Source organism: Victivallis vadensis, from assembly GCF_003096415.1.
Classification (GTDB): Bacteria; Verrucomicrobiota; Lentisphaeria; order Victivallales; family Victivallaceae; genus Victivallis; species Victivallis vadensis.
Genome location: NZ_QEKH01000020.1, coordinates 57,672 through 98,259, shown reverse-complemented (window position 1 = coordinate 98,259; position 40,588 = coordinate 57,672). Strand labels below are relative to the sequence as shown.

Annotated in this window: 33 protein-coding genes and 1 tRNA gene (1 of these 34 running past the window's edge); 13 read left to right on the top strand and 21 right to left on the bottom strand. The window is 60.7% G+C overall.

Annotated features, from left to right (window positions below):
* The coding region (locus C8D82_RS20745; protein ID WP_133245188.1) for a hypothetical protein at positions 1–212 on the bottom strand (212 nt) is incomplete at its 3' end.
* Between the two features lie 351 nt (positions 213–563).
* A complete protein-coding gene (locus tag C8D82_RS12805; protein ID WP_116884685.1) occupies positions 564–1,385 on the bottom strand; it encodes a helix-turn-helix domain-containing protein in 822 nt (273 codons plus the stop codon).
* Between the two features lie 120 nt (positions 1,386–1,505).
* On the opposite strand from C8D82_RS12805, the gene C8D82_RS12800 reads away from it, so the two are divergent.
* A complete protein-coding gene (locus C8D82_RS12800) occupies positions 1,506–2,852 on the top strand; it encodes an FAD-dependent oxidoreductase (RefSeq protein ID WP_116884684.1) in 1,347 nt (448 codons plus the stop codon).
* Between the two features lie 75 nt (positions 2,853–2,927).
* Here the strand turns inward: C8D82_RS12800 and C8D82_RS12795 are convergent, their stop codons facing one another.
* Positions 2,928–3,893: a reverse transcriptase family protein gene (locus tag C8D82_RS12795; protein ID WP_116884683.1), complete on the bottom strand. Its 966-nt coding sequence runs from the start codon at positions 3,891–3,893 to the stop codon at positions 2,928–2,930.
* Between the two features lie 426 nt (positions 3,894–4,319).
* Here C8D82_RS12795 and C8D82_RS12790 point away from each other — a divergent pair, with 426 nt between their 5' ends.
* Complete coding sequence (locus tag C8D82_RS12790) at positions 4,320–4,751, top strand: phage holin family protein (protein ID WP_116884682.1); 432 nt, start codon at positions 4,320–4,322, stop codon at positions 4,749–4,751.
* A gap of 58 nt (positions 4,752–4,809) precedes the next feature.
* On the opposite strand, the gene smpB is transcribed toward C8D82_RS12790, so the two are convergent.
* The 6 genes from smpB to C8D82_RS12760 all read right to left on the bottom strand — a co-directional run bounded on the left by smpB (position 4,810) and on the right by C8D82_RS12760 (position 11,671).
* Positions 4,810–5,271: an SsrA-binding protein SmpB gene (gene smpB, locus C8D82_RS12785; RefSeq protein WP_116884681.1), complete on the bottom strand. Its 462-nt coding sequence runs from the start codon at positions 5,269–5,271 to the stop codon at positions 4,810–4,812.
* Between the two features lie 13 nt (positions 5,272–5,284).
* Entirely contained in the window at positions 5,285–6,442 is a 1,158-nt protein-coding gene (gene dnaJ, locus C8D82_RS12780; RefSeq protein WP_116884680.1) for a molecular chaperone DnaJ, read from the bottom strand.
* A gap of 6 nt (positions 6,443–6,448) precedes the next feature.
* On the bottom strand, positions 6,449–7,066 hold the full coding sequence (locus C8D82_RS12775) for a nucleotide exchange factor GrpE (RefSeq protein WP_116884679.1): 618 nt from the start codon (positions 7,064–7,066) through the stop codon (positions 6,449–6,451).
* A 752-nt stretch (positions 7,067–7,818) separates the two neighbouring features.
* A complete protein-coding gene (locus tag C8D82_RS12770; RefSeq protein ID WP_116884678.1) occupies positions 7,819–8,352 on the bottom strand; it encodes a Fe-S-containing hydro-lyase in 534 nt (177 codons plus the stop codon).
* Positions 8,349–9,194 (bottom strand): fumarate hydratase, encoded by an 846-nt coding sequence (locus C8D82_RS12765; protein ID WP_353891167.1) that lies wholly within the window; start codon positions 9,192–9,194, stop codon positions 8,349–8,351. Before C8D82_RS12765 ends, C8D82_RS12770 begins: the two co-directional genes overlap by 4 nt.
* A gap of 23 nt (positions 9,195–9,217) precedes the next feature.
* Complete coding sequence (locus C8D82_RS12760) at positions 9,218–11,671, bottom strand: Na/Pi symporter (protein ID WP_116884676.1); 2,454 nt, start codon at positions 11,669–11,671, stop codon at positions 9,218–9,220.
* Positions 11,672–11,958: 287 nt separating this feature from the next.
* Between C8D82_RS12760 and C8D82_RS12755 the strand changes: the two genes are divergently transcribed.
* From C8D82_RS12755 to C8D82_RS12745, 3 genes are read left to right on the top strand one after another with little or no spacing between them, the layout of a single operon-like run.
* Positions 11,959–12,738, top strand: coding sequence for a GNAT family N-acetyltransferase (locus C8D82_RS12755; RefSeq protein WP_116884675.1), 780 nt, complete (start codon positions 11,959–11,961; stop codon positions 12,736–12,738).
* A gap of 28 nt (positions 12,739–12,766) precedes the next feature.
* Positions 12,767–13,534 (top strand): lysophospholipid acyltransferase family protein, encoded by a 768-nt coding sequence (locus C8D82_RS12750; RefSeq protein WP_116884674.1) that lies wholly within the window; start codon positions 12,767–12,769, stop codon positions 13,532–13,534.
* On the top strand, positions 13,527–14,321 hold the full coding sequence (locus C8D82_RS12745; RefSeq protein ID WP_133245194.1) for a hypothetical protein: 795 nt from the start codon (positions 13,527–13,529) through the stop codon (positions 14,319–14,321). Before C8D82_RS12750 ends, C8D82_RS12745 begins: the two co-directional genes overlap by 8 nt.
* Before the next feature lie 42 nt (positions 14,322–14,363).
* Here the strand turns inward: C8D82_RS12745 and C8D82_RS12740 are convergent, their stop codons facing one another.
* The 3 genes from C8D82_RS12740 to plsY are packed head-to-tail and all read right to left on the bottom strand — an operon-like array spanning position 14,364 to position 17,910.
* A complete protein-coding gene (locus C8D82_RS12740) occupies positions 14,364–16,268 on the bottom strand; it encodes a hypothetical protein (protein ID WP_116884672.1) in 1,905 nt (634 codons plus the stop codon).
* Positions 16,269–16,271: 3 nt separating this feature from the next.
* The gene (locus C8D82_RS12735) at positions 16,272–17,264 is read right to left on the bottom strand and encodes an NAD(P)H-dependent glycerol-3-phosphate dehydrogenase (protein WP_116884671.1); all 993 of its coding nucleotides are present in this window, start codon (positions 17,262–17,264) and stop codon (positions 16,272–16,274) included.
* Positions 17,265–17,268: 4 nt separating this feature from the next.
* Positions 17,269–17,910, bottom strand: coding sequence for a glycerol-3-phosphate 1-O-acyltransferase PlsY (gene plsY, locus C8D82_RS12730; protein WP_116884670.1), 642 nt, complete (start codon positions 17,908–17,910; stop codon positions 17,269–17,271).
* A 114-nt stretch (positions 17,911–18,024) separates the two neighbouring features.
* On the opposite strand from plsY, the gene C8D82_RS12725 reads away from it, so the two are divergent.
* The 5 genes from C8D82_RS12725 (at position 18,025) to C8D82_RS12705 (ending at position 25,880) form a co-directional block, all read left to right on the top strand.
* Positions 18,025–19,137 (top strand): M24 family metallopeptidase, encoded by a 1,113-nt coding sequence (locus tag C8D82_RS12725; protein WP_116884669.1) that lies wholly within the window; start codon positions 18,025–18,027, stop codon positions 19,135–19,137.
* 133 nt (positions 19,138–19,270) lie between these two features.
* Positions 19,271–20,158, top strand: a complete 888-nt coding sequence (locus C8D82_RS12720) for a DMT family transporter (protein ID WP_116884668.1) — start codon at positions 19,271–19,273, stop codon at positions 20,156–20,158.
* Positions 20,159–20,230: 72 nt separating this feature from the next.
* Positions 20,231–21,052, top strand: a complete 822-nt coding sequence (locus tag C8D82_RS12715; protein WP_116884667.1) for a TrmH family RNA methyltransferase — start codon at positions 20,231–20,233, stop codon at positions 21,050–21,052.
* Between the two features lie 100 nt (positions 21,053–21,152).
* Positions 21,153–22,715, top strand: a complete 1,563-nt coding sequence (locus tag C8D82_RS12710; protein ID WP_116884666.1) for a glycerophosphodiester phosphodiesterase family protein — start codon at positions 21,153–21,155, stop codon at positions 22,713–22,715.
* 99 nt (positions 22,716–22,814) lie between these two features.
* Positions 22,815–25,880 carry an alpha-mannosidase gene (locus C8D82_RS12705; RefSeq protein WP_116884665.1) on the top strand — a complete coding sequence of 1,022 codons (3,066 nt, stop codon included), beginning with the start codon at positions 22,815–22,817 and terminating at the stop codon, positions 25,878–25,880.
* A gap of 15 nt (positions 25,881–25,895) precedes the next feature.
* Here the strand turns inward: C8D82_RS12705 and C8D82_RS12700 are convergent, their stop codons facing one another.
* The 6 genes from C8D82_RS12700 to C8D82_RS12680 all read right to left on the bottom strand — a co-directional run bounded on the left by C8D82_RS12700 (position 25,896) and on the right by C8D82_RS12680 (position 32,781).
* Positions 25,896–27,953: a hypothetical protein gene (locus C8D82_RS12700; RefSeq protein WP_116884664.1), complete on the bottom strand. Its 2,058-nt coding sequence runs from the start codon at positions 27,951–27,953 to the stop codon at positions 25,896–25,898.
* Between the two features lie 378 nt (positions 27,954–28,331).
* Complete coding sequence (locus tag C8D82_RS21600) at positions 28,332–29,081, bottom strand: H-X9-DG-CTERM domain-containing protein (RefSeq protein WP_133245193.1); 750 nt, start codon at positions 29,079–29,081, stop codon at positions 28,332–28,334.
* A gap of 11 nt (positions 29,082–29,092) precedes the next feature.
* Positions 29,093–30,160, bottom strand: a complete 1,068-nt coding sequence (locus tag C8D82_RS12690; protein WP_116884662.1) for a substrate-binding domain-containing protein — start codon at positions 30,158–30,160, stop codon at positions 29,093–29,095.
* Positions 30,161–30,279: 119 nt separating this feature from the next.
* Positions 30,280–31,365, bottom strand: coding sequence for a LacI family DNA-binding transcriptional regulator (locus C8D82_RS12685; RefSeq protein WP_116884661.1), 1,086 nt, complete (start codon positions 31,363–31,365; stop codon positions 30,280–30,282).
* 73 nt (positions 31,366–31,438) lie between these two features.
* Positions 31,439–31,906: a hypothetical protein gene (locus C8D82_RS20740; protein WP_133245192.1), complete on the bottom strand. Its 468-nt coding sequence runs from the start codon at positions 31,904–31,906 to the stop codon at positions 31,439–31,441.
* 29 nt (positions 31,907–31,935) lie between these two features.
* On the bottom strand, positions 31,936–32,781 hold the full coding sequence (locus C8D82_RS12680) for an AraC family transcriptional regulator (RefSeq protein WP_165833060.1): 846 nt from the start codon (positions 32,779–32,781) through the stop codon (positions 31,936–31,938).
* 182 nt (positions 32,782–32,963) lie between these two features.
* On the opposite strand from C8D82_RS12680, the gene C8D82_RS12675 reads away from it, so the two are divergent.
* The gene (locus C8D82_RS12675; protein WP_206212507.1) at positions 32,964–33,662 is read left to right on the top strand and encodes a prepilin-type N-terminal cleavage/methylation domain-containing protein; all 699 of its coding nucleotides are present in this window, start codon (positions 32,964–32,966) and stop codon (positions 33,660–33,662) included.
* Between the two features lie 22 nt (positions 33,663–33,684).
* A complete protein-coding gene (locus tag C8D82_RS12670) occupies positions 33,685–36,903 on the top strand; it encodes a hypothetical protein (RefSeq protein ID WP_116884658.1) in 3,219 nt (1,072 codons plus the stop codon).
* Between the two features lie 92 nt (positions 36,904–36,995).
* On the opposite strand, the gene C8D82_RS21235 is transcribed toward C8D82_RS12670, so the two are convergent.
* Together C8D82_RS21235 and C8D82_RS12660 are read right to left on the bottom strand one after the other, a co-directional pair.
* Positions 36,996–38,300 carry a GNAT family N-acetyltransferase gene (locus C8D82_RS21235; protein ID WP_165833059.1) on the bottom strand — a complete coding sequence of 435 codons (1,305 nt, stop codon included), beginning with the start codon at positions 38,298–38,300 and terminating at the stop codon, positions 36,996–36,998.
* Positions 38,300–38,791 carry a hypothetical protein gene (locus C8D82_RS12660; protein ID WP_116884657.1) on the bottom strand — a complete coding sequence of 164 codons (492 nt, stop codon included), beginning with the start codon at positions 38,789–38,791 and terminating at the stop codon, positions 38,300–38,302. Before C8D82_RS12660 ends, C8D82_RS21235 begins: the two co-directional genes overlap by 1 nt.
* 76 nt (positions 38,792–38,867) lie before the next feature.
* On the opposite strand from C8D82_RS12660, the gene C8D82_RS12655 reads away from it, so the two are divergent.
* A tRNA-Gly gene (locus C8D82_RS12655) sits at positions 38,868–38,941 on the top strand.
* An 86-nt stretch (positions 38,942–39,027) separates the two neighbouring features.
* Here C8D82_RS12655 and C8D82_RS12650 read toward each other — a convergent pair.
* A protein-coding gene (locus C8D82_RS12650) for a DEAD/DEAH box helicase (RefSeq protein WP_165833058.1) crosses the window boundary here: on the bottom strand, positions 39,028–40,588 show its 3' portion. Its footprint extends 29 nt past the window's final position; the window shows 1,561 of its 1,590 coding nt (coding positions 30–1,590); the start codon falls outside the window, past its right edge; it ends in the stop codon at positions 39,028–39,030.

The window sequence follows — 40,588 nt, the reverse complement described above, 5'->3', positions numbered from 1 at the left end:
TAGATTAACTGCACCGGATACCGCAATTCGGGCGAAAAATTGGCTCCGCCCAGCTCCCGGCTCACGATATAGCCGTTTTCGCTCAGCGAAGCCTTACCCGCCGTCATCGGCGACGAACGAAAGTTCAGTTGTTCCGCTCCATACCCCATCAGGCTCCCCGCCGCCATCGTCAAGCCGATGGCCCAACACCGCGCTCTTCGTGTTAAATTCAATTTAACATCTCCCGTTTCGCTTTTCAAATTGGAAACCGGGGCGGCTGCGCCAACTGTCGTCGCACAACAGGATCTAATTATACCATAAAAAATCCAGAAAGACAATAGTCGGAAAAAATTTATTTAAAATATATTTATTCAGCTACCAAATTAAGATATTAATATAAATCATTTTTAATATTGGCGGTAAATAAGAGACGTTCATGGAAACATTCAAATATACTGTTGTTTTCGGAATTGTTTTTCGTGTTGCGAAAAGCAATTCCGTATATGGCACCGGCACCTTGCCGGTCGTGGTCCAGCGGCGAAAGCGCTGGTCGCTGCGGCAGCAGCGAAATCCCGGATTTTCGTTCAGAAATTTTTTTCGCGGCCGAAGCGGCGGCGGAAGGCGCGGGGAGTGAGGCCGGTTTCCTGCCGGAAGGCGTTGCCGAGGTGGCTCTGGTCGTGAAAACCGCAGGCGAGGGCGATCTGCGACAGCGGCAGGTCGGTTTCCGTGAGCAGCCGCCGGGCTTCGCGCAGCCGTTCGCGCCGGAGGCAATCCGAAAAGGAGAGGCCGGTTTCCTGCTTGAACAGGTGGATGAAACGCGATTCGCTCAGGTTTGAGCGGCGGGCGAAAGCGGCGGCGGTGAATTTTTCGCCGGGATTGCCGCGGAGCGCCGCCAGGACGGCGGCGATGCGGGCGTCCCTGACCGTGCGTCCGGCTTCGGCGAGCCGGGCGCGGTCGCGCCGTTCCCGGAGAAGCGGGACGAGCGACGCCAGCAGCCGTTCGACGGTCCGCAGAGTATCGGCGTTCCGGCAGGGGAGGGCGGTAAAGGCCGCCTCCTGTTCCGGGTAAGGGCAGTTCGACTCCGCGGAACGGAAGACGCCCGCCAGCAGCAGTTCGCGGCAGCGGCCGTTTTCAAAGAGCGGAATCACCAGCTCGGTTGCTCCGGCGTGGCAGCGGTGCAGGAAGGGAGCGCGACGCTGTCCGGCCTCGCGGGCGAGCAGCTGGGAGTCGTTCCGGGAACAGCGCTGCAGGAGTTCCGGGCTGCTCTTTACCGCGTTGCAGAAGCCGCAGAGGTGGAAGGTGTGCCGGGCGGAGAAACCGCAGCCGGAGCCGTTTGCCTCCTTCCAGATCACCATCAGACCGGTCAGGTCGGCGAGATTGTCCAGAATTGCTTCGATTTCCTGCATGATTGGTATAGTTCTGTTGTAAAAAGCATCTGTTTACAATAAGATAGCAGGAGTTTCCTATCTTTTCCAGCGGGTTTCCGGTATAATTACCGCAGAACCAAACGAAAGGAAGGTCATAAGATGGAAACGATCCTGATTCCGGCGGAGCAGGTGAAGGTCGCGGCGGAGGCGGATGTCTGCGTGATCGGCGGCAGTTGCACCGGCGTATTCGCGGCGGTCCGCGCCGCCCGGCTCGGCGCCCGGGTGATTCTGGTGGAGAAGCAGAACCGGCTGGGGGGCACCGCCAGTTGCGGGTTGGTCAGCATGTGGCACTCGGTGTTCGACGCGACCGGGACGCGGCAGGTGATCGGCGGGCTGACGTTCGAGATGATGGAGCGGCTGGAGCGGTGCGGCGGCATCGGCAACTTCCGCACTCCGGCGGAGTTCAACATCCGGCTGAACAGCGAATTGCTGACGCTGGAACTGGATGCGCTGGTGGAGGAGCATCCGAATATCCGGCTGTTTTTACAGACCTCGTTTTCCCGCGCGGTGATGCGCGCGCCCGGCGAGGTGGAGGCGGTGATTGCGGAAAACAACGCAGGGCGCTTCGCGATCCGGGCCGGAGCATTCATCGACGCTTCAGGCGACGGCGTGCTCTGCCGCGCCGCCGGGTGTGCGATGCGCCGCCCGGAACGGTTCCAGCCGCCGACCAGCTGCGCGCGTTTCGAGGGGTGGAAGACGCTCGGCGACTTCAACCTGACCGCGATGGTCGAAAAGTTCCGGGACAAGTATCCGGAACTGCCGTGCGGCTACTGGTGGGGAATGGAGGTTCCGAACAGCTCCTGTTATATGCTGGCCGGCACCCGGGTCCTGCATTACGACCCTGAGGAGGCCGACGCGACGACCCGCGCCGAACTCGACTCCCGGCGGCAGCTGCGCGCGATCCTCGAAATGATCCGCAATGAGTGCCGGCCGAACCGGGTGTCGCTTCAGGCGCTTCCGTCGGCGGTCGGCATCCGCGAGGGGCTGCACATCGAGTCGCGCGCCCGGCTGAAGGGGGAGGAGATGCTGGCGGGGACGGCTTTCCCCGATGCGATCGGTAACGGAACTTATCCGGTGGATATTCACAGCGACGGCGACGACAGCATCTCGTTCCGCAGGCTGAACGGCGAGGCGGTCACGTATCGGGGAGGAAAGCCGGTCTGCCGGTCGCGCTGGCTGCCCGAAGGGGAGGTTCTGCCTTTCTACCGGTTTACGCTGGGCAGCCTGATGCCGGAGGGGATGCGCAACCTGATCGCGGCGGGACGGATGCTGGATGCGGACCGCGACGCATTCGGCGCGGTCCGGGTGATGGTCAACCTGAACCAGTGCGGCGAGGCCGCCGGAGTCGCCGCGACGCAGGCGCTGGAGCATGGTGCGGATTTTACGAAGACCGATTGCCGCAGAATCCGGGAGCTGCTGGCCTCCGGCGGGTCGATTATGCTGTAATACGTTTTTCCTGAAAGCCTCTTCGACAACCCGGCGCTTTTCGAGCCGGGCCGCCGGCTTCCCGGGGAGAAACGGTTACAGGCCGCGGCGGAATTGCTCACTCAATTGCTTTTGGCGCCGGTTCCAGAGGATCGCGTGCAGCTTTTCCAGATGGGCGGTGCAGGCGGCGTCGCCGGGATCGACATCCCGGATGAAGTTGGCGATGCCGATCAGGCGGTGCAGTTCGGATTCCGGGCGATCTTCCCAGCCGTACTTGCGGATATAGAACATTTCCTGCCGCAGCTTCCGGATCATTTGGCGCGGCGCGTGGAGTGTCTCGTTGACGGTCAGCCCGGTCACGGTCTGGCGGCGGCAGCGCCGTTCGATCCGGATTTTGCCGCGGTTCAGGCGCAGGCCGAGCCTGCCCAGTTCGTGCCGGCAGACCTGAATCGCTTCGGCGATATGTTCGGGGCCGAAATCCCCGGAGAGCGTGATGTCGTCCGCATAGCGGGTAAACTGGATCGGACGGCGGCCGATCCACGCCGCGATCCGGTAATCGGCCGGACGCAGCAGCAGGTTTGCCAGCCGGGGACTGGTCGGCGCCCCCTGCGGCAGGTGGCCGCACAGGCAGCAGAGCCGCGTGAGCAGCGCCGCCACCGGCGGCGGATGACCGAGCTCAAAAAAGAGCCGGTAGACCGGCGGTGATTTCAGCGAAGGAAAGAAATTCCGAATGTCGAGCTTGAGCACGACCGGTTGGTTCAGGTGGAAACGGGCGTTGTCCGCAATGCTCCTGCCGCGTTCGAACGCGGTCGCGTAAGGGCTGGCTTCCACCGGATTGAGCAGTGAGGTGAGAATCCGGCGCTGAAGCCGTTTCAGGAGCGGGCGGGGAGCTTCGATGATCCGGAATTTTCCGTTCCTTTTCGGAATCGCATAGACCCGGTAGAAGCGGGGCGTGTGGTTCGAAATCCGGTAAAGCCATTTCGGGGCGATCTGCAGCAGTTCCGACAACGCTTCGACGTCCGGCAGCTCCGGCAATCCGGAGGCTGTTTCTTCCGCATCCATCTTCCATCCCCCTCCTGTTTTTCAAAAAGACAGCCGCAATGATTTTCCACTGAAAACGATTCTGCGAAAGATTCGCACCGCCGGAAAGCGGAGCTTTGCGGATGATGCGGCGCCGGGACGGAAACAGGCGTGTTTAAACTACGCGCAGCGTGGCGTTACACGCCGCTCCGGCCCGGACCGCAGGGCCGCAAAGAACGCCTGCCGGCAGGTGAAGATGAGCACCGATACCGGAAGTATCGTCCGAAGACGGCGACTCGCCGCCCCTGTCTTCCGAAGGAAGACCCGCATTCTGGAAAAATCATTGCGACTGTCAAACAACCCTTTTATACTATAATAGTACATCTTTTATCTTTTGCAATCCCGCAGATTGACAAATTTCGTACTTATGAGTACGAGCGAAATCATTTTAACGGGAAAGGAGTTTTCATGAAACAGATGATCAGGGAATTGGGGATGGTGATATTGCTGGGCGGCTTCGGCGGCTTCATCCGCACGCTGGTGGGCAAAAAACGCGGCGAACCGTACAACCTGAGAATCGGAACGGCCGAAATCCTGATTGCGGTATTCGCCGGCTTGCTGGTGCACTGGCTGTGCCGCGAATATGTACAGTCCGACAACCTGCGTACCGCTGCAATCGCGTTGGCCGGATATTCGGCGCGCGGCATCATGGCGATTCTGGATGCGGCGGTGATCAGCCGCTGCAAAGCGCTGGCGAAGCTGTTCGGCAGGATCGGTGTGCTGCTGTTCACTGCGATTCTGGCGGTCGTCGCCGGAGGCTGTGACGGCCCCGGACATCCGGTGCTGCGGGAGGAAACCGATGTCGGATTGATCCGGGTTTGTCGGACGTATCACCGTTGAATCCGGAAAAAAGAGCGGCAGGCGATGAAATTCGCCTGCCGCTTTTCGCATGGCGGCGTCAGCGTTTGACCGCGCGGCGCATCTCCAGGTCGGACTGGCGGCGGCGCAGGGTTTCGCGCTGGTCGCCGTGGGTTTTGCCCTGACAGTACGCGATCTCCACCTTGACCAGTCCTTTTTTCAGGTAGAACTTCAACGGGACGATGGTGCCGCCCTTCTGGCCGAGCCACTGGGCGAGCTTCAGAATCTCGTTGTGGTGCAGCAGCAGCCGCCGCTTCTGGGTCGCGACGTGGTTGAAGCGGTTGCCGAAGCCGTAGACCGCGATATGAACATTGAGCAGCCATGCCTGGCCGTTGTTGATGGTCACATAACCCTCGTTCATCACGATCGCGCGGTCGCGACAGCTTTTCACCTCGGTTCCGACCAGTTCGACGCCGGCTTCGAAACGTTCGATGATATGATAGTTGTGAAACGCCTTTTTATTGGTGGCGAGTACCGGATCCGCCGGAGTCTGTCGCGGCATGATTCACCTCGTATTATGACTGCGCCTGATCTTCCCGCATGAACTGTCTGGCACGTTCCGCGTAGGATTTCTGGCGCGGCTGGTTTTTATCGGTCAGGGAATCGCTGAATTTCGTCAGCGTTTCCAGTTGCTCCTTACTCAATGCGACCGGAGTTTCGACGACGACGCGGATATGCAGGTCGCCCCGCGCGCCGCCGCGAAGCGACGGTACGCCTTTGCCCTTGAGCCGCAGCACGGTACCGCTCTGGGTTCCGGCGGGCACGCGCATCTTGGCCTTGCCGGTGATGGTCGGCACCTCGACGACGCCGCCGAGCACCGCCGCAGTGAACGGAATCGGCACTTCACACATCAGGTCGTTGCCGTTACGCTGGAAAATTTCGTTCGGCCGGACCGTGATGAATACGTACAGGTCACCCGGCTGGCCGCCGCGCTGACCCGCTTCACCCTTGCCCGGAACCCGCAGCCGCGAGCCGGTGTCGACTCCGGGCTGGATATGCAGCTGGAACGATTTTTCCACGCGAACCTGGCCGCGGCCGCGGCACTTCCTGCAGGGCTTCTCGATGATCTGGCCGGTTCCGCCGCAGGTGCGGCAGGGCTGCCGGACGCTGAAAAATCCCTGCGAAATGGTCTGCTGGCCGGTTCCGCCGCAGGTGGAACAGGTCTTTTTGCCGGTGCCCGGCTCACAGCCGGACCCCGAGCAGTCGGGGCAGTCCACCATCTGCGGAAGCGTGATTTTCTTGTCGGCACCGTACATCGCGTCCTCAAAACTGATTTCAAGGTCGTAACGCAGGTCGTTGCCGTCAACCGGGCCGTTGTAGGAACGGCCGTGGCCTCCGCCGCCGAACAGGTCCTCGAAGGAGAAACCTCCGCCGCCGCCGCCGAAGAACTGGCTGAAAATATCCTGGGCATGGCGGAAATCCGCGGCGCCGCCGCCCGCTCCGCCGCGCGAAGTGTAGGCGTCGTGGCCGAACTGGTCGTACTGCCGTTTTTTGTCCGGATCGCTCAGGGTTTCATAGGCGGCCGAAACTTCCTTGAATTTCTCCTCGGCTTCCTTGTTGCCCGGATTCTTGTCCGGATGGTATTTGATCGCAAGTTTGCGGTATGCTTTCTTAATTTCATCGGCGGAGGCTCCGCGCTCCACTCCGAGAATCTGGTAATAATCCTGTGCCATGAATGCTTATTCCTCCTTCTTCGCCTCTGCGGTCTCCGCTTCGGCCGCGGGGCCGGAGGAAACCACTACCCGGGCGGCGCGCAGCAGTTTGTCGCCCATTTTGAAGCCGCCCGACCACTCCTTGAGAATCTGCCCCTCGGGGATGGTGTCGGAGGCTTCGCGGGCGACGGCCTCGTGCAGTTCGGGATTGAACTTCGCGCCGACCGAATCCAGTTTTTTCACATTCAGTTCATCGAATGCCTTGTAGAATTCGGCGATGATCATATTCAATCCCTGCCGGATCGACTCGATGTTGTCGGATTTTTCCGAAGCGGTTTTGGCCATATTCAGATAGTCGAACACGGTCAGGAACGGCGACAGCGCATTGGCGGTGCCGTAAACCCGCGCATCCGAAACATCCTTGGCGACCCGCTTGCGGTAATTCTGATAGTCCGCCTGCAGGTAGATCAGCTTTTCCTTGAGATCGTCGACCTCTTTTTTCAGCGTATCGATTTCGCTCGGGATGGATTCCGCCTGAACCTCTTCCGCCGGAACCGGCTCCTGGGGTTCAACCGTTTCATTCTGTTCAAGCTGATCTTCCGAACCCGGATGTTCTGTTTCCGAATGGTGATGTTTGCGTGACATTATGTAAAAACTCCTTAATTAATAAACTGATGTCCCGGGTATTATGCAATACTCGGGCTAATCTAACCAATATAGACGGTTTTCCCGAAAAATCAATAGCCGTTTCCCGGAATTTTCAGCTTCACCGTAAATTTTTCCAGCCTGTATGACTGCCTGCGCGGGCGGCGACCGGCACGTCAAAGGAGCGGGCGGCCAGCATAACCATTTACGCGGCGCACAAATAAGGCTGTATAACCACTTACGTGGCGCACAACAAGCGCGGTCAGCGCCGCGAACGAATGTGAGGGAATTACTTGCCTTCGGCAAGTAACGAGGAACGATAGTGACGAAGCCGAACGTAGTGAGCGAAGCCCCCCCTGGCGTAGCCCGCAACGCGGGCGGTGAAGGGGTTGACGGGCGCAGCCCGGCAAGTAAGCGGCGAAGCCGCGCTCGCGAGCGGAAGTGCTTCGCAAGTCTGCGTGAGTTCAAATCCGGACGGGGAGGTCCGGACGGCGCTGCCGAGCACGCCGCAAGGCGGGCAGCCTTTTTTAAAGGCCCTCCGGAGCCATCCGCAGGCCGCCAATCCTGTGCTTACTACCCTCCGGGCACCTTACCTGTTCTTGCGCTCAAGCAAAGCAGTCCCTCCGGGCACCACGCCTGTTCTTAATGCAATGCAAAGTCAAAAATAAAACTCGCGTGCGATTTGAAAGCGGAGATAAATCTCCGCACTCCAAAGACACTTCGCGTCGCAGGAACAAGCCTTCCGGCGGATGTCAGTGATAGAGGTTGTTGCCGAGGGAGTCGATCGCGACGACGAGAGGGAAGTTTTCGACTTCGAGCCGGTGAATCGCTTCGGGGCCGAGATCGGGAAAGGCGATGATTTCGCACTTCCTGATGCACCGGGCGATCAGTGCGCCGGCGCCGCCGGTCGCCGCGAAATAGATGGCGCCGTACTGCTTCATCGCGTCGATTACGGCGGCGGAACGGTTCCCCTTGCCGATCATGCCGCGCAGTCCGCAATCGGCGATCAGCCGGGGGCTGTACGCATCCATGCGGCCGCTGGTGGTCGGTCCGGCGCTGCCGATCGGGTGGCCGGGAGGGGCGGGGCAGGGGCCGACGAAATAGATCAGCTGGTCGCGCAGCTCCACCGGCAGCGGCTTGCCTTCGTCGAGCAGGGCCACGAGCCGCTTGTGGGCGGCGTCCCGGCCGGTCCAGATCACGCCGGTGAACAACACGCGGTCGCCCGCCTTCAGCGAGCGGGCGGCGGCTTCGGAAAATGGCGAAGTGAGCTTCAACGCTTCTTTCATAGTGTCACCTCCGCATGGCGCGCCGCATGGCAGTTCAAATTCAGCGCCACCGGCATGCTGGCGAGGTGGCAGGGATGGAATTCGATGTGCACCGCAAGACTGGTGATATCGCCGCCGAGGCCCTGGGGACCGACGCCGGTGGCATTGATCTTCTGCAGGATTTCCGCTTCAAGCTCCGCGTAGCGCGGATCGGGATTCGGGGAGCCGAGGGGACGCAGCAGCGCATGCTTGGCGAGATAGGCGGCCTTTTCAAAAGTGCCGCCGATACCGACGCCGACCACGGTGGGCGGACAGGGGTTGCCGCCGGCGTTGCGGACGGTTTCGACCACGAAATCCACCACTCCCCTGCGGCCGTCGGAGGGCTTGAGCATTTTGACCGCGCTCATATTCTCCGAGCCGCCGCCCTTGGGAGCCAGCAGGATTTTCACGCTTTCGCCCTCCACGAGGGTCAGGTGGATCACCGCCGGGGTGTTGTCGAAGGTGTTCCTGCGGTCGAAAAGCGGATCCGAAACGATCGATTTACGCAGGTAATGGTCCTTGTAGCCGCGGCGGGTCCCTTCCTCGATTGCTTCGTAGATCGTGCCGCGGTCGAGCCGCACCTGGTCGCCGAGTTCGACGAAGTAGACCGCGAACCCGGTGTCCTGGCAGAGCGGCATCCGGTCGGAGGCGGCAATGCGGGCGTTTTCAAGATACTGGCGGAAAAAATCCCGGCCCAGTTCACTCTGCTCCGTTTCGCCGGAGTTTCGCAGTCCGGCCAGTACGTCGGGAGGCAGGTCGCATGCCGCCTTGCCGCAGAGGTCCGCGACAGCGGAGGCGATCCGCTCGAATTCGATCACGCGTATTGCTTTCATGGTGTTTTCCCCGTTTACAGCTCGATATAATGTTTCTGAATTTCCGGCGTGCGTTCCGCGATATTTTCGAGGTGGGCGCCGATTTTCTCAAGTTCTCCGAGCATTTCGATGAAGATGATGCCGTTGGCCATCAGGCAGTTGCCCTTGCGCAGGCGGTCGATGTGGTTGGACTCGAATTTATCGGCCATTTTGCTGATCTTGCGCTGGTCCTTCAGCGCGAATTTCAGGGTTTCCGGGTTGTCGCTGCCGAGGGCGGCGATCACGTTTTTCTGCTGGTCGTTCAGGACTTCCCACATCTTTTTGAGGTCTTTGCGCCCCGCTTCGGAAATCTTCTTGTCGGTTTTGGTCAGCCGTTCGGTCAACTGGAGGATGATTTCGGTATGGTCGGCGATCCGTTCGGCGTCGTTGGTGCAGTGCATCAGCAAGGGAACCAGTTCCGACTGCGGTTCGGTCAGCTGGTGGCGGGTCAGCTGCACCAGATAGGCGGTGACTTCGGCCTGCATCTTGTCGATGCGTTCCTCGGCCTTGGCCAGCGCTTCGAACTTCTTTTCATCCACGCTGGAGGCGAGGAAGTGCTTGTTGACCGCCGTGTCGACCATCCGCCAGGAATCCTCGACCATGACCTTGATTGCCCGGATGGTCTGCTTGAGCGCGATCGACGGGGCGGAGAGCAGGTTCGGTTCGAGCATGGTGATCTTCACCGGGGCGTTGTTCGGAATCGGCAGAATCCAGTTGCAGAGCATCGCGAACTGCCTGATGAACGGCAGTAGCACCACGACCACCGCGATGTTGAAGAAAGTGTGCGCCATCGCGATATGCCGTTCGAGATTCTGCGGCACCGCCGCGAACGCGTTGCCGGGGGTGATTTCGTTGATGAAATAAAGGAAGACCGGAATCCGTTCGGGGCCGTACGGCACGTAGAACAAAAGCAGCATCAGCAGCGCTCCGAATACGTTGAAAAGCGTGTGCGCCAGCGCCGCCTGCTTCGCGACGCGGTTCGCGGCGATTGCGGCCAGCATCGCGGTGATGGTCGTGCCGATGTTGGTGCCGACCAGCAAGGGAACCGCCGTGTAGAAATTGATCAGACCGGAGCCTGCCAGCGCAAGCACGATGCCCATCGCCGCCGAACTTGACTGGATCAGCACCGTTGCGACGACGCCGATGCCCATCGCTCCGAGCACCGCGAGAAACGGCATCCAACCATTCACCGGCGAGCAGTCGAAATAGTTGAAAGCCTCGCGGAAACTGCCGAATTCGCCCAGCACCTTGAGTTCGTCGCTCATCATGGTCATGCCGAAGAAGAGCAGACCGAAGCCGAGGATGGTTTCGCCCCAGCCGGAAATGACCCGCCGGCTCGAAAGGGTGATCAGAAAGCCGATCGTGATCGCCGGCAGCGCCAGCCCGGAAAGATTGAAGGAGATGATCTGCGCGGTCACCGTCGTGCCGATGTTCGCGCCGAAGATGATGCCGATCGACTGGACCAGCGACAGCAATCCGGCGTTGATGAAGCCGATCACCATCACGGTGGTCGCGCTGGAGGACTGGATCACCGCCGTGACCAGGGTGCCGGCCAGCACCGCGACGATGCCGTTCCGGGCGAAGAACTGCAGCAGTTTTTTCATGTTTTCCCCGGCGATCTTCTGGATGCCGTCGCCCATCAGCTTCATGCCGAAGACGAAAAGGCTGAGCCCGCCGAGTACGCTGACCACCACGCCGACCAGGTTGAAACCGAAGATTTTCACAGGTTTGCTGCTGACGAGGAAACCCTTGTCCGGGGCCATGATTTCGATGCCGATCTGGTAGCTGCCGGTCTTGTCGCCGAGCTTGATTCTGGTTTCGGCGACGCCGTCGGCGTCGGTCAGCACGACCGGGCTGTCGACGGCGGCGGTAGTTCTGGTCCCTTCCGCGGTGGAAAGGAGCTGGAACCGAACCGGAATATCCGCGGCCGGTTTCCCGTCCGCTCCGACCAGTTTCACGCCGACCGGTTCGGTACTGATGCCGGAGGCTTTGTACTCGCGTCCCTCGCCTTTCAATTCCATGCCGGTGATGAAACGCAGCCGGATCGCCTTCTTTTCAAAACCTCCGGGGATGATGTCGAGATACTGGTCGCCGGTCTGTTTGCCGGCGGCGACTTTTACCGTGACGGCGCCGCCCGCGTCACTGACCGCCGTGGCCGGGGTCACGGTCAGGTCGGAACCGTCCACCGGCACGAAATGAACCGGCACGTCCGCGACCGGGGCGCGGCTGCCTTGTCCGCCGAGCAGGCCGGGAACTTTGGGGCCGAGGAGTTCGATCTTGAGTTCCTGTTTGAAATCGTGTCCGGGCAGGGCGCATTGTTCATTCCCGGAGATGATTTTGATCCGGTCGACGGTACGGCTCTGTTCGTCGGAACAGCCGAAGAGAAACAGCACGGTGAGCGTCAGCAGCAACGACAGCCCGATGGTGCGGGCCGGGGCGAGTAAGCGCATAGATTTCTTCCTGTTTTTCGGTTTGTATTGCGGGGAAAGCCGGATGCGTTTCCGGATTTCCGCTCTGCCATTTGCTGAATATACTGCCGGAATGGGATAAACTCAAGGGTTTTGAGCAACTTTGAGCGGATAAAATCTTGTAAAACGCGGAGCTTGTGCTATCATTAAACATAGGAACGAAATTGCGTTGCGTTTGATGAAGCGGAGGCGGAATCGGAATGCGGAGTGGAGTCCGTTGCCGGTTTCGGGAGTGTGAATTGTGATTTCCGGCAGGAGGAGGCGGAGCGATGCAGATTCAGTTGGAAGAAGCGGAGAACTGCTCTCCGGCATTGGTTGAAAACAGGCGGTTCCTGATCAAGATCGCGGAAAACCGTCGCGAAATCGAAGCGGCGATGCGGCTGCGGTATCAGGTCTTCAAAATCGAACAGGGCAGGATGCCCGGACTTCCCGGCATCGGACTGGATCGCGATGAATATGATGAATATTGCCGGCATCTGCTGGTGGTCGACCGTGCGGCGGATCGGGTGATCGGCACTTACCGGATGCAGGCCGGGACGGTGGCGGCGGCAGGGATCGGATTCTATTCCGAGCGTGAATATCGGTTCGGAGGTCTGCACGAGCTGATGCGGCAGGTGTTTGAGGTGGGGCGCTCCTGCGTGGCCCCGGAGTACCGTTCGGGGGCGGCGGTTGCGCTGCTCTGGGCGGGGATCGCCGAATACCGCCGCCGCTGCGGATTCCGGTACATGCTCGGCTGCGTCAGTTTGGAGCATACGGATGCGGCAATCGGCTGGGGGCTTTATCATTGGCTGGAGCGGGAAGGGCGGATCTGCCGGGAGATTTCGGCGGTGCCGCGCCCCGGATTCGAGTTGCCGTTGCCGGAAGGGGGCGTACCGGAGCTGGCGGAACCGGTGAAGGCGCTTCCGCCGCTGTTCAAGGGATATTTGAGAATCGGTGCGAAATTTTGCGGAGTTCCGGCTCTCGACCGGGAGTTCGGTTCCATCGATTTCCCGGTGTGGTTCGATTTCGAATCGGTGCCGGAGCGTTATGCGAGACATTTCAATGTGTAGAGTGTAGAGAGCGGGAGAGTGAGCGGGAATGAGCAGGATCCGTGCTGTATGGCGGCTTTTGCTGCTGGCGATCTGTTTTACAGGCTTGTCGGTCTGGGTGCGTCTGATTATCTGGGGAAACAGCTGGAAGGCGGTCAGGCGTGCTTCGTATTGGACTCGGGTGTGGGCCAGAATGGCCAATCGGATCATCAATCTCAAAGTCACCGTTCACGGCGATCCCGACCTGTTCGGCGGAGGGTTGATCATCGGCAACCACCAGGGATATCTGGATGTGGTGACGCACGGTTCGGTGTTCAAGATCCGGTTTGCGCCGAAGATCGAAATCAGGCGCTGGCCGTTCCTCGGCTGGATGGTCGGCCTGAGCCGCCCGGTCTGGATCGACCGGCGTTCCCGGCAGAAGTCCAGAGCGACCGCCGAGGAGATGGTCGAAACCATGCGCCACGGCATCCCGATGCTGGTCTATGCCGAGGGAACCAGCACGGACGGCAAGCATGGGCTGCTGCCTTTCAAATCCACACCGTTCGAAGCGGCGGCGGAGCAGGGGCTGCCGATCCAGCCGACACTGCTTTTTTTTGAGTCGACTCCCGCCGACGGCAACGGCGGGCCGCTGTCGTGGCATGGCGACTACACGCTGCTGCCGCATATCTGGTGGATTCTGGGGTTGAAGGAGATCCGGGCGGATGTGCATGTACTGCCGGTGATCCGGCCGGAGCCGGGCGAGGACCGCAAGCATCTGGCGAACCGGGTGCACGATTTCATGGAAGAGGAATATTGGAGGATCATGAACCGTGGTTAGAGTCGATAAATGGGTACGGGGCACTTTGGCGGCCTGGGAGATGCTGATCGATTTTCCGCTGCCGTCCGGCCTTGAGGAGTACCGCAGGCGGGGCTGCGACCAGTTTTCGCGCTTGATCGGTTTCCCGCTGCTCGGATTGGCGATCGGGGTGGTGCTGGTGCTGGTCGCGGCATTCTGCTCGGCGGTGTTCAACCGGATTGCGGGCGGGATCATTTTCGCGCTGCTGGCGACCGCGTTCCTCGATCTGAAGGATTCGGGGCGGGGCGTCGGACTGCTGCTTTCGCTGCTGCTGCTGAAATTCCGCCGGGTGCCGTTCCGCGAGTCGCTGGGCGCGTTGAATCCGGAGCTTGTGCAGACCGATTCGCCTCAGCTGACGGTGCTGCTGGCGGTGTTTGAGCTGCTGAAGGCGCTGTTTTTCTTCCTGTTGTGTTTTTACGGCGCGAAGCTCTGGCTGGTGGTGATTCTGGTCGGCGCTTTCACGGTGCAGGGGACGCTGGCGATGCTGCCGGATTCCGAGTCCGGGAAGCCGTTTCTGGCGATTTCCGAGGAGAACCATAAGAAGATCGGCATCGCGGCCGCGGTGATCTACGTGCTTTTGATGCTGGCGTTTCCGGTCGGAATCATCGCTGCGGGAGCGGCGGTCTATTTCATCGCCACCGGTTTCCGCCGCTACTTCCTGCATGAATTCGGCGGCGTCACCGCCAATTGGATCACGCTGGCCGGAGCGATCACCGAAAGCGTGCTTCTGCTGGTCGGCATCCTGCTGGCGCTCCACGTCGGCCACTGATGTGCGGAGTGGATGCGTTTTGCAATTCTGTTCCTGCGGTGCTTATCGTTCCGCGTGCAGGGGCCGGCTTGGGGGCGCGGGGGGAGTCCCATCGTTGCCTGGAGGAAGCGGGGCTTGTCGGCGGAGTCCCGGGGTCAGCATCACCGCTGTGTCGAATATCGCCCGGAGCAGCGCGGCGACCAGCATCAGCGCCAGAATGTAGGCGTTGCCCAGCAAATAGAGCAGATTGACCAGCGCGAGGAAAACTCCGGTCTGCCGGTTCCGCCACGTGAGCACGGCTACTCCGGTGACGATGCAGAGAAATCCGCCGATGTCGAACCATACGAAATCGCAGTTGCGCATGATCAGATGCAGCGGCTGTTCCAGATAAAAGCTGTAATTCGCGGTGGTGGGGTTGGGGATGGTCAGATACCAGCCCAGTGCAATCAGCAGCAGGAAAGGCAGGTCGCGGCGTTCCACGTTTTTCCAGATGCCGCATGCCGCAATCGCGATGAAGAACGCCGGATAGCTGGTCAGGATGAAGCGGATCGGGTCATCGGTGCCGTGGCTGTAACCGAAGAAGAACAGAATGATCGGCACCGCCCACCAGGTCAGGGTGATCCGCAATTTCCGGTCCCGCATGAAAAAGAGTGAAAGCAGCGCGGGAATCCAGATCACCTGATTGGTGGTGCCGTAAAACGCGCTGGTCAGCTCCACGAACATCCAGTGGATATAGGTATGCGCGCCGTGGGCGTAGTTGGTGTAGGAGAAGCGCAGCGGACTGTCGAAGAAGTGCCAGTTCACCAGAAACTGGGGCATAAAACCGATCAGGAACGCGGCCAGGCCGACAAGCCCGTTCCGCAAAAGGCGGCGCGGCGTATCCAGATACTCCGGCCGGTAACACCACAGCATCACCGCAAGCGCAGGGGCGAAGATGATGTTGTTGATTCGGAACATGCAGCCGAACGCGTACAGGAAAGACGCCAGCGCCACATTATGCCACGTCGCCCGGCGGTAGAGCAGCAGCACCATCACCAGCAGCATCAGCATGGTGGACGGCGTGTCGCTCATCGCGGAGAAGCCGCAGGCGATCAGGTTGATGTAGTGGCGGTAGGTGAACGCCCAGCTCGGTTCCGCGAAAAAGGAGGAGAAATAACGCGGCTCGAATTCCGGCAGATGGTGGTAGATGAAGGGCAGCACCGCCCACGTGAGCATAGCGCCAAAGGCGATCTTCACGCTTCCGGTCAGTTTCCGGGCGATCAGAAAGCCGAGGAAGAGCGAACAGGGCGAGATGATGAATCCCTCCACCCATGAGACCGGAATGAAGATGTCGATCAGTTCTCGTGTCCCGGAGAACAGCTCGAAAGGCAAATAAAAGATGCTGGTGCCGACCGTGAAGTGCCACGGCACGGAAAAATCCCACGCGAGAAAACTGGTCAGGTTGGAATAATAACCGCCTTCGTCGGCAGGCGAAGTGATCAGGTTCTGGGCTTGATTGACCAGCAGCAACAGCAATAACTGGCGCAGGAAGACCGGGATCAGGGCGAGCTTCAGCCAGCGGAGGCGATCTTCCACGTCCCGTTTTTTCCAGAGGGAGAATGCGGTCGCGCCCAGCGCCGCCATGAAAAGCGGCAGCAGACAGTAACGCCACCATTCGACGGCGTTTCCGGAATGGAGGGTGCCGCGTTCGGTCAGGGTGATCTTGGGATCGACGAAGCCGGTCTTGCCGTCCGGCAATCTCACTTCGGTGAAACGGTGATAGCGGGCCAGCGGATGAATGGAGACCAGGGTGGTTCGCGTGCCGATTTCTTCCACCCGCAGCGGTTGTCCGGTCACGCCGACCAGTTTGGAACGATGGTTCGGTTCGGTGAAAATCGGAGTGCGCCCCGGAAGTTCAAGTTGCGCCGCTGCCGGACAGGCTGCCGCAAATGTCAGGAAAGTCAGCAGGGACAGCAGGATTTTCGGCATTGCTTACTCCGGTTTGGCGCTGCGGCTCATCAGGTTGCGGATCGCATCCGGGACGTTGCGCCCTTCGTGGAGGACTGCGTAAATCTCGTCGATGATCGGAGTTTCGGCCCCGACCCGCCGCGCAAGCGCATGCGCTCCCTTGGCGGTGGTGACCCCCTCGGCGACGACCATCCCCATCGATGCGAGGATTTCCGGCAGTTTTTTGCCGCGCCCAAGCTCTTCGCCGACGTGGCGGTTGCGGCTGTGCCCGCTGGTGCAGGTTACGATCAGGTCGCCGATGCCGCTCAACCCGGAAAAGGTCTGTGCCTTGCCGCCGAGCAATTCGCCGAGACGGCCCATTTCGGAGATGCCGCGCGTCATCAGTGCCGCCTTGGGGTTGTCGCCGAGCTTCATGCCGTCGATGATGCCCGCCGCGATCGCCATCACGTTTTTCAGTGCGCCGCCGAGTTCCACCCCGACCACGTCGGTGCCGGTGTAGACCCGGAAATTGTCGTTGATGAAGCTCTGCTGGACCAGTTCGGCCAGCGCGAGATCGGCCGACGCGGCCACCACCGCGGTCGGAACCCGGCGGGAGACTTCCTCGGCATGGCTGGGACCGGAAAGGACCACATAGCGGGTTTCACCGAGCACGGATTCGACCATTTCACTGATCCGGAGCCAGGAATCGATTTCGATTCCCTTGGCGACGTCGACCAGCACATGGCGCTCCCGGTCGAATACCGGAGCGAGCTTCGCGAGCACACCGCGCAGATACTGGGTCGGCGTGGCGAGAATCAGCATGTCGCGCCCCTCGACCGCTTTGCCCATATCCGCTTCGAAGCGCAGTCCGGCCGGAAGCTCGACACCCGCGAGAAAACGGGGATTGCGGCGGGTGCGGCGCATTTCGTCAAGGTAGTCCGGAAACGGTCCCCAGATCGTCACGTCGTGGCCGTTGGACACCTGGTTCATCGCCAGGGCGGTCCCCCAGCCGCCGTCGCTGAGTACGGTGATGCGCATGGAATTATTTCTCCTCGGATTGGGCTTTTTTCTTTTCAAAGCGGTTTTCGGTGCCGTTCAGCAGCCGGGCGATGTTGCCGATGTGGCGCAGGATCGCCAGCAATGCGATCAGAGTCAGGAAACCGATGGTGATCCAGCTGGTCGAAACCGGATTGCCGACGCCGCAGAGACGGAAGATCACCGCCAGCACCGGCACCACCGCCGCCGCGACGATGCTGGCGAGAGACACGTAGCGGGTGGCCAGAAACGTGCCCGCCCAGACGGCCAGCCCGATCAGCAGCGGCCAGGGCGCCATCGCCATTGCGACGCCCGCCGCGGTGGCCACGCCTTTGCCCCCCTTGAATTTCAGGTAGACCGGGAAGATGTGTCCGAGCAGTGTCGCGAGGCCGACCGCCAGCGTCAGCCAGGGGTATTGCGGCAGAAAGAGTCCGGTCAGCAATACCGGGAGCAGCCCTTTCAGAAAATCGCAGCCGAAGCAGATTTTTCCGGCGGTTTTGCCGACGGAACGGGTCACATTGGTCGCGCCGATGTTGCCGGAGCCGACCTTGCGGATGTCCACTCCGTTGAGTTTGCCGATCAGGAAGCCGAATGGAATCGCACCGATCAGATAGGCGGCGACCGGAAGAAGAATGAACTCTGCTCTCATAAAAAATCCTGGTTGTATGATTGAATCCGAAAGCCGGATGCATTATTTTAAAGCGTATGCCGATTTACAATATTACCCTTCAACGGCTTTTTTTCAAATAAAAGGGATACTGAAATGAGCAAAATCGCACGTTTGATCATCGCTTCCGGCGAGAGTTCGCCGGATATGCGCTATGCGGCGGGATTTTCCACGCCGGACGAATTCATCTGGTTCGAAGCGAACGGCGACGCCGGGGTGATCTGTTCGCCCCTGGAGTTCAGCCGCGCGGTGAAGCAGGCGCGCCCCGGCGTGACCGTCCACACCGAAGCGGAGTTCGGCGGACCGGACCGGATCGATATGCTGAAGAATCTCGCCGCCCGGCTGCGGGTGCAGGGCTTTCTGGTGCCGCCGGAGTTTCCGCTTCTGTGGGCGGACCGGCTGCGCGAGGCGGGGCTGGCGGTCAGGGCGGCGGACGGCACCTATTTCCCGGAGCGCGAATTCAAGTCGGCGCAGGAGGTGGAAAAGGTGGTCGAAAGTCAGCGCGCGGCGGAAGCCGGAGTCCGTCGCGCTTTCGATGTGCTCCGCGAGAGCCGGATCACCTCCGAAGGCCTGATCGAATGGCGGGGCGGAATCCTGACCAGCGAGATGCTGCGCAGTGAAATCGATATTGCGATGGTCCGGCTCGGCATGGAGCCGACCGGCACCATCTGCGCCGGCGGCGCGCAGGGGGCGCAGCCCCACAACACCGGTTCGGGGCCGTTGCCGGCGAACTGGCCGATCGTGATGGATATTTTCCCGCGTTCGGCGGCGACCGGCTACTGGGGCGACCTGACCCGCACCGTGGTCAAGGGGAAGGCGTCCGATCTGGTGAAGAAGGCGTTCGACGCGGTGCTGGCGGCGCGCGAACTGGGCAAGTCGCTGGTCAAGGTTGGAGCCGATCCGGCGGAAATCCACAATGCGGCGGCGCGTTCGATGGAGCGGGCCGGATTCCATACCGGTCGAAGCGGAGAAGCGGATTTCGGCTTTTTCCACGGTCTCGGTCACGGGGTCGGGCTGGATATTCACGAAGCGCCCCGGTTGAGTCCGCGCAACCGCGTTCCGTTGCGCGGCGGCGAAATCGTGACGGTCGAGCCGGGGCTGTATTATCCGGAATGGGGCGGCATCCGGCTCGAAGACCTGATGTTCGTCGAACCCGGCGGAGCGGGCCGCTGCCTGACCGAAGTGGAAACCTTCCTCGAAATCGATTGAGGATCCGGCATCCGGCATTTTTGCATCGCCTTGCTGTACCGTTAGTTATAAGTTCCGGCTGGCAAACTGCTCCTTTCCCGTTATATTATAGGGAACAGAGGTAGAATTTGACAGGAATGAGGAGGAGGTACGAATGATACTGCTTGGGGTATGTACCGGTTTGACGGCGGCGCTGTTTCAGTCGGGCGGATATATCTGTTCGCGGATCTACATGAAAAGGGGCGGGAACGCGGTCGGGCTGATGGTTCTGGCGCAATTGCTGATTGCGTTGTTCAGTATTCCGCTGCTGGCGCTGGCGTGGCAGCCGGGTTTCTGGGGAAGCTGGCACTGGCTGCTGCCGCTTGCCGGAACGGCGCTCGGCACGACCGGCGGCGAGGTGATGTTCTTTCAGGCGGAAAAAAGCATTGCGCCGTCGCGGCTTTCATCGCTGCTCGGGCTGCGGGTGGTGGTGCTGGCGATTGTGTCGGCCTCGATCGGGCTGGAACGCTACAACTGGCTTCAGGTCGGCGGCATTGTGCTGGCGGCCGCGTCGGCGATGGTGATGAACTATCAGAACGGCAGGTTCAATTTCCGGGGGATGGGCTTCGTATTCGGTGCGCTCGGATTCTACTGCCTTTCCGACCTTTCGATCAAATTCATGATCGACGGGATTGCGGCCCCGACGCTGTGGCACCGGGCATTGCTGGCGGTCTGCATGATCAATTTTGTAATCGGAATCGTGCTGCTGCCCGCTTTTTTCCTGCGGCGCATGAAGCCGGCCGAACTGAAACCGGCGGCGCCGTATGCCGGGGCATGGTTTTTCAAACAGCTGTTTCTGTACGGCTGTTATGCGATGGTCGGGCCGGTGTTCGGCAACGTGATCATGGCGGCGCGGGGGCCGCTGTCGATCCTGCTGACCTTGCTGCTGCTGCGAATGGGGGTGCGGAATCTGGAAACGCCCAAAGGGGGCGATGTCTGGCTCCGGCGCGGAATCGCCACGTTGATGATGGTCGGGGCGATCCTGCTGTATTCGTTCGGATAAGGTTGGATTTTCCGGTTGCGGCGTGCTATTTTAATAGGGTGACAAATAACAGTAAAACAGCAGGCGGAACCTATGGAATTCGTGAAAATCACCAGTACGCAGAATGATTCGGTCAAACATGTGATCAAGCTCCGCGACCGGCGGCCGCGTGAAAAGGAGCAGCTGACCGTGCTGGAGGGGTATCGGGAATTGACCCGCGCCCGTGAATACGGCATGGAGATCGTCGAAGTTTTTTTTGCCCCGGAACATTTCCTGGGGCAGAATGAGTTCCCGCTGCTGGAAACATTTGCTTCCGAAGGGGTGAAGGTGTGTCAGGTCGCGCCGTTCCTGCTGGAGAAGATGGCCTATCGCGAACGCCCGGAGGGGCTGATTGCGATTGCGAAAATGAAGCGTCACACGCTGGCCGAAATGCCGGTTCGCCCGAACGGCCTTTATCTGGTGGCGGAGGCGGTGGAGAAGCCGGGCAACCTCGGTTCGATGCTGCGCAGCGCGGACGCCGCCGGAGTGGACGGTTTCATCATCTGCAACAAATGCACCGACATCTACAATCCCAACGTGATCCGGGCGAGCACCGGCGCGCTGTTTTCGGTTCCGCTGGCCGAAGCGGAAAACCAGGAGGCCTACGACTGGCTGAAAAAGAACAACATCAGGACGCTGGCCGCGACGCCGCACACCGATCAGATTTACACCGACGTGGACATGACACAGGCGGTGGCGATCGTGGTCGGAACCGAACAGACCGGGCTGACCGAGCTGTGGATGGAGCACTCCGACCTGCCGGTGCGCATTCCGATGCTGGGCAAAATCGACTCGCTGAACGTCGCGACCGCGACCACGATCCTGCTCTACGAAGCCGCCCGCCAGCGCAATTGGAAAACCTCGGCGCGGCTGTAATGCCGGAGGGAGCAAGAAATGCCGGTCTTTCCGACGCTTGGATTCCGCATTGTTTCCTGTCCTTAATAAGCCGTTTTTTACAACCTGTCTGGGAGTTGATATGAAAGTCGCAATTTTGCAGCCGCCTTATCTTGCCGCCGCCGAAACGATTGCATGGGAAACCGAACAGCTTTGTCTGCTTGAAGATTCCGGATGCGATCTGGTCGTGCTCCCGGAGTATTCAAATGTCACCGGCATTGAAGAAGCGGCGGCGTTGCGGGAGTTCGCCGCCGGAGAAGGGGGGGCATTTATCGGGCGGCTTACGGAATTTGCCCGGAATTCCGGTTGCGCGGTTGCCGCCGGAGTGGTTGTCGCCGACGGAGCCGGACGGCTTCGGAACCGCCTGATCCTGATCGGCTCCGACGGGCAGACCGTCGGCGGCATTGATAAGATGCACCTCACTGACGCCGAAACGGAATTGGGATTGGTGCCGGGGGAAAAGATTGAGCTGCTGGAATTCAACGGCTTGAAAATTGCCGCCGCGATCTGTTTCGACCAGTACTTCCCGGAGTATTTCACGGCGCTGGCCCGGCGTGGGGCGGATCTGATCCTGTGCCCGAGTTATCAGCGCGCCGAAAGTGCGGGCAGAATCCGTCTTCTGGCGGCAGCCCGCGCCCTGGATTCGGGAGCATGGCTGATCCGCAGTTCTTATTCGGTTGAAAATTCGCCGGAGCGGGCCGGGAACTCGTTGCTGGTCTCTCCGTCGGGGGAGCTGGCGGCGGTTGCCGGAGGGATGCCCGCCGTATTGATCACGGAATTCAATCCGGCCCGGAAGTTCCGGAAACCGGCTTCCTTCGGCCGCCCCGAAGTCGAACACCGGCAGTTGATCGAAGCCCATCGGCGTTGGGCATTCTACCGGCCGGAGAATGTTCTTGAGGAGGGCGCGCGCCTCTGCGCCCATCGGGGACTCAGCGCGGCAATGCCGGAGAATACTTTGCCGGCATTCGCCGCAGCGATTGCGGTCGGAGCGCACGAAATCGAGTTCGACCTGTTTTTGAGTGCGGATCTGGTGCCGGTGGTTTCGCATGATCCCGACCTTGCCCGCGTGGCCGGAGTGCCGCACCGGGTGGAGGAGCTGACCTGGGAGGAAATACGGCGGATTGACCTTGGGGCCGTCTATGGGGAACGTTGGAAGGGAATCCGGATTCCCCGGCTGGAGGAGGTGCTGGATATATCCGGCGGCCGTGTCGGCCTGAATATTCACCTGAAAACGCCCGGTCCCGATGGAGTTTTGCTCCGGATGGTCGGCCGGGAGCTTTCCCGCCGCAATCTGTTGGGCCGCGCTTATGTAGGCGGGGAGGCGGATGTGCTGGAAGCGGCGATCCGGCATGTTCCGGAGGTGTCGCGTTCCTGTATGGCCGAACAGCATGATTCCGCCCGTCTGGTCGACAATGCGATCCGGTATGGCTGCCGCTATCTGCAGTTCTACGCCAGTTTCCAACCGGAGGATGTCACGCGCGCCCACCGGGCGGGCATCCGATGCAATCTGTTCTTCGCCGACGACTATCCGGCTGCGGCCGAAGCTGTTGCCCATGGAATCGATACGGTGCTGACCAACCGGGCGGCGGAGCTGCTGGCGGCGCCCGGATCACTTTTCCGGCCTTCCGATTCGGCTTTTCTCTGAAAAAATTGACAGCCGCCCTTGCATTCGTCCGGGAAACGGCTATCTTTTAAGCATCAATAATGCAACCGGTTGTATTTATAAATAATCAGGAGCCAGCATATGCAGCAGCAAGAGTTCGACCTTTACCTTCAGCGCGCCCGGAAATTCCAGGAGCGCCTGAGCCGCCACCTCTTTTTTGAAACCATTCCGCTGACGGCGGAGGTGCGGCATTCCGTCGAGCCCATCCCGTTCGCCGAGCGGCTGAACGGGGAGTTCAGGCCGATCCGCGAAGGGGAGAAGTGGGGGGATTCCTGGGATTCGGGTTGGTTCCGGCTCACCGCGGAGTTGCCGCAGGAGTGGGCCGGCCGGCCGCTGGCGCTGCGGATCGGACTCGGCGGCGAGGCGATGCTGTTCGATGAGGCGGGCGTGCCGAAGTTCGGCTTCAGCGCCGGCTCGGTTTTCGGCCCCCATTACCGGAAGGAGTTGTATCAATTGCCGGAAAACCGGGCGGGGAAAACCGTGGAATTCTGGGTGGAAGCCGCCGCCAACGCACTGTTCGGCGTCGCGATGAACGCCGATCCGGAGCTGGACGAGCCGCATCCCTACGGAAAGTGCGACGCCACCGCCGAAGTGATGCGGATCGGATGGTTCAACCGCGAACTCTGGCTGCTGACCCTCGACCTTGAAGTGCTGCTCGACCTGCTCAACGTGCTGCCGCCGCGCTGCCGCCGCGCCGACCTGATCGTAAGCGCGGTCAGCCGCGCCGCCGATGCGTTCGCCGAATCCCCGGCCAACGCCGCGAAAGCCCGGGCCGAACTTGTTCCGGTGCTGGAAAAACGCGCCAGCGCCTCCGCGATGACCGCCGTCGGGCTTGGCCACGCCCATATCGACACCGGCTGGATGTGGCCGGTCCGCGAAACGGTCCGCAAGTGTGCCCGTACCTTTGCCAGCCAGATCGACCTGATCGAAAAGTATCCGGGATATGTGTTCGGCGCCTCCTCGCCGCAGCACTATCTCTATGTGAAGGAACACTACCCCGCGCTGTACGAAAAGGTCAAAGCGGCGGTGAAGTCGGGCCGCTGGGAGCTGCTCGGCGGCATGTGGGTCGAGGCGGACTGCAATATGCCGGGCGGCGAATCGCTGGTCCGGCAGTTCCTGCACGGCAAGAACTTCTTCCGCGATGAATTCGGCGTGGAGGTGGATAATCTGTGGATTCCGGATGTGTTCGGTTACCCGGCGTCGCTGCCGCAGATCGCGAAGCTGGCCGGCTGTCCGAACTTCCTGACGCAGAAGATGTCGTGGAGCTGGTCCAACCGTTTCCCGTACCATGCGTTTTTCTGGCGCGGCCTCGACGGCAGCGAGCTTCTGGCCCATTTCCCGCCGGAGAACACCTATAACGCGGTGGTGACGCCCTCCGAACTCGTTCCGGCCGAAAACCGCTTCAACGAGAATACCGTGACCGATGAATTCGTGAGTCTGTTCGGCATCGGCGACGGCGGAGGCGGGCCGAAGGAGGAGTATCTGGAACGGGCCGCCCGGCTGGCGGATCTCGAAGGTGCGCCGAAGTTCAAATTCGATCGTGCCGACCGCTTCTTCCGGCGGCTGGCGGAGCACTCCGCTGAATTGCCGAGGTGGGAGGGTGAGCTCTACCTCGAATATCATCGCGGCACCATGACCGTGCAGGCCCGCACCAAGAAAAACAACCGCAAACTCGAAGAGCTGCTGGCCGCCGCCGAAGCGCTGTGGTGTGCGCTGCCGCTGCCGGAATATCCCGCCGCCGAATTCGACCGGATCTGGAAGGTACTGCTGCTGAATCAGTTCCATGATATCATTCCCGGTTCTTCGATCCGCAAGGTCTATGAGGTCACCGAGCGCGAACACGCCGAGGCGCTCGCCGCGACCCGCAAACTGCTTGACGAAGCGGCTTCGAGGTTGCTGGAGCGGGACGGTGAGGCGGTCACCTTCTTCAATTCGCTGAATATCGACTATACTGGTCCGGTCGAACTGCCGGAGAACTGGGCGGAAGCGGCGGTCGTGGCCGGAACTGGCCCGGTTCCGGTGCAGGCCGACGGCAGCCGGGTTACGGCGGAGGTGAAGGTTCCGGCTTCCGGCTTCCTGACGTTGCGCCGGAACGGCACCGCGCGGAACGCCGTCGCCGCCGGTTCCGGGGAACTGCTGCTGGAAAACGGATTGATCCGTTACCGCTTCGACGCGGACGGGCGATTGATTTCGGCCTTCGACAAGCAGCTCGGCCGGGAGTTCATCCCGGCGGGAACCCCGGCGAATCTCTTTTCCCTCTATGTGGACCGTTCCAATGCCCACGAAGCGTGGGACATCGAGGAGTTTTACATCAACAACAAGTGCGGCGAGGCCCGCAGTACGGAGCCGGCGCGCGCTTTTTCGGGGGCGGTTCAGGACGGGCTGGAGTTCGTGCTGCGGATCGGCAGCTCCACGATCCGCCAGCGCGTTACGCTTGGGAAACACTCGCGCCGCCTTGACTTTGAAACCGCCGTTCACTGGGACGAGGCCCGGAAGATGCTGCGGGTCGCTTTCCCGCTGACCGTCCGCACCCCGGAATCGACCTCCGACATCCAGTTCGGCTTCGTGCGCCGCCCGACCCACACCAATACCAGCTGGGACACGGCCCGCTTCGAAGTGCCGATCCACAAATACGCCGACCTCTCCGAATACGAGTACGGCGCGGCGTTGCTGAACGACTGCAAATACGGCTGCCGGCTGCTCGGCAACGTGATCGACCTCGCGCTGCTGCGCGCCCCGAAATATCCCGACTGGGATGCCGACCGGGGCGATCACACCTTCACCTACAGCTTCCTGCCCCACGCGAACGGTGCGGTCGACTCCGAAGTCCGCGCCGAGGCGCTGCGGCTGAACCGTCCGCCGCAGCGTTTCGACGGTCTGGCCGGTTCCGCCGAACTGCCGGTGCGGGTGGAAGCGGAGCAAGTGGAGCTGGCCGCGCTGAAAAAAGCGGAAAAAGAGGATTGCGCGGTGGTCCGTCTGGTCGAACGCGGCGGCCGCCACTCCTCCGCTGTTCTTCACACCGCCTGCCGTCTGGTCGAAACCGGCCTGACCGAATGGGAAGACGGCGCCGAACTGACTCCTGTGGACGGCAGGATCGTCGTCACATTCAGGCCGTTTGAAATCAAAACCTTCAAACTGAAAAAGTAGCCTCCCGCAGGGGGGCTAGTTGGCGGGGACGACGGCTTCGGAAGCGGCTACGGTGCCGGCGCGGTGTTTTTTGAGCCATTCGCCGCGCGTGACTTCAGGCCATGAGGGCAGCTCGTCGCAGTAGACGACGAGGGGGCGTTCGGTGATTTCGAATTGCGGTGAAGCTGTGGTGAAAGGAACTTCATCGAGCAGCCAGTCCACGGCTTTGACTACCTTGCCGTCGCGGAAATGTACCGTGGCGGGTTCGAGAGTCGGGCCGGGGGTGAAGTCGGGATTCATCGCCTCGGCCGCGCCGTTTTTCCAGAGGATGACAGCGTATTTCGGAGTGCCGGCGGGAGCGGCCGGGTTGTTCTGCAGCAGATAGGCTTCCACGTCTTCGGCGGGTTCGGCCATGCGGACGAGGTCGCGGGTTTTCATCGCGTCCGCCGCCGCCGCGAGGCTCAGCAGCCGCAGCTTCGGGCGCCAGTCGATGTCGAAGAAGCCGGAACGGTTCAGGCTGGCCCCCTCCATCCGGTCGCGGGCGAGGTAGCAGTAGACGCTTTCAAATCCGTGCAGATAGAGGTCGCGCGCCATCAGCTTGATGACGTCCGACGGATGGCTGAAGGCGCTCTCTTCGCTGTTCACGAGTTTGTTGCTGATCGTGCCGGGCGAGAGTTCGCGGAAAAACTTCACGAAATCCTGTTCTTTCATCTGCCAGGTGTAGTGCAGCGAATAGCCGTCGATGTACCGCTCCAGCCCGGCGGCCAGGCAGCGGCGGGTGAACTCCTGGCCCTCGCCGTTTTTGTCGCGCGCGGCGCTGCGCGAATAGGTCGCGGAGATGCCGAGCACGGGAGTTCTGATGCCGAGTCTATCCATCTCCTCGCGCAGGATGCGGCAGTCGCGGACGTAGTCCTGCGGCGTGGCGTCGCGCCACCAGACTTTCGGCGCATCCACTTCGTTGGCGTACTCCCAATACTGGGCGAAGCGGTCGTAGCGGGGCAGGATCAGGCGCAGGTATTCGCGGAACAGCGCCTCATGTTCCGGCTTGAAGGTGGAGAGATGGAACGGGTGCTTGTTGAATTTTGCGGCGGGGTAGCCGATGGTGAACATGAAATTCATCCCGTATTTGCCCGCCTGTTCCACCTGATAGTCGATGTTCCCGAAGTCGAAGCTCGCGGGGGCATCCTTGCCGAGGCGGTGCCAGCAGAGTTCGGCGGTGCGCAGCGTATCGACTCCGGCGCGGGCGAGCAGTTCGAAGGCTCTGCCGGTTTTATCATCCTGGAATCCCTTGCGGACCAGCGGGATTTCCATGCCGTGGACTCCGATCCGGTGGATGCTTCCTTTCGGCATCGGCGCAGGCAGGGGGCGGGCCAGCAGTTTCTTCAGGGCCATCGCCGCGTTTTCATCGGAAACGCCCTCGACCGGGGCCTTCTCCTTCATCAGGGCGCGCACCAGCTTCTGCTCCGTGGCGAATTGCAGCGAACGGAAGTCCCCGGATTGCGCAAGAAGTTTCTTCCATTCCGGTTGCAGGTTGGAGATGCGGTAATTCGCCCGCGGCCTGACTGTCCGGCTGGTGGTCAGCAGGAAGCCGTCGAAGAAACAACTGTAGGAGTTGGAATCGCGGCGGGGCCGCGTGACCCGGAAGTCGATCCGGTGTTTGCCGGACTTCAGTTCGACCGAGCCGGGATTGATCCAGCCGAGCACCGCTTTGGGAGCCGGAGCGCCGAATGCGCCGCTTTTCCATTTCATCGCCGCCGGATCGTCCCAGACTACCTTGCCGTCCACCGCGATCGCGATCGGGGAAGCCCAGCCGGAAGCGGGATTGGAGACCGCCGCCCAGAGGGCGTATCTGCCGTCGGCGGGGATCTCAATTTCGTATGAGGCGTAATAGTGATCGGCTCCGGCCGGCTTTTTGGCGGTGAACAGTTCGAGGATCAGCCCGCCGGAAGCGCCGCCGCCGTTTTTCTGCAGGTAGATGGAGCGGTGCGGCCAGTTGGAGGCGGTGAAATCTTCCGCCTCCTGCCAGATTTCGGCCGCCGTCGCGGCGGCGAGGTTCAGCAAGGCGGCCAGGAGGAGAGTGCACGGTTTGCTCATTTTATATTCCTTAATGGTTGCATTTCATATTTTTCCCGATTGGAGTGGATACCCCATTCTTCGGGGCGGTTTTTAAAGTTCCGTGGAAGCCATGCCGCTTTCGCGGCAGGCGGGTCTGCCTGCCCTACCGGGCGGCAGACCTTGTGCGCTACGCGCACAAGTTACCTCCGGTGGACAAGGCGCTTCGTCCTTGTAACCCGACCGGGTAGCACCCGGTGGCAGGTGCCGCCGATAGAGCTACTCCGACCCATTATTGATACCCCCGGTTTCGAGATTTTTGCTACGCAAAAATCTCGAAACCGTACACGGCGCCGGCACCTTGCCGGTCTGGGGGACCGGGGGGCGAAGCGCCCCCGGCCGCCGGAGGCAAAGTCCCGGTTATCTGTCATTGATCGTCCAGCAGAGCCACAGCTTTTTGGAGCGCTCGGCGCGGGCGCGGAGCATGGTGCTGCGCGGATAGAAATTGACATGGCCGTCGAGCAGCAGCATGTTCATGCCGCCGTCATGGCCGTACTGCACCGTGCCGTAATAGCCTTCTCCTGAAATTTCGGCGGGTGTGTAGAGGATTCCATAGTGCAATGCGACGAGTTTCTCCTTGCATTTGGGAGTGGGGGCGTCGAAATTGGCGGCGGTTCTGGACGGATATTTGTACTGGGTGATTTTGCGCGCCGGGGAGTAGGTGCGCCAGGTGGAAAGCCGGTAGTTCTGTGCATAGCTGAGGCGGGCGTCCGGATCGAACGGCGGTTTGGAATAGTAAGTGCTCAACAGCGTTGCGTTGGTTTCATCGGATGCCGGACAGTGGAATAGCCGGGCGCTTTTCTCGCGGCCGATCAGGTTGGTGAACTGGGTGACCCAGATGATGTCCCCCGGCTGCAGGATTTCCGGGCAGAGCACGCCGTCGTAGGAGTCAGCGTACAGGCTGTGGGCGATTCCGAATTGCTTGAGGTTGTTGGAACAGGAGGCGGTCTGCGCCTTGCCGCGGGCCTTGTTCAGCGCCGGCAGCAGCATGCTTGCGAGGATCGCGATAACAGCAATTACAATCAGCAATTCAATCAATGTGAATTGACTGCGTGACTGCCGGCTGAAGCCGGTGGGAAGTTCAGGTGCCGTTTGATGTTTCCGCATCATTTCCTCCATTGTTATTTGGTGTTGAGTTTGCGTACGGAGCCTTGTTCGATCAGGTTGGTTTTCAGGGAGATGTTTCCGGGATTGCCGGAGGCGAGCAGTTCGAGTGCCGCTTTGATCTGCCCCGGCAGGTCGGTTTCCACGGTATCGACCGGCGGCGCGAAGGTCCGGGTCAGGCCGATGCTGCCGATGGTGACCACGCTCAATTCGCCGGGAATTCCGATATTGCGGTTGTGGCACGCATTCAGCAGACCGGAAAGCGAATTGCTGGCCACGCCGACGATGCCGGTGAAGTCGAACTTCCTCTGCAGGCGTTCAAACATGTGGTCGTAGGTTTTGCCGGGCGCGAATTCGCCGCTGCGGACGCCGCAGTCGATCACTTCCAGTTCCAGTTCGTTCAGTTCCGCATAGTCTTCGACCCCCTTGACACGGTCGAGTGTGGCGCAGTTGTGCGGTTCCGAAAGCAGCACGGCCAGTTTGCGGTGGCCGTTCCGGTGCAACTGGCGCGCGGCCAGGCTGCCGGCGAAGGTGTCGTCCAAACTGGCCGAGGGGAGGCGGCTGCTCAGGCAGTTGCGGCCGAACATCACCGCCGGGATGCCGCCGCGGAGCCGGTTGAACGCTTCGGCTTCGGCTGCGTCGAACTCGTCTCCCGCCGGGTGCAGCAGGATGCCTTTGACGTTCTCTTCGAGCAATGGAAGCACGTCGGGCAGAGGACGGGCGAAGTCGAACTCGTACCCGAGCAGCCGCTGCCGGGGAAATTCCGGCTGGAGCTCCCGGAACGCATTCAGCATCTCCATGACATCGTGGGAGTGCCAGCGCGGCACGGCGCAGAGCACGGTTTCAGGGGTATCGGCGGTGAAGCGGCTGATCTTCTCCGAAACGAACAGGCCGCGTCCGCCTTCCGCGGTCAGGAACTCCTCCTCGCGCAGGCGCGACAGTGTGCGGTCCACGACCAGTTGGCTGACCTCGAATTTCCGCATGATCTGCCGGATCGACATGAATTGTTCGCCGGGCGCGTAATGCTGCAATTCGTTCCAGAGACGCGGGTACAGTTCGTCGGATTTCAAACGGGGCTGGATCATACCGGTATCCTTGATGATTGGTTTCCTTTTGTTTATATTATACCGTATGATACAGTATAATGCAATAGCGGAACCAATTTTTTTCCGTTTTTTTGACAGATGCGGGGGAGGGGAGCGGCTTACGGGAGGGAACGGCAGCTGGAGCCGGGCAGCAGGGCCGGGGCGAAGACGCGAACGGCCGGTGAGGTTTCGCGGTCTTCGATCAGGTCGATCAGCAGTTGGGCGCCGGCCCGGCCCATCTCCTGCAGCGGGTGGTCGATCACGGTCAGCATCGGCTGGAAGAAATGGATCAATTCATGGTCGTCTACGCCGATGATGCTGAGGTCCTGCGGGACGCGCAGGCCGGTGGCGATGGCTTCCCGCATCAGTGAAAGCCCCGCGAGCGAATTGTAGGCGACGACCGCAGTGGGCGGTTCGGGGAGCGAACGGAAATAGTGCAGCGCCTGAATGCCTTCCAGCTGGCAGCGCTGCCCCTCCGGCGGGATGGGCGGATGGCAGTTGTCGATGTTGAAGATCAGTTCGGGGGCGCGGTCCAGCCCGAATTCGGCGGTTGCGGCGCGGAACGGTGCCTCCCGGTCGGGCGCTTCTTCGAGCGCGTCGCGGGTGCAGACCCCGGCGAAACCGATCCTCCGATGCCCGAGCTGCGCCAGATGGGAGACCGCCAGCCGGATGGCGGCGTCGTTGTCGAACAGAATCCGGCTCAACCGGTTGCTGTCGAAGCAGCAGTCCACCGCGACCACGCAGTCGCTGGCGTCGCAGAGACGGTCGATCCACTCCGCCTCCCGGTCGGCGTGCAGCAGCAGCAGCCCGTCGATCCGCCCTTCGCCCAGCCGGGCCTCGCAGACCTGCGGCAGGGCCCGGCTGCTCAGGTTCAGCACCAGAATATCGTAGTTACGCTCGAAAGCGGCCTCCTCGATCCCTTTGAAAATCTGCCGTTCATAGTTGTTGCCGAGGCTGCGCCACAACTGCGGCTGCACGTAGACTCCGACGGTGCGCGAACGGCGGGTTTTGAGGCTGCGGCTCGCGAAATTCGGCCGGTAACCGAGCTCGTTGGCGATCGCAAGGATATGTCTGCGGGTTTTGTCGCCGACCACGGAATTGCCTCGGGAGTTGTTCAGGACCGTTGAAACTGAAGAGATCGAACAGCCCGCTTTCTCTGAAATCATTTTCAGCGTGATCGGCCGCCGGCCGGTTTCCGTACTCATCGGTCAATTGCTCCCGCGATTGCAAACCTAACGTTTCATCTTTTTTATAGTATGGCATACGGATGGAAGAATGTCAATCCCTCCGGCCGGAATTTTTCCGGAAAATTGCGTCAGGTTTCCAGCAGCGCCGGAAAGCAGAATTTTTCCGGCAGCCCGAAATCGCCGGCAGGAAAAGGTTGCGGCTTTCAGGACGTTTCTCCCAGTGGAAATCGACCATGAGGAAGTCGGGGATGAAACCGAATTCGATGCGCTCGATCCGGTCTGCCGTTCGATTTTCAAAGGTGTCAAAGCATTGCGCCGATGCCCCGGCGACACGCCGGAGCTGGAGAAGGCGATGAAAACGGCGACCTGCTCTTGCGTTTCCGATTTCCGGTCGAATAACTCCGGGAAGGCGGACACCGCCGTCTTCTGCTGTTCGTTGAATCGTCCTGAATTTTCTTTGGCCTGCTCTGGAGGCGGTGCAGTTGCGCACGATCCGGATTGTTCGATACTCTCCTTGAAGTTTCCCAGGAGGAAGGCTGCTGATCTCCTGACGCTGCATGGCTCCGGCGCCGGAGTTGACAACCGATTCTACAGCAATTCCTTGCAGTTGCGCACCTGCGACGGGGAAAATCCCGTGATGCGCCGGAATTCGCTTGAAAAATAGAAAGGATCGCAGTATCCGAGCTGGAAAGATATCTCTTTAATGGTCAGTGAAGTGACGACAAGCAAATGGCGGGCCCGTTCCATCTTCTTTTCGATCCGATACCGCATCGGCGTGATGCCGAGTTTTTCCTTGAACAACCGGTTGATCTTCTCTTCACGGCTGTTCAGCTTTCTGGCGAGCTGGGGCAATGTCAGCCGGGTTTCGAAGTTGCTCTCCAGAAGCATCTGCGCTCGCAGCAGAAGGTTGTTGGTACGTTTTTTCTCCGGCAGGAGATCAGAGAACTCCACCAGTATGCGGTAGGTTCGGCCGAGCAGTTCCGGAACTGCGGAGGGCTGTTGCAGATGAATCAGGTCGCCGATTGCGCGAATCTGATCTGCCAGCACTTCGCACCGATCGCTTCGAACCGAGATCAGGCGGTTCAGGCCGAGGGTTTCCAGATCTGAATTCAGATTCTGCCCGATCACTTCAAGGACCACTTTATGCGAGGATTCAGATTCGCCGTTTTCAAAAGAGTAGCCGGTATTTTTCGGAATGAACAGAATCTCCCCCGCCGAAAGCCGGATATCCTTGTTGCCGAAGTGAAACAGAATATCCCCCTCCAACGCGATGATCGCCAGCCAGAACCGGGTGAAATTTTCCATGAACCAGTAGTCCCGGAGCCTGACCTCCTCTTCCATGCAGTAGGGATAGAACGGAAACGCTCCGCTGACAGGGATCATCCAGGTTTCCCGCCGCCGAGTCTGATACTCGGCCTTTTTTGACCACTGCATCTCGTGTTTTCCTGATGCCGCCTGGCAGAAATCCTCATGTTTTTTGTCGGTTTTCCTCATGTTTTCTCTTTTGACGGTAATTGACTTTCCGTCTTTTTTTTATTATATTTATAACAACAAGGTTCGGAGTTGATATATAATACCTTGAAAAATCTGTTTTACAAATGCAAGGAGGGACGGAAATGAAATGGATTCGTCGGTTCACGCTGATTGAGCTTCTGGTCGTTATCGCGATTATTGCCATTCTGGCAGGAATGCTGCTGCCGGCCCTGAATCAGGCGCGGGCCAAGGCGCGGGCAATTGCCTGTACGGGCAATCTCAAGCAGGTCGGGCTTTATCTGGCGATGTACGCCGATACCTATGACGGCTATTATCCGGCACCGGGGGCTACCAACGACACGGCGGCCTTGCGTTGGGGAAAGGCGCTCGCCACTTATTCCACGATCGCCCAGTCCCAGAAAGGGACGGCGATCCTCCGCTGCCCTCTCCACTCCGGCTATAGCGACTCCAACAGCTGGTTCTATTTCTCCTATACCTATGCTTTCAATCCGCACCTCGTTACCGGTTACTGGAATGAAGCCGCCTGTCCGAAAGTCGGGCGGATTTCCTCGGTGAAACAGACCGCCAACGGCTATCTGCCGGATACGACCGGCCGGACCTCCGACATCATAATCATCGCCGATTCCCGCGAGCAGGGCAGCACCCTGCCCTGTTTTCGGATTTCCAAGTCCAGCGGTATCACTCCCGCCCACAGCGGTCGAGCCAACGTTCTCTTGCTGGATGGGCATGTGGATGCGCGCTCCCCGCAGGAACTCCATGAGAAATCCGGTGTTCCCAGATACATCGACGACGCCTCCGGCCAATTCATTGAACTTCATTGATCTGTAACGAACGGAAATGTTTATGAAAAGATTTCTCCTCTCTGTTCTTTCCTTTTCCATTCTTGGCGCCGCCGCCGGAGAACCGGCAACGCTTTCCGGAAAGGGACGTCTCGTCCTCAACGACGCCTTGCAGATGGAATGGCGTGATTCCTCCTCCTGGAAGGGGATCGACCTGAAGCAGCCGCAGCCGAAGTGGAACGGCGACACCATCTCAATCGCCGGGAAGGTTTCTCTGTCGCCGAAGCAGAATGTCTCGCTGAATGCTTCGCTCAAAAAACTCTCCGGCAACCGCTGGCGTTACCGGGGAGAGGCTGCTTTTGACGAGAAAAACGACTCCGCCAGCATGGAGATCAAACTGCCGGTCTCGATCCCCGCGGAACTGGAGATCAGCGGAAAACCGGTCGCCCTGACCGGGGAGAAATCAAACGGCCGCATCTTCGGGACATTGCGTCACCTCAGGGAGAAGTCGCTCTCGATCGTGGCCGGTGATCTGCTCTTCACATTCCGCGGCAGCTTCCGGGTGAGAGTCAACGATCAGCGGGTTTGGAGCAAGGAACCGTACTACTCCGTCCATCTGCTTGCGGAACTCTCGGAAGACGGCCGCAGGGCTGAACTGGAGTTTGAAATCGAAACCGAACCGCTCCGCAGTATGCCGATTCCGCTCGGAGCGGCTGCGAACATGGGACTTTGCGACGATACCGCCGATGACGGTCGCGGCGGCTGGACTGACCAGGGGCCGAAACAGGATCTCAGCTGCATGCAGCCCGGCGACGTGGCCTTTTCCGGAATCCGTTTCAAGGTGGCTGATCCGGAGCAGAACGGCGGCAGAAGCTGTGTGGTTCGTTCGAATCACCGCACCTTCCCGGCAGCGGGCGCAGTCGAGCTGGAGGGCGCGGAACTGCACCGGTATTTGTATCTGCTTCACGCGGCGGCGTGGGTGCCGCAGGGCGGCGAGCCGGTCGGCGTGATCGCCGTTACTTATAAGGATGGCGCCCGGCAGGAAATTCCGGTGCGCGCCGGAGTTGACTGCGGAAACTGGTGGCGGCCGATGCTTGACCTTCCCAACGGCCCGATCGCCTGGACGGGCGAGAACGGCAGCGGCAAAGTCGGTCTTTTCGCTTCCGCTTTCCGGCTGGACGAGAAGCCGGTCGCACGGCTGGAGTTTTTACCGGGAAAGGGGGTCTGGATGGTTGCCGCCGCTTCGTTCGCCAACCTGCGCCCCGGCAGAACGGCTGGAAAGCCGATCGTGATTTCGGAGGGGAAGGAGTGGAAGAAATATGATATGCCGCTTCGTTACCTGCAGGGATCGCCCATGGACTTTTCCGGCCGGAATCATGTGCCGGCCGGAAAATTCGGGCATGTCGTGATCCGGCCTGACGGGCACTTCGCTTTCGAGAACGCGCCGGAACAGCGGATTCGCTTTTTCGGCACCAATATCTGCCAGCGGCTGGTGGCGCCGACGCACGAGGAGGCGGACATCTTGGTGGAGCGTCTTGCCATGGAGGGATACAACTCGGTTCGTTTCCATCAGTTCGAGATGTTCATCATGGACTGGTCGAAGGATGATTCGCTTCATTTCAATCCGGAGACGCTCGATCGTTTCCAGTATTTCTACGCCAAGCTGCGCGAGAAGGGCATGTACATCACCACCGATGTCTGTGCGTCCCGCCCGATCCGCCCCGGCGACAACATCGCGGAATGCCGGAGTTCGAATAAGAACCATTACCGCAAGGTGCTTCATTTCTTCTCAGATTCCGCTTTGGAAAACTGGAAGGAATACGCCCGCCGGGTGTTCACGCTCAAGAATCCTTATACCGGCATGAGCATGGCGGAAGATCCGGCGTTCTTTGCGCTCAATCTTGACAACGAGGCTCCGCTTTACGCGGTCTGGAATATGTTTCCGGAACTCCTGTCGCTGGTTGCGGAGCGGTATGCGGCGTGGCTGCGGGAAAATGGAATCTATTCCGAAAAGCTCGCGGCGGAGCGCGGAGAAACCTTCTACCGCTTTCTCGCGGAACGCCAGCGCGCGGTTATGGAGGAAGAGAGCCGCTTCCTGCGTGAAGAACTTGGCGTCAAGGCGATCCTCACGAACCTGAACAACAACGCTTCGCCCTCGCTGCAGCCCTTCCGGGATATGCTGCCGCTGCTGGACGCCCACATCTACCACGATCACCCGACTTTTCCGATGAACAACTGGCAGGCGCCGGTCGCCTTTCATCAGAACGCCGACATTGCGAAATACGCGGCGGCGATGCGCGAATCGATGCCGCTCCGGATTCCCGGGAAACCGCTGATCGTCACGGAGATCAACTACTGCTACCCGAACCGCTACCGCAGCGAGATGGGGGCGGTGGCCGGCGCCTACTCCGCGCTTCAGGACTGGGACGGACTTTACCGCTTCTGCTATGAATTCCGGCGGGAGAACATTTTCTCTCCGAAGGCTCCCGGTGCGTTCTCCACCCTGCGCGAACCGATTTCGCTGCTGACAGAACGGATCATCTGGTTCCTCTTCGTGCGCGGCGACGTCGCGGCGGCGTCGAATGTGCCGCTGGCCTATACCTGGAATTCGGAACGGTACGGCGAGGAATTTCCGCCGGAGTTTTCCCAGCTCGGCTTGATCGGCCGGATCGGGTCGGTCGCCGCCGACAGCAAGTCGGAGCAGGTTCACAAAGTGGATACCTCCCGGCCGGACTGGATCGACGGGCTGCCGCCGGAGTTCCGGAAAGCAGCGGAGCGTTTCCGGAAGAAGGCTTCCGTCACGAGCTTGACCGGCGAGATCGAATTGGAGCCGGCCAAGGTGAGTTTGCGGGTCGTGACGCCGAAATCGGAAGTGCTGACCTTTCACAACGGCAATGCGCGGGGGCGCTTCCTGGATGTGAAGAATGCCAATGACTTCGCCACGGTATCGGTTCACTCGCTTGACGGGAAACCGCTGGCGGAAAGCCGCGATCTGCTGCTGTTCCACCTGACGGACGCTCTCGCCTCGGAAGAGCAGTATCAGACTCCGGCCCGGAAGCTGCTGCTCAAGGACGGCAAAATCCCGATGCTGGTCGCCCGCGGCCGGGCCGATGTGACGCTGGCGGTCGCCCCGAACGACGGGTGGCGCGTCGAGGCACTTGCGGCGGACGGTTCCGTACTCGCTCCGGTGAAATGCGAACCGGGGAGGGCGGGAATCAGCTTCCCGGTGGAGACCCATCGTCCCGAAGGTGCGACGATGATCTACCACCTCTCACGGCCGTGAGACCGGAAGCCGGTCGGAATTCGACCGGTTCTGTTCCGACTCCTGAAATCCGGGATAGGTGACGGGCCCCTGCTTCTGAAACGAAAATCGTATCAGGTTTCCAGCAGTGCCGGGAAACAGAATTGTTCCGGCAGCCCGAAATCACCGCGCAGGAAAAGGTTGCGGCTTTCAGGACGTCTCTCCCAGTGGAAATCGACTTTGAGGAAGTCGGGCGTGAATCCGAATTCGATGCGCTCGATTCCGCTGAAGGGGAGCCGGGTGCGCACTTCGCTCCATTCGGTGGGACGGGAGCCGAATACATCGAGGAGCCGGAGCGTGCTCCCTTCCTGAATCGCGACGGCGGCGGTTTCGCCGGAGAGCTGCCAGATGTGGTCGCGGCATTCGCCGTAGAGATGGAAGAGGTGGATCGGCAGCCCGTCTGCAGCGTCGAAGACGCGGGAGAACTGGCAGCGTTTTTCCAGCAGCGGACGCGCTTCGTCCGGCGTGATCCGGCGGGCGGCGGGGCAGGGGAGAAGCCGCTCCTCCGCGACCGGCAGGAAATCCTCCGCCCGGCGGAAGCCGAACCGGGGATAAAACTCCAGCACGGAATCGTTGGCGAACAGGAAAGCGGGCGTGCCGGCGTGTTCTTCGAGGATTCGCCCGATGATCCGCCGGGAGAGGCCCCGGCCCCGGTGGGAAGCGGTGGTCGCCACCCCGTTGAGCTGGATCGCCGGGAGCGGGCGGCCTTCGACCGACAGCGTGAGTGCGAAAAGTCCGGCATGGGCGAGCATCCGGGCGCCGTCGAAGATCGCGAAGCTCTCATAGCGCCGGTCCCACACATGCAGCTTGAACCAGTGGTCGAAGGTCATGCCGAAGGTTTCAAGCATCAGCGGGTTGAATTTTTCGATATAGGCGGCGCTCTGGAAGTTCTGCCTGCGGATATCGCCGGGGCGGACCTTCTTGGCTTCGCGGGAGTTGCGGAAGAACTCCCGGATGATCCGCTGCGCCTCTTCGGCCAGCACGCCTCCCTCCACCTCCGGATGCCAGAGTACGCCGGGATGCCCGGTGATGTCGAGAGCGGAGCCGCAGCCGCCCATGCGGGGATCGGCCAGTCCGAAAACGATCCGCCCGGCGCGGGCGTTGACCAGCGCGCCCGCGCACATCGGGCAGGGCTCCTTGGTGATGTAGAAAGTGATTTCATCCATGCGCCAGTCGCCGGTGACGGCTTCGACGGCGTGCAGCAGTTCGATTTCGGCATGGCTGACGGCGGAATGGCGTTCTTCCACCCGGTTCCGGGCGGTCGCCAGCACCCGGCCGTCCCGGACGGCTACCGCTCCGACCGGAACTTCTCCGGCTGCGGCGGCATTGCGCGCCTCGTCGAGGGCGAGGCGCATGAAGGCAGGATCGGAGTCGTTCATTATTTTTCGATGATTTCCACGCCGGTCACGAAAATTCCGTAGGTGTAGAAGATCAGCCGCACGTAGTGATTGTTGTACTGGTAATTGAAAGTGATGGTCCGGTCGACCGCCGCCGGCGAGTCGATGATCGCGTCGCCGTAGTAGAAAAGCTCGTTCAGCGTCTTGGTTTCGCGTGTGAAGGTATAATCCACCTTTTTCAGCAGTTTTTTGATGGTTTCATACTTCTCGCGGCTGTTGCTGGGCAGCCTGGGATTTTTCATGGTCAGGATCAGGTCGGCGTAAAGCTGGGGGACTTCAAGGTCTTCCGCCGGAAGCCGCTCCGGGACGTAGAAACCGGTGACTTCCGGATATTCGACGGCTTCAGTCTGGTCGACGGCGCGGATGCTGGCGTCCGGTTTTTCAAAGTCGCGGCGGACGGATTTGGTGTCGGTGCAGGCGGACAGAACCAGACTTCCCGCCGCGATTGCGGCGCAAAACATCGAATTTTTCATGATTTATACTCCCGTTTGTGATTTTTCTGCTTGAAATCCGGCCGGTTTGCGCTATATTCTATATCATCCTCTGGATGCGGGTGTAGCAAAACGGTTATGCTCCAGCTTCCCAAGCTGGCGACGCCGGTTCGACTCCGGTCACCCGCTCCATTTTTTTTGTCTTTTTTCCGAAACTCATCTTCGATGATCCCGATCTTAACCGGTTCTTTGCGGAACCGGTTTTTCTTTATGGAAAATCAGCGGCGGCGCATGGGGGGACGGCGGCGGGAGTCGCCGCGGCCGCGGCTTCCCGAAGAATGCCGGTCGGCTTCCCGCTTCGGCAGTTTCGCGCCCGGAACCGGCTCCGGCATTTTCAGCATATCTTCGGTCGGCTGGGTGCTGTGGAACTGCACGTCGAGCAGCTTTTCGATGTCCGGCAGATAGTAGGCGCCGTATTCGCACAGGAAGCTGATCGATTTGCCGTTGTGCCCGGCGCGGCCGGTACGGCCGATCCGGTGCACGTAATCTTCGGCGCGCTCCGGCAGGTCGTAGTTGATCACCAGCGACACGTCATCGACGTGGATGCCGCGCGCGGCGACGTCGGTGGCGATCACGATCTTCTCGGTGCCCGCCCGGAACCGTTCCAGAACCTTGATCCGCTTCTCCTGCGGAATGTCGCCGGAGAGCACCGGCACTTCGTAGCCGAAGCGCGCCAGATCGTACTGCAGCCGCAGGTTCACATCCTTGCGGTTGCCGAAGATCAGCACCCGGTCGTAGGGTTCGGTGCGCAGGATATACAGCAGCAGCGCGAGCTTTTCGTCGCGCAGCACGGAGTAGAAGGTCTGCTCGATGTTTTCGCTGACCATCTTTTCCGGTTCGCTTTCGACGATCACCGGTTCCGCCAGCCAGCCGGAGGCGAGCCGCAGGATGTGGTCCTCGAGCGTCGCGGAGAAGAGCAGCGTCTGGCGTTCGCCCTTTCTGGGCAGTTGCGACACGATCCGCTTCACATCCGGGATGAAGCCCATGTCGAGCATCCGGTCCGCCTCGTCGATCACCAGCACCTCGACTTTGGAGAGCTTCAGGCTGCCGCCGCGCGAATAGTCGATGATCCGCCCCGGAGTGCCGATCACCAGGTCGACCGGCTGTTCGAGGCTGCGGCGCTGCTTCTCATGGTCCATGCCGCCGAACACCACGACGCTGGTGAGGCCGGTGAAGATTTCCAGCACTTCGGCATCCTTCTGAATCTGCATCGCGAGCTCACGGGTGGGGGCCAGGACCAGCGCGCGCGGGCAGCCGGGCTTGCGCTCTTCGAGCGGATGATTCAGCAGCCGGGTGAATACCGCCAGCAGAAAGGCGGCGGTCTTGCCGGTTCCGGTCTGCGCCTTGCCGGCGAGGTCGCGCCCTTCCAGCAGCGCGGGCAGCGTCAGCGCCTGGATCGGGGTGCAGTACTCGAAACCGGCGTGCTGGATGCCGAACTGCACGTCTTCATGCAGCGGCAGGTCGAGGAAACGGGTCTTGCCTTCGGCGGGCGGAACCTCCTTCAGCGCGGCGGGGCGTTCCGGCTTCGGGGCCGGGACGGCGGGGGCGGACTCCTGCGGGCGTTCGCGGCGCTCGCTTTTGCGGGGGCGCTCCTGCTTTGGCCGGGCTTCGCGTTCCGGCCTGCCCTCGGCGGGGGCCTTGTCGCGGCGCGGGGCGCGTTCGCGCTCCTTGGCTTTGCTTTTTTTCTCGCTCTTTTCGGAGCGTCTGGAGGAGCCGGCGGATTTCTCCTTCGGCTCGATTGTGACGATGACGGTGTGATCCTTGAGCCCGAGCAGGCCC

Coding starts and splice junctions, on each gene's coding strand:
- C8D82_RS12705 (WP_116884665.1), top strand. CDS start 22,815: ATGCAGCAGCAAGAGTTCGACCTTTACCTTCAGCGCGCCCGGAAATTC.
- C8D82_RS12680 (WP_165833060.1), bottom strand. CDS start 32,781: ATGCAGTGGTCAAAAAAGGCCGAGTATCAGACTCGGCGGCGGGAAACC.
- C8D82_RS12750 (WP_116884674.1), top strand. CDS start 12,767: ATGAGCAGGATCCGTGCTGTATGGCGGCTTTTGCTGCTGGCGATCTGT.
- C8D82_RS21600 (WP_133245193.1), bottom strand. CDS start 29,081: ATGATGCGGAAACATCAAACGGCACCTGAACTTCCCACCGGCTTCAGC.
- C8D82_RS12710 (WP_116884666.1), top strand. CDS start 21,153: ATGAAAGTCGCAATTTTGCAGCCGCCTTATCTTGCCGCCGCCGAAACG.
- C8D82_RS12670 (WP_116884658.1), top strand. CDS start 33,685: ATGAAAAGATTTCTCCTCTCTGTTCTTTCCTTTTCCATTCTTGGCGCC.
- plsY (WP_116884670.1), bottom strand. CDS start 17,910: ATGAGAGCAGAGTTCATTCTTCTTCCGGTCGCCGCCTATCTGATCGGT.
- C8D82_RS12760 (WP_116884676.1), bottom strand. CDS start 11,671: ATGCGCTTACTCGCCCCGGCCCGCACCATCGGGCTGTCGTTGCTGCTG.
- smpB (WP_116884681.1), bottom strand. CDS start 5,271: ATGCCGCGACAGACTCCGGCGGATCCGGTACTCGCCACCAATAAAAAG.
- C8D82_RS12805 (WP_116884685.1), bottom strand. CDS start 1,385: ATGCAGGAAATCGAAGCAATTCTGGACAATCTCGCCGACCTGACCGGT.
- C8D82_RS12735 (WP_116884671.1), bottom strand. CDS start 17,264: ATGCGCATCACCGTACTCAGCGACGGCGGCTGGGGGACCGCCCTGGCG.
- C8D82_RS12660 (WP_116884657.1), bottom strand. CDS start 38,791: ATGAAAAATTCGATGTTTTGCGCCGCAATCGCGGCGGGAAGTCTGGTT.
- C8D82_RS12690 (WP_116884662.1), bottom strand. CDS start 30,160: ATGATCCAGCCCCGTTTGAAATCCGACGAACTGTACCCGCGTCTCTGG.
- C8D82_RS12685 (WP_116884661.1), bottom strand. CDS start 31,365: ATGAGTACGGAAACCGGCCGGCGGCCGATCACGCTGAAAATGATTTCA.
- C8D82_RS12770 (WP_116884678.1), bottom strand. CDS start 8,352: ATGAAAGAAGCGTTGAAGCTCACTTCGCCATTTTCCGAAGCCGCCGCC.
- C8D82_RS12720 (WP_116884668.1), top strand. CDS start 19,271: ATGATACTGCTTGGGGTATGTACCGGTTTGACGGCGGCGCTGTTTCAG.
- C8D82_RS20740 (WP_133245192.1), bottom strand. CDS start 31,906: ATGCAGCGTCAGGAGATCAGCAGCCTTCCTCCTGGGAAACTTCAAGGA.
- C8D82_RS12700 (WP_116884664.1), bottom strand. CDS start 27,953: ATGAGCAAACCGTGCACTCTCCTCCTGGCCGCCTTGCTGAACCTCGCC.
- C8D82_RS12740 (WP_116884672.1), bottom strand. CDS start 16,268: ATGCCGAAAATCCTGCTGTCCCTGCTGACTTTCCTGACATTTGCGGCA.
- dnaJ (WP_116884680.1), bottom strand. CDS start 6,442: ATGGCACAGGATTATTACCAGATTCTCGGAGTGGAGCGCGGAGCCTCC.
- C8D82_RS12790 (WP_116884682.1), top strand. CDS start 4,320: ATGAAACAGATGATCAGGGAATTGGGGATGGTGATATTGCTGGGCGGC.
- C8D82_RS12755 (WP_116884675.1), top strand. CDS start 11,959: ATGCAGATTCAGTTGGAAGAAGCGGAGAACTGCTCTCCGGCATTGGTT.
- C8D82_RS12715 (WP_116884667.1), top strand. CDS start 20,231: ATGGAATTCGTGAAAATCACCAGTACGCAGAATGATTCGGTCAAACAT.
- C8D82_RS12675 (WP_206212507.1), top strand. CDS start 32,964: ATGAAATGGATTCGTCGGTTCACGCTGATTGAGCTTCTGGTCGTTATC.
- C8D82_RS21235 (WP_165833059.1), bottom strand. CDS start 38,300: ATGAACGACTCCGATCCTGCCTTCATGCGCCTCGCCCTCGACGAGGCG.
- C8D82_RS12775 (WP_116884679.1), bottom strand. CDS start 7,066: ATGTCACGCAAACATCACCATTCGGAAACAGAACATCCGGGTTCGGAA.
- C8D82_RS12795 (WP_116884683.1), bottom strand. CDS start 3,893: ATGGATGCGGAAGAAACAGCCTCCGGATTGCCGGAGCTGCCGGACGTC.
- C8D82_RS12725 (WP_116884669.1), top strand. CDS start 18,025: ATGAGCAAAATCGCACGTTTGATCATCGCTTCCGGCGAGAGTTCGCCG.
- C8D82_RS12800 (WP_116884684.1), top strand. CDS start 1,506: ATGGAAACGATCCTGATTCCGGCGGAGCAGGTGAAGGTCGCGGCGGAG.